At 66.3% G+C, this 56,152-nt stretch carries 50 protein-coding genes, 8 tRNA genes and 2 pseudogenes (1 of these 60 cut by a window edge); 16 read left to right on the top strand and 44 right to left on the bottom strand.

Going from position 1 to position 56,152, the window contains the following annotated elements:
- Positions 1–124 precede the first annotated feature (124 nt).
- A complete protein-coding gene (locus tag BLS50_RS14680; RefSeq protein WP_012328777.1) occupies positions 125–1,030 on the bottom strand; it encodes a LysR family transcriptional regulator in 906 nt (301 codons plus the stop codon).
- A gap of 157 nt (positions 1,031–1,187) precedes the next feature.
- On the opposite strand from BLS50_RS14680, the gene BLS50_RS14675 reads away from it, so the two are divergent.
- Together BLS50_RS14675 and aceB are read left to right on the top strand one after the other, a co-directional pair.
- Positions 1,188–1,955: a haloacid dehalogenase type II gene (locus tag BLS50_RS14675; RefSeq protein WP_074802502.1), complete on the top strand. Its 768-nt coding sequence runs from the start codon at positions 1,188–1,190 to the stop codon at positions 1,953–1,955.
- Between the two features lie 65 nt (positions 1,956–2,020).
- The gene (aceB, locus tag BLS50_RS14670) at positions 2,021–3,613 is read left to right on the top strand and encodes a malate synthase A (protein WP_027812537.1); all 1,593 of its coding nucleotides are present in this window, start codon (positions 2,021–2,023) and stop codon (positions 3,611–3,613) included.
- Positions 3,614–3,761: 148 nt separating this feature from the next.
- On the opposite strand, the gene BLS50_RS14665 is transcribed toward aceB, so the two are convergent.
- Positions 3,762–4,175 (bottom strand): gamma-glutamylcyclotransferase family protein, encoded by a 414-nt coding sequence (locus BLS50_RS14665; RefSeq protein ID WP_074802501.1) that lies wholly within the window; start codon positions 4,173–4,175, stop codon positions 3,762–3,764.
- 267 nt (positions 4,176–4,442) lie between these two features.
- On the opposite strand from BLS50_RS14665, the gene BLS50_RS14660 reads away from it, so the two are divergent.
- Positions 4,443–5,327 (top strand): AraC family transcriptional regulator, encoded by an 885-nt coding sequence (locus BLS50_RS14660; RefSeq protein WP_074802500.1) that lies wholly within the window; start codon positions 4,443–4,445, stop codon positions 5,325–5,327.
- Between the two features lie 23 nt (positions 5,328–5,350).
- Here the strand turns inward: BLS50_RS14660 and BLS50_RS14655 are convergent, their stop codons facing one another.
- The 9 genes from BLS50_RS14655 to gltX all read right to left on the bottom strand — a co-directional run bounded on the left by BLS50_RS14655 (position 5,351) and on the right by gltX (position 8,745).
- Positions 5,351–5,815, bottom strand: coding sequence for a GNAT family N-acetyltransferase (locus BLS50_RS14655; RefSeq protein ID WP_011549510.1), 465 nt, complete (start codon positions 5,813–5,815; stop codon positions 5,351–5,353).
- Between the two features lie 361 nt (positions 5,816–6,176).
- A tRNA-Asp gene (locus BLS50_RS14650) sits at positions 6,177–6,253 on the bottom strand.
- Positions 6,254–6,326: 73 nt separating this feature from the next.
- Positions 6,327–6,402, bottom strand: a tRNA-Glu gene (locus BLS50_RS14645).
- Positions 6,403–6,466: 64 nt separating this feature from the next.
- A tRNA-Asp gene (locus BLS50_RS14640) sits at positions 6,467–6,543 on the bottom strand.
- Between the two features lie 79 nt (positions 6,544–6,622).
- A tRNA-Glu gene (locus tag BLS50_RS14635) sits at positions 6,623–6,698 on the bottom strand.
- Positions 6,699–6,761: 63 nt separating this feature from the next.
- Positions 6,762–6,838 (bottom strand) — tRNA-Asp (locus tag BLS50_RS14630).
- A 78-nt stretch (positions 6,839–6,916) separates the two neighbouring features.
- Positions 6,917–6,992: transfer RNA gene (locus BLS50_RS14625), tRNA-Glu, on the bottom strand.
- Positions 6,993–7,129: 137 nt separating this feature from the next.
- Positions 7,130–7,205 (bottom strand) — tRNA-Ala (locus BLS50_RS14620).
- Between the two features lie 130 nt (positions 7,206–7,335).
- Positions 7,336–8,745, bottom strand: a complete 1,410-nt coding sequence (gltX, locus tag BLS50_RS14615) for a glutamate--tRNA ligase (protein WP_011694315.1) — start codon at positions 8,743–8,745, stop codon at positions 7,336–7,338.
- 278 nt (positions 8,746–9,023) lie between these two features.
- On the opposite strand from gltX, the gene BLS50_RS14610 reads away from it, so the two are divergent.
- Complete coding sequence (locus BLS50_RS14610; RefSeq protein ID WP_011549508.1) at positions 9,024–9,941, top strand: patatin-like phospholipase family protein; 918 nt, start codon at positions 9,024–9,026, stop codon at positions 9,939–9,941.
- A gap of 154 nt (positions 9,942–10,095) precedes the next feature.
- Here the strand turns inward: BLS50_RS14610 and BLS50_RS14605 are convergent, their stop codons facing one another.
- The 9 genes from BLS50_RS14605 to BLS50_RS14565 form a co-directional block, all read right to left on the bottom strand.
- A complete protein-coding gene (locus tag BLS50_RS14605; RefSeq protein WP_011694316.1) occupies positions 10,096–10,767 on the bottom strand; it encodes a C40 family peptidase in 672 nt (223 codons plus the stop codon).
- Between the two features lie 128 nt (positions 10,768–10,895).
- The gene (locus BLS50_RS14600) at positions 10,896–12,518 is read right to left on the bottom strand and encodes an ABC transporter ATP-binding protein (RefSeq protein WP_053525317.1); all 1,623 of its coding nucleotides are present in this window, start codon (positions 12,516–12,518) and stop codon (positions 10,896–10,898) included.
- Complete coding sequence (locus BLS50_RS14595; protein ID WP_053525318.1) at positions 12,515–13,612, bottom strand: ABC transporter permease; 1,098 nt, start codon at positions 13,610–13,612, stop codon at positions 12,515–12,517. The genes BLS50_RS14600 and BLS50_RS14595 overlap by 4 nt, the downstream gene beginning before the upstream one ends.
- 48 nt (positions 13,613–13,660) lie before the next feature.
- Positions 13,661–14,704, bottom strand: a complete 1,044-nt coding sequence (locus BLS50_RS14590; protein ID WP_006481944.1) for a microcin C ABC transporter permease YejB — start codon at positions 14,702–14,704, stop codon at positions 13,661–13,663.
- Positions 14,705–14,756: 52 nt separating this feature from the next.
- On the bottom strand, positions 14,757–16,631 hold the full coding sequence (locus tag BLS50_RS14585) for an extracellular solute-binding protein (RefSeq protein ID WP_074802499.1): 1,875 nt from the start codon (positions 16,629–16,631) through the stop codon (positions 14,757–14,759).
- A 141-nt stretch (positions 16,632–16,772) separates the two neighbouring features.
- Complete coding sequence (locus BLS50_RS14580; protein ID WP_027808916.1) at positions 16,773–17,129, bottom strand: hypothetical protein; 357 nt, start codon at positions 17,127–17,129, stop codon at positions 16,773–16,775.
- A 237-nt stretch (positions 17,130–17,366) separates the two neighbouring features.
- The gene (locus tag BLS50_RS14575) at positions 17,367–18,032 is read right to left on the bottom strand and encodes a response regulator transcription factor (RefSeq protein WP_054927945.1); all 666 of its coding nucleotides are present in this window, start codon (positions 18,030–18,032) and stop codon (positions 17,367–17,369) included.
- Between the two features lie 19 nt (positions 18,033–18,051).
- Positions 18,052–19,443, bottom strand: a complete 1,392-nt coding sequence (locus tag BLS50_RS14570) for a sensor histidine kinase (RefSeq protein ID WP_069232865.1) — start codon at positions 19,441–19,443, stop codon at positions 18,052–18,054.
- An 11-nt stretch (positions 19,444–19,454) separates the two neighbouring features.
- Complete coding sequence (locus BLS50_RS14565) at positions 19,455–20,129, bottom strand: response regulator transcription factor (protein WP_011549499.1); 675 nt, start codon at positions 20,127–20,129, stop codon at positions 19,455–19,457.
- 218 nt (positions 20,130–20,347) lie between these two features.
- Between BLS50_RS14565 and BLS50_RS14560 the strand changes: the two genes are divergently transcribed.
- Positions 20,348–20,647: a DUF4148 domain-containing protein gene (locus BLS50_RS14560; protein WP_011549498.1), complete on the top strand. Its 300-nt coding sequence runs from the start codon at positions 20,348–20,350 to the stop codon at positions 20,645–20,647.
- A gap of 111 nt (positions 20,648–20,758) precedes the next feature.
- Here BLS50_RS14560 and cyoD read toward each other — a convergent pair whose 3' ends face one another.
- The 8 genes from cyoD to BLS50_RS14520 form a co-directional block, all read right to left on the bottom strand.
- Positions 20,759–21,091, bottom strand: a complete 333-nt coding sequence (cyoD, locus tag BLS50_RS14555; protein WP_006478441.1) for a cytochrome o ubiquinol oxidase subunit IV — start codon at positions 21,089–21,091, stop codon at positions 20,759–20,761.
- Positions 21,092–21,700 carry a cytochrome o ubiquinol oxidase subunit III gene (gene cyoC / locus BLS50_RS14550; RefSeq protein WP_011549497.1) on the bottom strand — a complete coding sequence of 203 codons (609 nt, stop codon included), beginning with the start codon at positions 21,698–21,700 and terminating at the stop codon, positions 21,092–21,094.
- On the bottom strand, positions 21,700–23,706 hold the full coding sequence (gene cyoB, locus BLS50_RS14545; protein WP_006478439.1) for a cytochrome o ubiquinol oxidase subunit I: 2,007 nt from the start codon (positions 23,704–23,706) through the stop codon (positions 21,700–21,702). Before cyoB ends, cyoC begins: the two co-directional genes overlap by 1 nt.
- 3 nt (positions 23,707–23,709) lie before the next feature.
- Positions 23,710–24,597, bottom strand: coding sequence for a ubiquinol oxidase subunit II (gene cyoA, locus BLS50_RS14540; RefSeq protein WP_006478438.1), 888 nt, complete (start codon positions 24,595–24,597; stop codon positions 23,710–23,712).
- Positions 24,598–24,872: 275 nt separating this feature from the next.
- Positions 24,873–26,402 (bottom strand): complex I subunit 4 family protein, encoded by a 1,530-nt coding sequence (locus tag BLS50_RS14535; protein ID WP_011549495.1) that lies wholly within the window; start codon positions 26,400–26,402, stop codon positions 24,873–24,875.
- A gap of 480 nt (positions 26,403–26,882) precedes the next feature.
- On the bottom strand, positions 26,883–28,271 hold the full coding sequence (locus BLS50_RS14530) for a glycosyltransferase family protein (RefSeq protein WP_074802498.1): 1,389 nt from the start codon (positions 28,269–28,271) through the stop codon (positions 26,883–26,885).
- A 207-nt stretch (positions 28,272–28,478) separates the two neighbouring features.
- Positions 28,479–28,572: transfer RNA gene (locus BLS50_RS14525), tRNA-Ser, on the bottom strand.
- Positions 28,573–28,682: 110 nt separating this feature from the next.
- The gene (locus BLS50_RS14520) at positions 28,683–29,936 is read right to left on the bottom strand and encodes an aspartate kinase (RefSeq protein WP_011549493.1); all 1,254 of its coding nucleotides are present in this window, start codon (positions 29,934–29,936) and stop codon (positions 28,683–28,685) included.
- Here BLS50_RS14520 and BLS50_RS36540 point away from each other — a divergent pair.
- A pseudogene (locus tag BLS50_RS36540) lies at positions 29,919–30,156 on the top strand (hypothetical protein); the annotation flags it as partial. The gene BLS50_RS14520 and the pseudogene BLS50_RS36540 sit on opposite strands and share 18 nt — an antisense overlap.
- A 122-nt stretch (positions 30,157–30,278) precedes the next feature.
- Here the strand turns inward: BLS50_RS36540 and tilS are convergent.
- From tilS to cysS, 4 genes are all read right to left on the bottom strand, one after another.
- Positions 30,279–31,700, bottom strand: coding sequence for a tRNA lysidine(34) synthetase TilS (gene tilS, locus BLS50_RS14510; protein WP_074802496.1), 1,422 nt, complete (start codon positions 31,698–31,700; stop codon positions 30,279–30,281).
- Positions 31,701–31,746: 46 nt separating this feature from the next.
- Positions 31,747–32,718, bottom strand: a complete 972-nt coding sequence (locus tag BLS50_RS14505; RefSeq protein WP_006478433.1) for an acetyl-CoA carboxylase carboxyltransferase subunit alpha — start codon at positions 32,716–32,718, stop codon at positions 31,747–31,749.
- A gap of 103 nt (positions 32,719–32,821) precedes the next feature.
- Complete coding sequence (locus tag BLS50_RS14500; protein WP_006478432.1) at positions 32,822–33,649, bottom strand: DNA-3-methyladenine glycosylase family protein; 828 nt, start codon at positions 33,647–33,649, stop codon at positions 32,822–32,824.
- Between the two features lie 43 nt (positions 33,650–33,692).
- A complete protein-coding gene (gene cysS, locus BLS50_RS14495) occupies positions 33,693–35,090 on the bottom strand; it encodes a cysteine--tRNA ligase (RefSeq protein WP_074802495.1) in 1,398 nt (465 codons plus the stop codon).
- Between the two features lie 234 nt (positions 35,091–35,324).
- Between cysS and BLS50_RS14485 the strand changes: the two genes are divergently transcribed.
- The 4 genes from BLS50_RS14485 to BLS50_RS14470 all read left to right on the top strand — a co-directional run bounded on the left by BLS50_RS14485 (position 35,325) and on the right by BLS50_RS14470 (position 38,069).
- Entirely contained in the window at positions 35,325–36,047 is a 723-nt protein-coding gene (locus tag BLS50_RS14485) for a tetratricopeptide repeat protein (RefSeq protein WP_074802493.1), read from the top strand.
- Positions 36,048–36,086: 39 nt separating this feature from the next.
- Entirely contained in the window at positions 36,087–36,662 is a 576-nt protein-coding gene (locus BLS50_RS14480; RefSeq protein WP_006478429.1) for a peptidylprolyl isomerase, read from the top strand.
- Between the two features lie 88 nt (positions 36,663–36,750).
- A complete protein-coding gene (locus BLS50_RS14475) occupies positions 36,751–37,242 on the top strand; it encodes a peptidylprolyl isomerase (protein WP_006478428.1) in 492 nt (163 codons plus the stop codon).
- Between the two features lie 26 nt (positions 37,243–37,268).
- The gene (locus BLS50_RS14470; protein WP_074802492.1) at positions 37,269–38,069 is read left to right on the top strand and encodes a UDP-2,3-diacylglucosamine diphosphatase; all 801 of its coding nucleotides are present in this window, start codon (positions 37,269–37,271) and stop codon (positions 38,067–38,069) included.
- 52 nt (positions 38,070–38,121) lie between these two features.
- Here BLS50_RS14470 and cysE read toward each other — a convergent pair whose 3' ends face one another.
- Positions 38,122–38,895, bottom strand: coding sequence for a serine O-acetyltransferase (cysE, locus tag BLS50_RS14465; protein ID WP_074802491.1), 774 nt, complete (start codon positions 38,893–38,895; stop codon positions 38,122–38,124).
- A gap of 303 nt (positions 38,896–39,198) precedes the next feature.
- Positions 39,199–40,023, bottom strand: a complete 825-nt coding sequence (locus tag BLS50_RS14460; RefSeq protein ID WP_074802490.1) for an RNA methyltransferase — start codon at positions 40,021–40,023, stop codon at positions 39,199–39,201.
- A gap of 280 nt (positions 40,024–40,303) precedes the next feature.
- Here BLS50_RS14460 and BLS50_RS14455 point away from each other — a divergent pair, with 280 nt between their 5' ends.
- Together BLS50_RS14455 and BLS50_RS14450 are read left to right on the top strand one after the other, a co-directional pair.
- The gene (locus BLS50_RS14455; RefSeq protein WP_011549489.1) at positions 40,304–41,107 is read left to right on the top strand and encodes an inositol monophosphatase family protein; all 804 of its coding nucleotides are present in this window, start codon (positions 40,304–40,306) and stop codon (positions 41,105–41,107) included.
- Between the two features lie 307 nt (positions 41,108–41,414).
- The gene (locus BLS50_RS14450; RefSeq protein WP_074802489.1) at positions 41,415–43,037 is read left to right on the top strand and encodes an NAD(P)/FAD-dependent oxidoreductase; all 1,623 of its coding nucleotides are present in this window, start codon (positions 41,415–41,417) and stop codon (positions 43,035–43,037) included.
- A 227-nt stretch (positions 43,038–43,264) separates the two neighbouring features.
- Here BLS50_RS14450 and BLS50_RS14445 read toward each other — a convergent pair whose 3' ends face one another.
- Positions 43,265–43,591, bottom strand: coding sequence for an EthD family reductase (locus tag BLS50_RS14445; protein WP_027805802.1), 327 nt, complete (start codon positions 43,589–43,591; stop codon positions 43,265–43,267).
- Positions 43,592–43,934: 343 nt separating this feature from the next.
- On the opposite strand from BLS50_RS14445, the gene mutS reads away from it, so the two are divergent.
- Both mutS and BLS50_RS14430 read left to right on the top strand, forming a co-directional pair.
- Positions 43,935–46,592 (top strand): DNA mismatch repair protein MutS, encoded by a 2,658-nt coding sequence (mutS, locus tag BLS50_RS14435; RefSeq protein ID WP_074802488.1) that lies wholly within the window; start codon positions 43,935–43,937, stop codon positions 46,590–46,592.
- A gap of 4 nt (positions 46,593–46,596) precedes the next feature.
- Positions 46,597–47,844, top strand: coding sequence for a hypothetical protein (locus tag BLS50_RS14430; RefSeq protein WP_074802815.1), 1,248 nt, complete (start codon positions 46,597–46,599; stop codon positions 47,842–47,844).
- Here BLS50_RS14430 and BLS50_RS14425 read toward each other — a convergent pair.
- Positions 47,824–48,366, bottom strand: a complete 543-nt coding sequence (locus BLS50_RS14425; protein WP_011694320.1) for an FKBP-type peptidyl-prolyl cis-trans isomerase — start codon at positions 48,364–48,366, stop codon at positions 47,824–47,826. The genes BLS50_RS14430 and BLS50_RS14425 overlap by 21 nt on opposite strands.
- Positions 48,367–48,398: 32 nt before the next feature.
- Here BLS50_RS14425 and BLS50_RS14420 point away from each other — a divergent pair, with 32 nt between their 5' ends.
- A complete protein-coding gene (locus BLS50_RS14420) occupies positions 48,399–49,619 on the top strand; it encodes a cupin domain-containing protein (protein WP_074802487.1) in 1,221 nt (406 codons plus the stop codon).
- Positions 49,620–49,675: 56 nt separating this feature from the next.
- Positions 49,676–49,922 (top strand): annotated as a pseudogene (locus BLS50_RS36535) (hypothetical protein).
- On the opposite strand, the gene BLS50_RS35930 reads toward BLS50_RS36535, so the two are convergent.
- The 8 genes from BLS50_RS35930 to BLS50_RS14375 form a co-directional block, all read right to left on the bottom strand.
- Positions 49,923–50,126 (bottom strand): hypothetical protein, encoded by a 204-nt coding sequence (locus BLS50_RS35930; RefSeq protein ID WP_006487056.1) that lies wholly within the window; start codon positions 50,124–50,126, stop codon positions 49,923–49,925.
- A gap of 102 nt (positions 50,127–50,228) precedes the next feature.
- On the bottom strand, positions 50,229–51,005 hold the full coding sequence (locus BLS50_RS14405; protein ID WP_011549482.1) for an MBL fold metallo-hydrolase: 777 nt from the start codon (positions 51,003–51,005) through the stop codon (positions 50,229–50,231).
- A 4-nt stretch (positions 51,006–51,009) separates the two neighbouring features.
- Positions 51,010–52,155, bottom strand: a complete 1,146-nt coding sequence (gene bamC / locus BLS50_RS14400) for an outer membrane protein assembly factor BamC (RefSeq protein WP_006478417.1) — start codon at positions 52,153–52,155, stop codon at positions 51,010–51,012.
- Between the two features lie 111 nt (positions 52,156–52,266).
- Complete coding sequence (gene dapA, locus BLS50_RS14395) at positions 52,267–53,169, bottom strand: 4-hydroxy-tetrahydrodipicolinate synthase (protein WP_012328805.1); 903 nt, start codon at positions 53,167–53,169, stop codon at positions 52,267–52,269.
- A 46-nt stretch (positions 53,170–53,215) separates the two neighbouring features.
- Positions 53,216–53,818, bottom strand: coding sequence for a class I SAM-dependent methyltransferase (locus BLS50_RS14390; protein WP_006478415.1), 603 nt, complete (start codon positions 53,816–53,818; stop codon positions 53,216–53,218).
- Between the two features lie 8 nt (positions 53,819–53,826).
- A complete protein-coding gene (locus tag BLS50_RS14385; protein ID WP_006487046.1) occupies positions 53,827–55,029 on the bottom strand; it encodes a tryptophan--tRNA ligase in 1,203 nt (400 codons plus the stop codon).
- A gap of 8 nt (positions 55,030–55,037) precedes the next feature.
- Entirely contained in the window at positions 55,038–55,700 is a 663-nt protein-coding gene (locus tag BLS50_RS14380) for a site-2 protease family protein (RefSeq protein WP_011549479.1), read from the bottom strand.
- Between the two features lie 47 nt (positions 55,701–55,747).
- Positions 55,748–56,152, bottom strand: partial view of an L-threonylcarbamoyladenylate synthase gene (locus tag BLS50_RS14375; RefSeq protein WP_006487045.1) — the 3' portion only. 228 nt of this gene lie beyond the right edge of the window; only the last 405 of its 633 coding nucleotides appear in the window; the start codon falls outside the window, past its right edge; the stop codon is at positions 55,748–55,750.

Genomic DNA, 56,152 nt, shown 5'->3' with positions numbered 1-56,152 from the left:
CAGCTCCAGTCGAGCCGGCCGCGACACGACGCGCATGCCTCTTACGATTGTAGTGTGCGAAATCGCGCCGGCCGAATCGGCAGCGGGTTCGCCCTCATATCGGAAACACGCGGGCGCGCGTCGCCTACTCGCCCCAATAGCCGGGCCGCTCGTACGTGTGCTTCAGGTAATCGAGAAACAGGCGCACCCGCAGCGGCAGATGCCGGCGTTGCGGAAACACCGCGTGGATGCCGATCGGCGGCGCGGCGAACGCGTCGAGCACGCTGACGAGCCGGCCGGCCGCGATGTCATCGCCGACTTCCCACCACGAGCGCCACGCAAGGCCATGGCCTGCGAGGCACCACTCGTGCAGCACCGCGCCGTCCGAGCATTCCATCGTGCCGTTCACGCGGATCGACACGACCTTGTCGTCCTCCTGGAACGACCAGCCGCGCTGCTGGTTCGCATTCGCCGCGAGCGCGAGGCAGTTGTGCCGCGCCAGTTCCGCGAGCGTGGCCGGCGTGCCGCGCCGCGCGAGATACGCGGGGGACGCGACGCACACGCGGCGGTTCTCGCCGAGTTTCAGCGACACGAGCGACGAGTCGGGCAGCTCGCCGAGCCGCACCGCGCAATCGAACCCCTCGTTGACGAGGTCGACCATCCGGTCGGACAGATCGAGCGTGACCGACACGTCCGGATGCGCGCCGCTGAATTCGGGCACGAGCGGCGCGACGTGCCGCCGCCCGAAGCCGGCCGGCGCGGAAATCCGCAGGTGCCCGCTCGCCTTGACGCCGCCGGCGGACACGCTCGCTTCCGCGTTCTGCATGTCGTTGATGATGCGCTGGCAATCCTCGAGAAAGGCCGAACCCTCGAACGTCAGCGTGAGCTTGCGCGTCGTGCGTACCAGCAGCTTCACGCCGAGCCGCTCCTCGAGCGCGTCGAGGCGGCGGCCGATGATCGCCGGCGCGACGCCTTCCGCATGCGCAGCCGCGGACAGGCTGCCTTTCGCCGCGACCGCGGCGAACGTTTCGATCTGTTTGAACCGGTCCATGACTCTCTCGAAAGGACGGCATCGCCGCCTTTCAAATAACGTGAGTCGCTCAGATTAGGTATATGAAAGTAAAAGATCAAGTGATGTTTAGCGTCTTTTTTAGCACCTTCGATCACGAATAGAATCGACCCGACCTCTGAAACTGGAGCGCAAGGCTATGTCGGCCACAACGACACTCTCCTCTCCCGACGCCATCCTCTTCGACGCATTCGGCACGTTGTTCGACGTGCGTGCCGTGCTGGCCGCGGCTGAGCAGATGTTTCCCGGACACGGGGAACGGTTGTCGCAGCTGTGGCGACGCAAGCAGATCGAATACTCGCAGTTGCGCACGCTCGCCGATCCGGCCGGCGCGCACTATCGCCCGTTCCGGGACATCACGCTCGATGCGCTGCGGTTCGCCGCGCGCCGGCTCGGGCTCGCGCTGAACGGCGCGGCCGAGAAGCGCTTGATGGACGAATACGCGTGCCTGTCGACCTATCCCGATACGGTGCCCGCGTTGCGCAAGCTGCGTGCGCTCGACCCGCGCCCGTCGCTCGCGATCCTGTCGAACGGCACCCCGCAGATGCTCGACATCGCGATCAAGAGCGCCGGCATGTCCGGCCTATTCGATCGCGTGCTGTCGGCCGACACCGTGCGCGCGTACAAACCGAGCCCGGCCGCCTACGCGCTCGGCACCGCCGCGTTCGGGGCGAACCCGCGCGACATCGTGTTCGTGTCGTCGAACGCGTGGGACGTCGCCGGCGCCACCTGGTTCGGCTACACGACGTTCTGGCTCAACCGCACGGGCGCGCCCGCCGAGGAACTCGGCGCGCCGCCCGACGGCACCGGCACCGGCATGGCCGACCTGCTCGCCTTCCTCGCCACACCCACCCCGGCTCCGTCCGGCAGACCCGCAAACCGCACGCGCCCCGGCCCGGGTGCATGACGCTCGCAACTGCCGCCTTCCCCCTTCACCGAAACCGCAACTGACCGACCAAGGAGATGAGACTCATGAGCACCCCGATCACGCTGCCGCAAGGCATGACGATCACCGGCGAAATCAAGCCGGGTTACGAAGCCATCCTGACGCCCGACGCGCTGGCACTCGTCGCGGCGCTGCACCGCACGTTCGAATCGCGCCGCCAGGCGCTGCTGCAGGCGCGCGTCGAGCGCACGAAACGCCTCGACGCGGGCGAGCGCCCCGATTTCCTGGCCGAGACGAAGGCAATCCGCGAAGGCGACTGGAAGGTCGCGCCGCTGCCGGCCGACCTGCAATGCCGCCGGGTCGAGATCACGGGGCCCGTCGAACGCAAGATGATCATCAACGCGCTGAACTCGGGCGCCGATTCGTACATGACGGACTTCGAGGATTCGAACGCGCCGAGCTGGACGAACCAGATCGACGGCCAGATCAACCTGAAGGACGCGGTGCGCCGCACGATCTCGCTCGAGCAGAACGGCAAGTCGTACCGGCTGAACGACAAGGTCGCGACGCTGATCGTGCGTCCGCGCGGCTGGCACCTCGACGAGAAGCACGTGACGGTCGACGGCCAGCGCGTGTCCGGCGGCATCTTCGATTTCGCGCTGTTCCTGTTCCACAACGCGAAGGAACTGCTCGCGCGCGGCTCGGGCCCGTACTTCTACCTGCCGAAGATGGAAAGCCATCTCGAGGCGCGCCTGTGGAACGACATCTTCGTCGCCGCGCAGGAAGCGGTCGGCGTGCCGCGCGGCACGATCCGCGCGACGGTGCTGATCGAGACGATCCTCGCCGCGTTCGAGATGGACGAGATCCTGTACGAACTGCGCGAACACAGCTCGGGCCTGAACGCCGGCCGTTGGGACTACATCTTCTCGGCGATCAAGAAGTTCAAGAACGACCGCGACTTCTGCCTGGCCGACCGTTCGAAGATCACGATGACGGTGCCGTTCATGCGTGCGTACGCGCTGCTGCTGCTGAAGACCTGTCACAAGCGCAACGCGCCGGCGATCGGCGGGATGAGCGCGCTGATTCCGATCAAGAACGATCCGGAAGCGAACGACAAGGCGATGGGCGGCGTGCGCTCGGACAAGCAGCGCGACGCGACCGACGGCTACGACGGCGGCTGGGTCGCGCACCCGGGCCTCGTGCCGATCGCGATGGAAGAGTTCGTCAAGGTACTCGGCGACCAGCCGAACCAGATCGCGAAGCAGCGCGACGACGTGCAGGTCGAAGGCAGGAACCTGCTCGACTTCCAGCCGGAAGCGCCGATCACCGAAGCCGGCCTGCGCAACAACATCAACGTCGGGATCCACTATCTCGGCGCGTGGCTCGACGGCAACGGCTGCGTGCCGATCCACAACCTGATGGAAGATGCGGCGACGGCCGAGATTTCCCGCTCGCAGGTGTGGCAATGGATCCGCTCGCCGAAGGGCGTGCTCGACGACGGCCGCAAGGTCACGGCCGAACTCGTGCGCGAATTCGCGAAGATCGAACTGGACAACGTGAAGCGCGCGGTCGGCGGCAACACGCAACCGTACGAGCGCGCCGCGGCGATCTTCGAGCAGATGTCGACGTCGGAAGGCTTCACCGAATTCCTGACGCTGCCGCTGTACGAGGAAATCTGACGAGCTGTCCGCTGCGATCGTCGGCCGGCTCCACGTCGTGCCGCCGGTCGCGTGCGACGACGGATCAATGGCATGAAAAAGCGCCCCGCGGGGCGCTTTTTCTTCTGGATTCGACAGCGGCAAATCCCGCCGCCGCCGGCACGCACGCTCAGGCGGCTTCCTGCTCGCGCCGGTGCTGGACCCAGTCGCCCGACGCGATGCGCGGACGCCCGGCTGCCGCGTGCGCGGCGACCGGATAATACAGGCAGGCGTATTGCCGGCCGCCGAGTTCGACCGTCGCCTCTTCCGGCTTGAACAGCGAGTCAACGCCCGGATAGACGCGCTCGATCTCGTCGAGCACCGGCACGAGCCGCTCGTCGACCTCGTAGACGTCGCCCCAGACCAGCGACTTGCCGGCCGGCCCGGGGACCATGCCCGGATACGTGCCGAAATCGACCAGTTCGCCGGGCAGCGCGGCCGCGCCCAGCAGCGTCGGCGCGGCGATGCCGTGGCGGGCGGCCGCATGGCCGATGTCGTTGGCCTGTCCGGCTCTCAAGGTGCCATAGACGAATACATGGCGCATCGTGGTTCTCCTCTTCGATTCGTGTGTTGCCGTGTTTGCATGCGCTCGGCGCGCGATGGGCGCGACATGGCGCACGCATCGATAGACCCCGATACCGGCCCGATGGTTCGAACCGTCGGCGCGCGGCAGCGGCCAGCCGCCCCCGGATTCGCCAGCGCCCACACAAAGTTCATTTGAACCCGGCATGATGGCCGGAAAAACCGCCGCATGCGCAAGCGCTGCGCCTTCTAAAATAACGGCATCGCCGCCGCGCTGCCCGAACCGTTCATGAATCCGCCCGCTCCAGCCGACGTATCGAAACCGTACGACGTCATCGACATCCCGCCGGAATTCGCGCCGACCGCCGTCCATCCGATGCGCGTGCGCGCGCGGCAGGTCGATGCCGGCCGCCGCATTCCGCTGCACACGCATGCCTGGGCGCAGCTCGCGTACGCGTCGCGCGGCGTGCTGCGCGTCGCGACGACCGGCACGACCTGGATGGTGCCGCCGTCCCGTGCGATCTGGGTGCCGCCGCACGTGACGCACGAAGTCACGATCGTCGAAGAGGCCTATTTGCGCACGCTGTATATCGACGAGTCGATCGTGCCGGGCGGGCTCGATGCATGCCGCGTCGTCGAGGTGACGGGGCTGCTGCGCGAGCTGATCGTCGCACTCGACGCACGCGATCTGAGCACCGCGCGCGAGCGCCTGCTGTGCGGGCTTGTGCTCGACGAATTGAGTCAGGCCGAGCCGCTACCGCTCGCGGTGCCGATGCCCGACGAGAAACGGCTGCGCCTGCTGTGCGAATCGGTACTCGCGCACCCCGCGCATGCGGAGTCGCTCGAACACTGGGCGAGCGAGGTCGGCGCGAGCACGCGCACGATATCGCGGCTTTTCAAGCAGGAACTGGGCGTGAGCTTTTCGCAGTGGCGCCAGCAGGCGCTGCTCGCCCGGGCGATCCCGCTGCTGAACCAGGGGCGCCCGCTGTCGCATATCGCGCGCGAACTCGGCTACCAGAGCCAGAGCGCGTTCTCGGCCATGTTCCGCCGCGCCTTCGGCGAAAGCCCGCGCGCGTTCATGCTCCGTGGCTACGAACATCGAGGCCCGGAAGGCGGTGTCGCGGACAGCGAAACGCCGAACGACGACGACGGCCCGATCGACGCGGTGCGCTGATTGCGCTCCGGGGCGCCGGTCCCTCAGACCGGCCGCACCATGTGGCGAATCGAGCCGAGTTGCGCGAGCCGCGGGCCGGTGACGTGGTAGCCCATGCGCAGGTACAAGCGCGCGGCAGGATTGTCGACGAACACGCGCAACTGCAGTTCGTGCAGCCCGCGCGCACGTGCCCAGCGATGCGACATCTCGAGCATATAGGTGCCGGCGCCCTGCCCGCGATGCCCGGCCGCGATCTGCACGTCGCGGATATGCAGCGAATCGCCTTCCTCGGTCACGCGCAGCACGCCGATGCGCTCGCCGTCGGCCTCGAGGATGAAGTTCTCGGATTCGCGCCAGCTCGCATAGAACAGGTCGCTGCGCCAGACGAGCCCATGGCGTTTGTAGTAGCCGCCCATATTGCCGTGCGTCAACGCTTCGGCATACGGAAAATCGCCGGGCTCCGCAGGCCGGAGCTGATACAGGAGTCGCAGGTCGGTCGGATCGAGCATCGCGCAGGAGTCGGAAACGCATCCCGCCACGATAGCGCAGTCGCGTGCGGATGCAATCGCGAATTTCTCGTAGGGGCGTGGCGCTCGGTGCGGTACGCGGTGTGGGGTGTGAGCGGAAGGCACGACAAACGACGCAAATGAAAAAGCCCGCACGACGCGGGCTTTCTCATTTTCTGGCGGAGCGGACGGGACTCGCCTACCTCCCGCAGGCCGCGGCTGCGCTTGCAAGCGCAGCCCTTCGAGCCCCGCCGGAAGCCGCGCAGGCGGCTTCCTCCGCTCCGCAGTCACGTGCCCGCAAGCGGGCACAACGACCGAACGCACAAACAACAATGCCCGCACAAGGCGGGCATTGTTGTTTGTTTGGCGGAGCGGACGGGACTCGAACCCGCGACCCCCGGCGTGACAGGCCGGTATTCTAACCGACTGAACTACCGCTCCAGTCTTACTGCTTGCCTGGCAGGCGTCGGTTACTTCCTGCCGGCGCGTCGTTTGTTCGAACGACGCCGAAATCTGGCGTCCCCTAGGGGATTCGAACCCCTGTACTCACCGTGAAAGGGTGATGTCCTAGGCCTCTAGACGAAGGGGACAACGTACTGCTTACATCTTTAACGAGAAAGCCCGTTCAAAAACGCTTTTGAACGGGCTTCGTTCTGGCGGAGCGGACGGGGCTCGAACCCGCGACCCCCGGCGTGACAGGCCGGTATTCTAACCAACTGAACTACCGCTCCAGCTTTCTGCACCATCGCCTGCAGGATCTCGTCACGTTCCTGCACACGCTGCGACACTTCTACGAAACGCCGCTGAATCTGGCGTCCCCTAGGGGATTCGAACCCCTGTACTCACCGTGAAAGGGTGATGTCCTAGGCCTCTAGACGAAGGGGACAACGTACTGCTTACATCTTTAATACAAAAGCCCGCTCAAAAACGTCTTGAACGGGCTTCGTTCTGGCGGAGCGGACGGGACTCGAACCCGCGACCCCCGGCGTGACAGGCCGGTATTCTAACCGACTGAACTACCGCTCCAGCTTTCTTACCCAACCCGCAGGACGTCGGTTACGTTCCTGCAAGCCTTGCGACACTTCTATGAAACGCCGCTGAATCTGGCGTCCCCTAGGGGATTCGAACCCCTGTACTCACCGTGAAAGGGTGATGTCCTAGGCCTCTAGACGAAGGGGACATAATCTTTTCAGATTTGTCTGACTTTCGCTATTCACTTCTGGTCAACAGCGAAGGCCGAAATTCTAACTGCTTTGAATCATTTTGTGAAGCATTTATTACTACCGCTGCTTCGCAAATCAATCCATCTTGTTCTGTTGGTGGAGGTAAGCGGGATCGAACCGCTGACCTCTTGCATGCCATGCAAGCGCTCTCCCAGCTGAGCTATACCCCCTTGCAGAACAGAAATGAGATTATATGGACCGATTTCGAACTTGTAAATACCCTTTTTACGATTCGTGCGAAATTTTTTGCGAAGCCGCCGCGTACCCTCATGCACGGACAGCTTCGCGTGCGCACGAACGTCAAGCCAGCGCGGCTTCGATGCGCGTCACCACGACGTCGCGACCGAACAGCACGAGCACCGCGTCGATCGACGGCGTATGCGTCGTGCCCGCCACCAGCAGACGCACCGGCATCGCGAGCTGCGGCATCTTCAGCTTGTGCGTGGCGAGCGTCGCCTTCAGCGCCGCGGACACCGCTTCCTTCGTCCAGTCGGCCGCCTTCAGCGCGGCGGCGAGATCGGCCAGCGCCGGACGCACTGCATCGGTCACGTGCTGCGCGAGCGCGTCGGCGTCGGGCGCCGGCACACGATAGAACATCGCCGCACCTTCCGCGATCTCCTTGACCGTCGTCGCACGATCCTTCATCAAGCCGACCACCGCGTCGAGCGCGGGGCCCGTCGCGATCGCCGCGTCATCGATGCCAAGTGCGTCGAGGAACGGCTTCGCGAGTTCGGCAAGGCGCGCGTTGTCGGCTTCCTTGATGTAATGCGCGTTCAGCCAGCTCAGCTTGCTGTGGTCGTACTGCGCGGGCGACTTGCCGAGATGCTCGAGATCGAACCATTCGACGAACTGCTCGCGCGAGAAGATCTCGGCGTCGCCGTGCGACCAGCCGAGACGCGCAAGATAGTTGACGACGGCTTCCGGCAGGAAGCCCGCGTCGCGGTACGCCATCACGCTCATCGCGCCATGTCGCTTGCTCATCTTCTCGCCCTGCTCGTTCAGCACGGTCGGCAAGTGCGCATAGACGGGCGGCTCGCCGCCGAGTGCGTTCAGGATGTTGATCTGGCGCGGCGTGTTGTTCACGTGGTCGTCACCGCGGATCACGTGCGTGATGCCCATGTCCATGTCGTCCACCACCACGCAGAAGTTGTAGATCGGCGTGCCGTCCGGGCGCGCGATCACGAGGTCGTCGAGCTCCTCGTTCGAGATCTCGACACGCCCCTTCACCGCATCGTCCCACACGACCGTGCCCGTCAGCGGATTGCGGAAGCGCAGCACCGGCTTCACGCCGGCCGGCGGCTCCGGCAGCACCTTGCCCGGCTCCGGGCGCCACGTACCGTCGTAGCGCGGCTTCAGGCCGGCTTCGCGCTGGCGTTCGCGCAGCGCGTCGAGTTCCTCGGCCGACATGTAGCACGGATATGCGAGACCCTTCTCGAGCATCTGCGCGAGCACTTCGCGATAGCGGTCCATCCGCTGCATCTGGTAGATCGGGCCTTCGTCGAAATCCAGCCCGAGCCACTGCATCCCCTCGAGGATCGCATCGACCGCTTCCTGCGACGAGCGCTCGACGTCGGTATCCTCGATGCGCAGCACGAACGTGCCTTTCATCTTGCGGGCGAACGCCCACGGATAGAGTGCGGAGCGGATGTTGCCGAGGTGGATGAAGCCGGTGGGACTCGGCGCGAAGCGGGTACGGACAGGACGGGTCATAAACGGTAACTCGAACGCCTGGGGCGCATGAATGATTCGACGCGGGACGACGCGGCAGCCCGGACAGCAACGGAGCCGGCGGCGCCCGGAACGGGAAAGAAGCCGGAATTATACTCGCGCCGGACATCGCGCCAAGCGCACCGCTTGCTTTATGATGTGCGCGCCGCGGCCGCCAGCCGGCGCGGCGCCGGCCGCACGCAACCCGCTGCGCGGCCGCTCGGAACCTATCGCCGCCGCGGGCCGTGTAACCCGCCGCCAAGCCGCCGGAGAACCATTCGATGTCGTCCCCTCGCCTGTCGCGCCGCCACTTCACGATCGCGTGCGCGTCCGCCAGCCTCGCCGCCTGTACGTCCTTCGGCGACAAATCCCGCCCCGGCACGGCCCTGCCGCAGGAGAAGCCCGTCAAGATCGGCATCGCGCTCGGCGGCGGCGCCGCGCGCGGGTTCTCGCACATCGGCGTGCTGAAGGCGCTCGAGGCGCGCGGCATTCCGATCGAGATCGTCGCCGGGACGAGCGCGGGCTCGGTGGTCGGCGCGCTCTACGCGTCGGGCATGAACGCGCTGCAGATCAACAAGATCGCCCTCGACATGGACCAGGCATCGATCAGCGACTGGGCGCTGCCGTTTCGCTCGCGCGGCCTGCTGCAAGGCGTCGCGCTGCAAAACTTCCTGAACAAGACGCTCAACAACCGGCCGATCGAGAAGATGGCGAAGCCGCTCGGCATCGTCGCGACGGACCTGCAAAGCGGCCAGCCGATCCTGTTCCAGCAAGGCAACACGGGGCTCGCGGTGCGCGCGTCGTGCAGCGTGCCGTCGGTGTTCGAGCCGGTGAAGATCGGCAATCGCGAATATGTGGACGGCGGGCTGGTGAGCCCGGTGCCGGCGTCGTTCGCGCGCAAGATGGGCGCGAGCTTCGTGATCGCGGTCGACATCTCGGCCCGGCCCGACGGCGCGGCGACCAACAACCCGATCGAGATGCTGCTGCAGACCTTCACGATCATGGGCCAGACGATCAAGACCTACGAGCTCGACAAGTATGCGGACGTCGTGATTCGCCCGAACCTGGCGGCGATGGGCGGCAGCGACTTCAACCAGCGCAACGCGGCGATCCTCGCGGGCGAGGAAGCGGTCGCGCGCATCATGCCGGAACTGCAGCGCAAGCTCGCGGCGGCGCGGGGCGTGACTGCCGCCGCGTAAGCCGCGATGGGCGGGAGGCCGCGGCACACGCCGCCTCCCGGAGGCCTACGGAACGACTTACGCGTCGCCGTCGGCGCCAGCCTCAAAACAAAAAACCCTGCCGCCTTTCGGTGACAGGGTTTTTTTATCGCCCGGCCTGACCGACCGGCAAACGTCAGTTGTTGCCGTTCGCCGAATCGTCGCCGATCGTCGCGCGCACGCGGCGCAGGTCTTCGGGCTTCATCGGGAATTCCGATTCGATCCGGCGCGCGCCGGTGAAACGCTTTTCCCAGTAGCCGCTGTCGAGATCGTCGACGCGGACGGTGCTGCCCGTCGACGGCGAGTGCACGAACTTGTTGTCGCCGATATAGATGCCGACGTGCGAGAACGTGCGGCGCATCGTGTTGAAGAACACGAGGTCGCCCGGCTTCAGGTTGCTCATGCTCACCTTCTCGCCGACGCGGCTCATTTCTTCCGCGCGACGCGGCAGCGACATGCCGAGCGTGTCCTGGAACACGTAGCGCACGAAGCCGCTGCAGTCGAGGCCCGAATCCGGCGAGTTGCCGCCCCAGCGATACCGCACGCCGATCATGTTCAGCGCGCCGACGACCACGTCGCCCGCCTTGCCCGCCATGCCGGCAAGGAACGACTTCGCGCCGCCGCTCGACGGCTGCGCGCTGGTCTGCTGGAGGGAGGAACCCGACCCGATCTGAGTCGAATTGGTGACATTCTGGTTAAAACTGCTGACTTCGTCGGCGAACGCGCCGGGTGCTGCTGCGAACAGGGCGCCGATGAACAGCCCGGCGATGGTGCGCGCGCATGCCTGGGTCAGGGATCGATGCTGCATTGGTCGATGGAATGTGCTTAAAAATCAGCTGATTGGCGGAAAATTTCGGTCGATACTAGCCAGCGCGTAATCGTTTGTCAAAACAAATTAATAAATACAATCGAGATGGTCAGACCATTGGACGCCTATCACGCTTTCCAGACCGCTTTCAACAGCTTTTGTGTGTAAGGATGTGACGGTCGGGTGAAGATGTCGGACACCTCCCCCGACTCGACGACGGCGCCGTCCTGCATCACCGCGACGCGGTGCGCCATCGCACCGATCACCTCCAGGTCGTGGCTGATGAACACATAGCCGAGGTTGTATTTCTGTTGCAAATTCGCGAGCAGCTTCAGCACCTGCTGCTGGATCGACACGTCGAGCGCCGACGTCGGCTCGTCGAGGATCAGGATGCGCGGCTCCAGCACCAGCGCGCGCGCGATCGCGATCCGCTGGCGCTGGCCGCCCGAGAATTCGTGCGGATAACGCTGCAGCACCGTACGGTCGAGCCCGACTTCGCGCAGCACCGCGAGCGACTTCGCGCGGCGCGCGTCGGGCGTCATGTCCGGGCGATGCAGTTCGAGCCCTTCGCCGACGATCCGCTCGATCGTGTGACGCGGCGAAAGTGAACTGAATGGATCCTGAAAGACCACCTGCATGTTCGAGCGCAGCGCGGTCTGTTCGCGGCCGCGATAGGTCGACAGCGCACGGCCCTGAAATTCGATCTCGCCGCCGGCCGTCTTCTGCAGGCCGAGCAGCGCCATCGCGAGCGTCGACTTGCCCGAGCCCGATTCGCCGACGATGCCGAGCGTTTCGCCCTGCCGCACCGACACCGACACGTCGGCGACGGCCGTCACCGGCACCGTGCCGAACCAGCCCGCGAAGCCCGGCCGCTTGCGCGCGAACTGCACGCTCACGTGGCGCGCGTCGAGCACGACGGGCGCGATCGGCATCACCGGCGTGACCGTGCGTTGCGGCCGGCTGTTCAGCAGCCGCTGCGTATACGGATGCTCGGGTGCCGCGAAAATCTGCTCGACCGGCCCGCTCTCGACGAGCCGGCCGTGCTCCATCACCGCCACCCGCTGCGCGAAGTGCCGCACGAGATTCAGATCGTGCGTGATCAGGAGGATCGCCATCCCGCGCTTTTCCGCCTCCTCCCGCTGCAGTTCCAGCAGCAGGTCGACGATCTGCGCACGGATCGTCACGTCGAGCGCGGTGGTCGGCTCGTCGGCCAGCAGCAGGCGCGGCCGGCACGCGAGCGCCATCGCGATCATCGCGCGCTGCCGCTGGCCGCCCGACAACTGGTGCGGGTAGCTGTCGACCCGCTTCTCGGGCTCCGCGATGCCGGTGCGCGCGAGCAACGCGATCGCCCGCTTGCGCGCCTCGACGGCCGATACGCCGTCGTGCAGCACGATCGTCTCGCCGATCTGCACACCGATCGTATACAGCGGGTTGAGCGCCGTCATCGGCTCCTGGAAGATCATCGCGATGTCCGAGCCGCGCAGCCCGCGCATCTCGCGCTCGCTCCTGGCCGCCAGATCCTGCCCGGCAAAGCGGATCGCGCCCGTGACCTCTGCGTCGCGCAGCAACCGCAGGATCGACAGCGCGGTCACGCTCTTGCCGGACCCCGATTCGCCGACGAGCGCGACCCGCTCGCCCCGCCCGATCGCGAGCGTCACGTCGTCCACCGCGACCGTGTCGCCGAAGCGCACATGCAGACGCTCGAGCGACAGCAGCGGTTCGTGCTGCGTCGATACGGTCGGCTCGCTCATCGCTGGCCTCCCGCCGCGCGCACCGAATCGGCGATCCGCGTGTCGAGCGCGTTGCGCAGCGCGTCGCCCATGAAGGTCAGCAGCAGCAGCGTCGCGACCAGCACGCCGAACGTCGACAGCGAGATCCACCATGCGTCGAGGTTGCCCTTGCCCTGCGCCAGCAGCTCGCCGAGGCTCGGCGTGGGCGGCGGCACGCCCAGCCCGAGGAAATCGAGGCTGGTGAGCGCGAGGATCGAGCCGCTCATCCGGAACGGCAGGAACGTGATCACCGGTGTGAGGCTGTTCGGCAGCACGTGGCGCCAGATGATCTGCCAGTTCGTCAGCCCCATCGCGCGGGCCGCGCGCACGTAGTCCTGGGTCCGGTTGCGCAGGAATTCCGCGCGCACGTAGTCGGCGAGGCCGATCCAGCCGAACAGCGACAACAGCACGATCAGCAGCAGGAAGCTCGGCTCGAAGATCGACGCGAAGATGATCAGCAGGTACAGCTCCGGCAGCGAGCTCCAGATCTCGATCAGCCGCTGCCCGACGATGTCGATGCGCCCGCCGAAGAAGCCCTGCACCGCGCCCGCGGCGATCCCGAGCAGCGTGCCGATCACCGTCAGGATCAGCCCGAACTCGACCGACACGCGGAAACCGTACACGAGCCGCGCGAGCAGGTCACGGCCCTGCGCGTCGGTGCCGAGCCAGTTCTCGCGCGACGGCGGCGCCGGGTTCGGCACGTTCGAGAAGTAGTTCAGCGTGTCGTAGTAGTAGCGGTTCGGCGGATAGACGACGAAGTTGCCGGGCGCCTCGAGCCGCTTGCGCACGTACGGATCGAGATAGTCGGCCGGCGTCGGGAAATCGCCGCCGAAGGTCGTCTCCGGGTACGCATGGAACATCGGAAAATAGGTCTGGCCGTCGTAGCGCACCACGAGCGGCTTGTCGTTCGACCACAGCGGCGCCGCGAGACTCGCGGCGAAGGCCACGACGAAGATCACGAAGCTCCAGTAGCCGAGGCGCTGCTGCGTGAAACGCTGCCACACGCGGCGGGTGGGCGACGGCGACACGCGCGCACGTGCGGCGTCGATACGGGAAGAGGCGACGGCCCGGTTCATCGCGCGCCCCGCCCGCTGGCGCCGGGCATGCGAATGGCTCGTTTCATGTCAGCGCTCCAGGTTGTCGAATTGAATGCGCGGATCGACCCACACATAGCAAAGATCGGAGATCAGCTTGGTCGCGAGCCCGATCAGCGTGAACAGGTACAGCGTGCCGAGCACGACCGGGTAATCGCGCCGCACGACCGACTCGTACGACAGCAGCCCGAGGCCGTCGAGCGAGAACAGCGTCTCGATCAGCAGGCTGCCGGTGAAGAACGCACCGATGAACGCGGCCGGGAAGCCGACGATCAACGGCAGCATCGCATTGCGGAACACGTGCTTCCACAGCACGCTGCGCTCGGAGAGCCCCTTCGCGCGCGCGGTCAGCACGTATTGCCGGCGGATCTGGTCGAGGAACGCGTTCTTCGTGAGCATCGTGACGACCGCGAAGCTGCCGACGACCGACGCGGTGATCGGCAGCGCGATGTGCCACAGGTAGTCGAGCACCTTGCCGACTAGCGACAGCTGCGCGAAGTTGTCCGACGTGAGGCCGCGCAGCGGAAAGAGCTGCCAGAACGAGCCGCCGCCGAACAGCACGAGCAGCAGCACGCCGAGCACGAAGCCTGGAATCGCATAGCCGACCAGCACGACGAGGCTCGTCGCGACGTCGAACGGCGAACCGTTGCGCACGGCCTTCGCGATGCCGAGCGGCACCGAGATCAGGTACGTGAGGAAGAACGTCCACAGCCCGATGCTGATCGACACCGGCAGCTTCTGCACGACCAGCGACCACACGCTCTGGTGGCGGAAATAGCTGTCGCCGAGATCGAAGCGCGCGAAGCGCTTCAGCATCAGCCAGTAGCGTTCGAGCGGCGGCTTGTCGAAACCGTACAGCGCCTTCAGTTGCGCGAGCTGCTGCGCGTCGACGCCGGTGTGTGCGCGCATCCCGAACGGCGTCGCGCCCTGCTCCGTCGCGCCCTTGCGCAACTCCTGCACGGCCTGCTCGACGGGGCCGCCCGGCACGAACTGGATCACCGCGAACGTGAGCGTCAGCACGCCGACGAGCGTCGGGATCATCAGCAGCAGGCGTTTGAGGATGTAGCTCCACATAGGGCGTCGACTCGTGATCGGATGGCGGGGTTGGACGAAGGGCCGGCGCGGGTCAGTGATCGGGCTTCGCCCACCAGGTCGACACGACCCAGCCCTCGGCCGAATAGTACAGCGGCAGCGTCCGCGGATAGGCGAGCGTGCGCTTGTACGCGATGCGGTGCGTCGTGCTGTACCACTGCGGGACCGCGTAGTAGCCGTGCATCAGCACGCGGTCGAGCGCGTGCGTCGCGTCGAGCAGTTCCTCGCGCGTTTGCGCGGCGCCGAGCGCATGCAGCAACGCGTCGACGGCCGGCGATTTCAATCCGATGAAGTTGTCGGAGCCCGGCTCGTCGGCGAACTTGCTCGCGTAGCGCGAGTATTGCTCGGCGCCCGGCACCTGCACGCCCGGCAGGCGGATCGTCGTCATGTCGTAGTCGAATGCATCGAGGCGCTTTTGCAGCAGCGCGTAATCGGCCGTGCGAAACCGCACGACGATGCCGAGCTTCGCCAGGTTGCGCTGGTAGGCGGTCACGACGCCTTCCATCGCGCCGCCCGCATCGTCGAGGATCTCGAACGTGAACGGCTCGCCCTTCGCGTTGCGCAGCGCGCCGTCGCGATAGGTCCAGCCGGCCTGCGCGAGCAGTGCGCGCGCCTTCAGCAGGTTCGCGCGCAGCGACCCCGGCGGATTCGTGTCCGGCTGCGTGACCGTCGGGCCGAACACGGCCGGATCGAGCTGTGCGCGCAGCGGCTCCAGCAGCTTCAGCTCGCCTTCGCTCGGCGTACCAGTCGCCTGCAGGTCGGTGTCGGCGAAATAACTGTTGAGACGCGTGTATGCGCTGTAGAACAACTGGCGGTTCAGCCATTCGAAATCGAACGCGAGGTCGAGCGCCTGGCGCACGCGCACGTCGCGGAACAACGGCCGGCGCAGGTTCATGAAAAAGCCTTGCATGCCGGCGCCGTTATGCTGGCGGAATTCGCGCTTGACGAGCTCGCCGCTGTCGAAACGCTTGCCGACGTCGCGCCGCGTCCAGTTGCGTGCGATGTACTCGACGAGCACGTCGTACTCGCCGGCCTTGAACGCCTCGAGCCGCGCGACGCCGTCGCCGTACAGCTTGTACACGATCCGCTCGAAGTTGTTGGTGCCGACCCGCACCGGCAGATCGGCGCCCCAGTACGCGGGGTTGCGCCGGTAGGTGATCGTGCGGCCGTTGTCGTAGCGCTCGATCACGTACGGGCCGCTGCCGATCGGCTGCTCGAACGCAAGCTGGTCGAACGGGATGCGCGAGCCGTCCGCGCGCAATCCCCACTTGCGCGAAAACACGGGCACGCCGCCGGCGATCAGCGGCAGCTCGCGATTCGCGCTGCGGAACTCGAAACGCACGGTCGCCGGATCGACGACGACGGCCTTCGCGATTTCCGCGAAATACGCGCCGAACTGCGGTGCGGCCTGCTTGCTTTTGAGCGTGTCGAACGAAAACTTGACGTCGTCGGCCGTGACGCGATCGCCGTTCGAGAAGCGTGCGCGCGGGTTCAGGTGGAACGTGACCGAACGGCGGTCCGGGGCGACGTCGATGTCGTCGGCCAGCAGCCCGTAGGCGGAAGCCGGTTCGTCGGAACTGCCGGTCGCGAGGCTCTCGAACAGCATGTCGATGCCCGGTGCGGTGTTGCCGCGCATCGTGAACGGATTGAACTTGTCGAACGACGTCAGCCGGCTCGGGTTCGCGAGCACGAGCGTGCCGCCCTTCGGCGCGTCGGGGTTCACGTAGTCGAAATGCTTGAAGCCAGGCGGATACTTCGGCTCGCCGTACTGCGCGATGGCGTAGGCCGCGTGCGCGGCCGGCGCGGCCAGCACCGCATGCAGTGCCAGCACCGTGGCCACGCGGCCGGCGGCCCGCAGCGCGCCAAGGCAGGCACGCACGGCGGCGGCCCGGGGCGAACCCTTCGTCATAGAGGCCCTGTCGATCGAATGAGGGTAGTAACGTGGAGCGATTCTACCCATTCAATCCGTCGAGCCAAAAGAAAACCGCCACGCGGGCGGTTTCCTCACGAGCGGTTGTCGCGCACGCGGCACGCATGCGCGACCGTTCGATCAGCGCCAGCCGTTGTGGCGGCCGTGATCCCAGTGACCGCGATCGCCGCCCCAGCCGCGGCCATGGTGGCGATACCACTCGTCGCGGCCCCAGTAGCGACGGCCGTCCCAGTAGCGGTCGCCGTGCCAGCCGATCACGATCGCCGGCGCCGGCGCGTACACGGGCGCCGGTGCATAGACAGGCGCCGGCTGGTAGACGACCGGCGGAGGCGGCGGCGCATACACGGGCGCGGGCGCGACGTAGACCGGTGCCGGCACGCCGACGTTGATCCCGACATTGACTCCCGCCATTGCTGCGCCCGACACGAGCAAGGCCGTCATACCGGTCAGGAGCGAGGCAACACGCAAAGTCTTCATGGATTCCTCTTCTGGTTGTGTCATGTGTGATTCGACTATAGCGGCAAGCACCCGCTCCGCATATTTCAAGTTTGTAAGAACTGATGCGCGGCATCGCAACGGGACACGCGCGCTAACGTCTTGTAACAATCGACGCCCGGCTGCCGACCGGGCCGGGCCGGGCCGGGCTGCGCGGTGCGGCGCGGCGCACGCCGCTCGTCAAGAGCTTCTTTCAGCCCGGCGTCGATATCCGCCCCGTCACCCGCCCGTGTCGAACCGGAAGCCGAATCGCGCAACCGTTTCGATCCGCGCGGAAAACGCATGCGCGACCAGCTTGCGCCGCAACCGGACGACCAGCGCATTGACCGTTTCAGGTTCGATGTCGGCATCGTCCCACGCATAACGCAGCACGGCGTCCCGCCCGACCGGCCGCCCCGCTTCGCGCAGCAGGCATTCGACCACGCGAAACTCCCGTGCACTGAGCGCGAGCCGCCGGCCCTGCTCCTCGAGCGCACGCGTCGCCGTGTCGAGCCGAATCGATTCACGCATCGCGATGACGCCCGCGCGGCGCCACAGCGCGCGCAACCGTTCGTGCAATTCGACGAACGAACACGGATGAGCCAGACATACGTCGCAGCCGGCGTTCAGCATCCGCGCGCGCTGGGCGGACGTGGTGCCGGCAACGATCGCGGCGATCGTCGCACCGCCGGCCGACGCGGCGAGCCGCGGCAATTCATCGAGAATCGCCGCCGCGGCCCCGCCATCGGTCGCGACAATCACGATCGCGTCGAACCGGTCCTGCGTCGCCGCGAAACAGCCGTCGCGCCATGCGTCGACGCGCTCGACGCCGTGCGTGCTCTCTCGAAACGCCTTGTCGAGCCGCGATGCGTGCGGATTCGGCGGCGCAATCAGCAGGATGCGCATCGCTCGGTCTCCCGCGTCGTCATGCGAGCGAACGCGGCCAGCATTCGACCGTGATCGCCGTACCGGCCGGCTGCGCGTCGCCGATCCGCAGCGCGAAACCATGCACGCGCATCACCGCCGACACGATGCTCAATCCGAGCCCCGAGCCGTTCACGTGGCGCGTGCGCTCGCCGCGATAGAAGCGTTCGAGCACCGCATTGCGCTCGCCGGGCGGGATGCCGGGCCCGGTGTCCTCGAACCGGACGAGCGGGCCGTGCGGCGTCGTCTGGAGTACGACGCGCACGCGGCCGCCCGGCGGCGTGAACTTGATCGCGTTGTCCGCGAGATTGCTGAACGCCTCGAACAGCAACGCACGATCGCCATGGATGCCGCCGACCGTGGCCGCTTCGAGCGCGAACGACACGTCGACATCCTCGGCCAGCGGCTCGTAAAGCTCGCACACGTCGCGCAGCAGGGCCGCGACGTCGACCGCGGCAAAACCGCCGCGCCGGCTCAGCGTGCCGATCTCGGAGATGCGCAGCATCGCGCGAAACCGTTCGAGCAGCCGGTCGGTTTCGTCGCGCGCCGAAGCCAGCAGCGCCGCCGACGCGGGATCATGCGCGCAGAACGGCTGGTCGGCGAGCCGCGCCAGCATCGTATGCACGCGTGCGAGCGGCGTGCGCAGGTCGTGCGCGATCCCGTCGCAGGTATGGCGCACCTCGCCCATCAGCCGCTCGACTTCGTCGAGCATGTGGTTCACGAGATGCGCGAGCAGATCGAGTTCGTCGTAGCCGCCGACCGGCAGCCGCTTGCCGAGATCGCCTTCGGCGATCTGTCGCGTGACGCGCCGGATCGCGGCGACGCGGCGCATCTGCCGCATGCCGAGCATGCTGCCGCCCGCGATGCCCGCGATCAGGATCACCACGCCGCCGATCACGAGCCCGCGGATCGCGACGTCGCGGATCTGGATGAAATGCGACAGGTCGCGCGCGACCACCAGCGTCATGCCGTTGTCGCGGCGCTCGGCCATCGTGCGCGCGATCGGCGACGGCTGGCCGTCCAGCAGCACGAGCGTGCGGTTCAGCGTCCGGCCGCGGCGATCGGTCTGCAGCGCGGGCGGCTTAGTGATGTCGCCGGCCACGCGGCGCCCGCTCGCATCGAACAGCCCGTAGAAATTCGTATGCATGTGCTCGTGCTCGAGCCGCCGGTGGATCGCGAGCGGCAGCTCGGCATCGGGAATCGAATCGAAATAGATCAGTTGCCACGCGAGCACTTCGTCGGTGTCGCGCGTCATCGTATGCGTCGCGGCCACGCTGATCACGCCCGCGAGCAGCAGCAGCGACACCGAGAAGATCGCCGCGTATGCGCATAGCCAGCGAAACGTCGTCGTATGCCAGCGGCGCGTGAAGTGCGCCGCGCGGGCTGCGTCCATTCGCGCCTCCGTCAAGCGAGCATGTAGCCCGATCCGCGCACCGTCTGGATCATCGGGTTCGCGCCGGGCGGATCGATCTTCTTGCGCAGCCGGCCCATGTGAACGTCGATCAGGTTGGTGCCTGGATCGAAGTGATAGCCCCACACGGCCTCGAACAGCATCGTGCGCGTGATCGTCTGCCCTGCGTTGCGCATCATGAATTCGAGCACGCGGAACTCGGTGGGCAGCAGCGGAATCTCGTCGGCGCCGCGGCGCGCGCAGCGCGAAATGAGGTCGAGCTCGAGCGCGCCGACCTTCAGCAGCGTCTGCTGCGGCACACCCGATGCCTGCCGGCGGCGCAGCAGCACTTCGATGCGCGCGCTCAGTTCGCCGGAATCGAACGGCTTCGTCAGGTAGTCGTCGCCGCCCGCGCGCAGCCCGCGGATGCGCTCGTCGACGTCGCCCAGCGCGCTCAGCATCAGCACCGGCGTGTCGATGCCGACCGTGCGCATCGCAGTCACGATCGCGAGGCCGTCCGCGCCCGGCAGCATCCGGTCGAGCGTGATCGCGTCGTACGATGCGCTCATCGCGCGCATCATCCCTTCGCGGCCGTTATCGGTCCAGTCGACCTCGAATCCGCGGGCGGTCAGTTCGCCGACGATTTCGTTCGCGGTCACCGCATCGTCCTCGACCGTCAGTACTCGCATGGTTGCCCTCGCAATGAACTTCAACACGGGCGCGCACGATGCGCCCGCCACTATCGTAAGCGCCGCGATCGCCGTGCGGCGCCAGATGAAAATAACTTCATTCGGTATCGCGACGTGCGTAGGTGAAACATGTTTCATCCGGGCGTCGCCCGCCCTGCGACGGCTGCCGCCTACGCTGACGTCATGCGGCATCGGGCCGCGAAACCAGGAGCTACCGGATGAAACTGTCGACCACCGTCGCCTGCATGCTGCTCGCATGCGCCAGCACCGCCGCGTTCGCGGGGCCGCACCTCACCCCGCAGGAATGCCACGCGTACCCGTTCGTGCACACGGGCAGCGGCGTCTCGCGTGCGGACCTCGTACGCGAGCTGTCCGAGCTCGAACAGGTCGGCTACGATCCGGCCCACGCGAGCCCGTACTATCCCGACGATCTCGACGGCGCGAAGCATCGGCTCGCCGCCGAGTACCGCGCCGACTGCACGCATGCGCTGACGGCCGACGCGGGCACGCGGCACTGACCACACTGCCCGGCGCAACACGGCAGCCGGAAAAAACAAAAGGCGGCACGCATGTGCCGCCTTTTCTTCATGAACGCGCAAGGATGCGAACCCGATGCGCGACGACGTCGCTCAACGCGACATCATGTTCATGCTGACGTTGTGCATCACCCACAGCGTGCCGACGATCACGATCGCGGCGGTCAGCACCGTATAGCTGAACGCCATCACGTTCCAGCGCTGGCCCGACGAGCCGTTCATGTGCAGGAAATACACGAGGTGCACGACGATCTGCACGAAGGCGAGTACGGCCAGCCCGATCAGCGACGCATGCGGCGACAGCACGCCGCCCATCACGAGGCCGAACGACGCGGCCGTGAGCAGCACCGACAGGATGAAACCGGCGACGTAGCCGCCGACACTGCCGTGCCCTTCTTCGAGTTGAGACGAATGCGAATGGGCCATTTAGATCACGCTCGCGAGATAGACAAAGGAAAACACGCAGATCCACACGATGTCGAGGAAGTGCCAGAACAGGCTCAGACACGTCAGACGTCGCAGGTCGCGATCGGTCAGGTCGCCGCCACGCAACACGATCTGCGCGGCCAGCACGATCATCCACAACAGGCCGGCGGTCACGTGCAACCCGTGCGTGCCGACCAGCGTGAAGAACGCCGACAGGAACGCACTGCGCTGCGGGCCCGCGCCTTCCGCGATCAGGTGCGAGAACTCGCGCAGTTCCATCGTGAGAAACGCCGCGCCGAGCACGAACGTCACCGCGAGCCATGCGAGCAGCGCGCCGCGCCGCTGCTGGTACGCCGCGAGCATCGCGAAGCCGTACGTGATGCTCGACAGCAGCAGCGCGGCGGTTTCGACCGCGACGCCCGGAATGTCGAACAGCTCTTTCGCCGTCTGCCCGCCCGCGTACTGGTGGCCGAGCACCGCGAACGTCGCGAACAGCGCCGCGAAGATCACGCAGTCGGTCATCAGGTACAGCCAGAACCCGAACACCGAATGCGACGGCGGATGGTCGTCGTGTTCGAGCAGGGTTGCGCTCAAGGTTTTCTGCAACATCAGTTGGCCTCCAGTTCCACGTCGTCGACGCGCGCGGCCGTGCGCCGCGTCGGCTGCTTGTCTTCGGTCTTGCGCACCGTCGACGCAGGGATGTAATAGCCGTCGTTATCGCGCGAGCTGTAGATCACGAGCGTCGCGATGATCCCGACGAGCCCGCCGATCGCCATCCACCAGATGTGCCACACCAGCGCGAAGCCGAGCACCAGGCTGAAGACCGCGATCACGAGGCCCGCGCAAGTATTCGACGGCATGTGGATGTCGCGGAACGTCGCCGGGTTCGGCCGGCCTTCGCCGCGTGCCTTCATGTCTGCATACGCATCCAGCGTGCGCACCTGCGGGATCACCGCGAAGTTGTAGTCGGCCGGCGGCGACGAGGTCGCCCACTCCAGCGTGCGGCCACCCCACGGGTCGCCCGTCGTGTCGCGGTACTCGGGCAGATGGCGGTTGCGGATGCTGACCACCAGTTGCAGCAGCTGGCACGCGATGCCGATCGCGATCAGCACGGCGCCGAACGCGGCGACCAGCAGCCACGGATGCCATGCCGGGTTGTCGTAGTGGTTCAGGCGGCGCGTCATGCCCATGAAGCCGAGCACGTAGAGCGGCACGAACGCGACGTAGAAGCCGACCTGCCAGAACCAGAACGCGGCCTTGCCGAGCTTCTCGTTCAGCTTGAAGCCGAATGCCTTCGGGAACCAGTAGTTGAAGCCCGCCAGATAACCGAACAGCACGCCGCCGATGATCACGTTGTGGAAGTGCGCGATCAGGAACAGGCTGTTGTGCAGCACGAAGTCCGCGCCCGGAATCGCCATCATCACGCCGGTCATGCCGCCGAGCGTGAACGTGACCATGAAGCCGATCGTCCACAGCACGGGCGTCGTGAATTCGATCCGGCCGCGGTACATCGTGAACAGCCAGTTGAACACCTTCACGCCGGTCGGAATCGCGATGATCATCGTCATGATCCCGAAGAACGCATTCACGTTCGCGCCCGAGCCCATCGTGAAGAAGTGATGCAGCCACACGAGGAACGACAGCACCATGATCGCGCAGGTCGCGTACACCATCGTCTTGTAGCCGAACAACGGCTTCTTCGCGAACGTCGCGATGACTTCCGAGAAGATCCCGAACGCCGGCAGGATCAGGATGTACACCTCCGGATGGCCCCACGCCCAGATCAGGTTCAGGTACAGCATCGCATTGCCGCCGGCGTCGTTCGTGAAGAAGTGCATGCCGAGGTAACGGTCGAGGCCGAGCAGCGCGAGCGTCGCGGTCAGGATCGGGAACGACGCCATGATCAGCACGTTCGTGCACAGGGCCGTCCACGTGAACACGGGCATCTTCATCAGCGTCATGCCCGGCGCGCGCATCTTGATGATCGTCACGAAAAAGTTCACGCCGGTCAGCAGCGTGCCGACGCCCGAGATCTGCAGCGCCCACAGGTAGTAGTCGACCCCTACCCCCGGACTGAACTGCAGCTCCGACAGCGGCGGGTACGCGAGCCAGCCCGTCTGCGCGAATTCGCCGATCACGAGCGACAGGTTGATCAGGATCGCGCTGACCGCCGTCATCCAGAACGACAGCGAGTTGATGAACGGGAACGCGACGTCGCGCGCGCCGATCTGCAGCGGCACGACCAGGTTCATCAGGCCGACCATGAACACCATCGCCATGAAGAAGATCATGATCACGCCGTGTGCCGTGAAGATCTGGTCATAGTGGTGCGGCGGCAGGTAGCCGGGCGCGTTGTACGCGAGCGCGAGCTGCATGCGCATCATGATCGCGTCGGCGAAGCCGCGCAGCAGCATGATCAGTGCGACGATGATGTACATCACGCCGAGTCTCTTGTGGTCGACCGTGGTCAGCCATTCCGTCCACAGCCATTTCCAGCGGCCGGTGATCGTCAGCGCGGCGAGAATGCCCAGCACGACCAGACCCATGAAGGCGCCGGCCCCCATGATGATGGGCTGATCGAACGGGATCGCCGAGAGTGTGAGTTTGCCGAACATGCGTTACCCCTTCGTGCCGCAGGCGGCGTCCTTCAGGTCGAGGACGTGGCCATCGTTGTATTTCGCGATGATGTTGTGGAAGAGCCGCGGATCGACCGACGAGAAATAGCGCACCGGCGCCTTCTCGCTCGGCTGCGCGACGCCGCCGTACATAGTCGCGTCGAGCCGATCCGGCGACGCCTTCACCTTCTGCACCCACGCATCGAACTGCTCGCGCGGCTCGGCGAGCGTGCGGAACTTCATGTCGGAGAAACCGCGGCCGCTGAAGTTGGCGGACGTGCCCGCGTAGTTGCCGGGCTCGTCGGCGATCAGGTGCAGGCGTGTCTGCATGCCGGCCATCGCGTAGACCTGGCCGCCGAGCTGCGGGATGAAGAACGAGTTCATCACCGAATCCGACGTGATGCGGAAGTTCACCGGCGTGCCGACCGGAATCGCGAGCTGGTTCACCGACGCGATGCCGAGTTCCGGATAGATGAACAGCCACTTCCAGTCGAGCGCGACCACTTCCACGTCGATCGGCTTCACCGCCGATTCGAGCGGCTTGTACGGATCGAGCTCGTGCGTGGTCTTCCACGTGAGCACGCCGAGGAACAGGATGATCAGCGTCGGCACCGTCCAGATCACGACCTCGATCGCGGTCGAGTGCGACCAGTTCGGTGCGTAGGCGGCGTTGCGGTTCGACGCGCGGTAACGCCACGCGAACCACAGCGTGAGCAGGATCACCGGCACGACGACGATCAGCATCGCCCAGGTGGACGTCGCGATCAGCGCCTTTTCGGCTGCACCCACGCTTCCTTTCGGATTTAGTACATCTAAATTACAACCTGACAGGCTCAGCGCCGCGCCCATGGCCATCAGCGCCGACCAGCCTCTTGAAGCTCTTCTTTTCATCACACAGCCCCGCGGGTCATTGAATCCGTTTGCGTATGCCCGATGCGCATTCGATTCACGAAATTGGCCGAATCATACGTCGCGCGAGTGCGAGGAAAAACCGGTGCAGGCGGCAAATCATCATTGCAAAATCTGCCGTGAGTCACATTGTCGCGGGGCAATTTCACGCAGCCGGAAGCGGGCCCGGCACGCCCCGTGCCGAGTCTCGATCGATGCGTGCGCAACGATACCTGCCGCGCGAATGCGGCTCGCTTGCGCGGCGCGGTGTGCCGGGATCAGTCGTGCGTCGACGCCATGTACGACGGCAGCGCCGGCGCGGGGCCATCCCCTGCCGGCACCTTCGAGTGGCTCGCTTCCTGGATCAGCTTGCCGACGGTCGGATCGATCGCATCGGTGAACGGCTTCGGATCGATGCCGACCGCCAGCACGATCAGCGCGAGCGACGCGAACATCACGATCTCGCGACGATTCAGGTCGGCGAGCTTCGCGATCCGCTGGCTCGCGACCTTGCCGAACACGACGCGCTTGAGCATCCACAGCGTGTACGACGCGCTGAGGATCAGCGTGAGCGCCGCGATCGCACCGATCCAGAAGTTGAAGCGGATCGCGCCCATGATCACCATGAACTCGCCGACGAACCCCGACGTGCCCGGCAGACCGACGTTAGCCATCGCGAACAGCAGCGTGAAGGTCGCGAAACGCGGCATCACGCCCGCCACGCCGCCGTACGCTGCAATCTCGCGCTGCCTGGTGCGATCCACGAGCACGTTCACGCACAACAGCATCGCGCCCGCCACGAAGCCGTACGACACGAGTTGCACGATCGCGCCTTCGACGCCGATCCGGTTGAACAGGAACAGCCCCAGCGTGACGATCCCCATGTGCGCGACCGTCGAATACGCGAGCAGCTTGCCGAGATCGGTCTGCGCGAGCGCGATCAGGCTCGCGTAGACGATCGCGAACAGCGACAGCGCGATCACGGCCGGCGCGAAGAAGTGGCTCGCGTCCGGCGTGATCGGCAGCGCGAAGCGCAGGAACCCGTAACCACCGAGCTTGAGCATCGCGAGCATCAGCGCGGCGCCCGTCGGGCCGTCCGTGTACACGTCGCTCAGCCACGTGTGGACCGGCCACATCGGCACCTTGACCGCGAACGCCGCGAAAAAGCCGAGGAACACCAGCAACTGCGGCGCGAAGCCGAGCTGCAGCGTGCGCCACACGGCCATGTCGAACGTATGCGACTGCGCGTACAGGTACAGCATCGCCATCAGCAACAACAGCGAGCCGGCGAACGAGATGAAGAAGAACTTCACGGCCGCATACACGCGTCGCTCGCGCCCCCACGTACCGATCAGCAGGTACAGCGGGATCAGCGTCGCCTCGAAGAAGATGAAGAACAGCAGCCCGTCCTGCGCGACGAATACGCCGACCATCAGCCCCGACAGGATCAGGAACGACGCGTAGTACTGCGCGACGCGCACCGTGACCGACTCCCACGACGCCACCACCACCACGAGCGTCGTGAATGCGGTCAGCACGACGAGCCACAGCGACGCGCCGTCGATGCCGACCCGCCAGCCGGCATTGAATGCCGCCAGCCAGTCGCGTCTTTCGACGAACTGCATCGCCGCCGAATGCGCGTCGAAACCGGCGATCAGCGGCACGACGGCCGCCAGCCCGGCGATCGCGCCGACCAGCGCGATCAGTCGTATCCGGCGTGAATGCTGGTCGGAACCGGCGCGCAGCAGCCCCGCGCCGAACAGTATCGGAACCCAGATGGCCAGGCTCAGGAAGGGGAAATCATGCATGTCAACAACGCCTTGAGGAGGTCGCGCCCTGCATCGGGGACAGGCGCAACGAAAGGAACGAAATCAAATCGACAGGTAGATTTCGTGAATCGCCAATGTTGGCAAAATGTAAAGCGGCATCACCGGAAAAGTTGATGCCGCTCAAATGCGATCGGGTTAACCAGCATAAAACGATTGAATATTTTCTGCAGCGCAGCAGAACATCAATTTTGCGTGCCCGCGTAGCCTGCTGATTTTTATGAGTAATTTTTCGTATTGCTCGATGCCGCGTGCGACAGAAATCGACGCAGCGCCGCATTTTTGATGTCAACTGGTCATTTCGGAGGGCCGGAACGGCATGGTCGGCGTTCCGCAGTGCCACGGTCGCGTGGCCTCTCCTGTCTTACATAAATACTTTCATTTTTATTTCATTCGATCTCATGCTGCGCATACCGCAGATCGAATTACCCTCGCGCGCACCACCTCTCACGCGAGCGTCCATTAGCGCAGGTGACTCAAGCGATCCCATACGCGCATCGTCACCGCACGATAGTGGTCGTGCTGGGCGGGGAAATGGACGAAGCGGCTGTCGCGCGTCGCATAGACCGGGGACGACGCGAGCGTCGTCGCATCGACGATATGGCGCGCGTCGATCATGCCGGACTCGAGCAACTCCACATAGATCGCCTGCTGGTCGCCACCACTCGCATAGACCGACGAGCGATCGTCGAACCGCTCGATGCGTGCGCAGATGCGTTCGACCAGTTCGCGCATCGACGCCACGTTGCGCACGCCAATCATGCACGAGTTGATCGCCCACGCCGTGTGATCGGTCCCGATCACGAAGTCGCGCCCCTCGATCGTGCCATCGATGCGCTGGCGCTGGTCGATCGCGAGGATGTCCGCATCGACCCAGAACACGAACGCGTGATGCGACAGATGTTCGCGAATCAGATGCAGCTTCGCCCAGTTCGCGTCGATGCCGTCCGGCAGGAAAGCGGGCGCGGCGCGATACGTGTGGTACGCATAGCCATGTCGCGTGCAGTAGCGGACGAAATTCTCCTCGTGCAGGTCGCCATAGCCCGCGATATGCGACGTATGCAGGCTCACGAACGCGATCGGCGCATGCGGATTCACATGCCGCTCTGCTTCGCGCGGTCGCTGCTGCGCGACGCACCAGTCGTCCATCGCGCGCGGACAGTCGCCGCGCTGGTACCGTTCGGCATCGTCGACGAGCGCCGTCACGTAACGGAAGTCGTAATCGGGCACCGGCGCCCAGAAGCCGTTCACGTCTCGCCACTCGGGGGCCTGGTGCGCCACGAGCGGTCGCGCGCGGGCGATCGAATCGATCGACACGCCATCGCTCCAGACCGTCTGGGCCGACGCGAAATGGCCGTTCGCAAGCGGTACGTCGAACGGCAGCGGTGGAAAGTGCGCTGCCAGCAGCGTCGCCTCGCACGCGTGCTGCCGCTCCGGAAGATGCATCGCCCACTTGCCCAGTTCGAGCGCCAGCCGGCGCAACTGCTCGCGTACGTCGGGCACGTTGCGGAAGATCATGCCGCTCGCGGCGGGCAACGCCGATTTCGACGTCTGCGTCGTGACGATCGCGTCGTAACCGTGCGCGACATCCGTCAGCGCGTGCGGATCGAACACGACGGAGAATGGGTCGAGCACGAGCAGCAACGCACCGTGCTCCATCGCAACGAGTTGCGCGATGATCGCGTGGTACTTGTACAGCACTTGCTGGCGCTCGCCATACACGTGCATGCCGTCGACCGTCGCATGCCGGTAGCCGTGCAGATCCGCGTAACGTGCGTGGTTGTCGATCAATCCGTCGACAGGTCGATGAGACAGGACGGTCAGAACGGAATGCGGGGTTGCCACGAGCATCACCTCGAGTCGCGCGGAACGATACGCGATATGTAGCGCATGACCGCCACTCCCGTCGAGCAGTCATTGCCCGAATGCCGTATCGACGATGCGCGCCCGAGGACGAGCCTCGACGGCATCGATGCTTGGCGCACGACACCACACGGTGGGCCGGAAAAAGAAAAAGCCCCGCAAGTCCGAGAACTTGCGGGGCTTTGTCACCGCTTTTGGCGGAGACGGAGGGATTCGAACCCTCGATCCAGGTTTTGGCCCAGATGCTCCCTTAGCAGGGGAGTGCCTTCGACCTCTCGGCCACGTCTCCCAAACTTTCGCTCGCACCAGGGAGGCAGTGCGACGAGAACGAGATAATATAGGGTTTCGAACCGTACGTCAATTTCCGTGATGCATTTTCTTCAATGCATCACGAAAAATTCATGACGCCTGATCGAGTTCGAATACCTTGTGCAGCGCGCGGACGGCCAGCTCCATGTATTTCTCGTCGATCAGCACCGAAATCTTGATTTCGGACGTCGAGATCATCTGGATGTTGATGCCCTCTTCCGACAGCGTACGGAACATCTTGCTCGCGACGCCCACGTGCGAACGCATGCCGACGCCGACGACCGACACCTTCGACACCTTCGGGTCGCCCTGCACGCGCTCGGCGCTCACATGGCCCTGCACCTGGTTGGTGAGGATGTCCATCGCCTTCTGGTAGTCGCCGCGGCCGACCGTGAACGTGAAGTCGGTCTTGCCTTCGACGCTCTGGTTCTGGATGATCATGTCGACGTCGACGTTCGCATCGGCCACCGGGCCGAGGATCTGATATGCGATGCCCGGCTTGTCGGGCACGCCCATCACAGCAATGCGTGCTTCGTCGCGCTGGAACGCGATGCCGGAAATGACTGCCTTTTCCATGGTCTCGTCTTCTTCAAAAGTAATCAGGGTGCCCGAGCGCATTTCTTCGTCGAGCGCAATCAGCGGATCGGTCAGGCTCGACAGCACACGCGTCTTCACCTGGTATTTGCCGGCGAATTCGACCGAGCGGATCTGCAGGACCTTCGAGCCGAGGCTGGCCATTTCCAGCATCTCCTCGAACGTCACGCGGTCGAGGCGGCGCGCCTCTTCGACGACCCGCGGATCGGTCGTGTAGACGCCGTCGACGTCGGTATAGATCAGGCACTCTTCGGCACCCAGCGCAGCCGCCACCGCCACCGCCGACGTGTCCGAGCCGCCGCGGCCCAGCGTCGTGATGTGGCCGTCCGGATCGACGCCCTGGAAGCCCGTGATGATCACGACCTTGCCTGCGTTCAGATCGTCCTTCACGCGCTCGTCGTCGATCGAGTGAATACGTGCTTTCGTAAACGCGCTGTCCGTCTTGATCGGCACTTGCCAGCCGGCATAGCTCACGGCCTCGACGCCGATTTCCTGCAGCGCGATCGACAGCAGGCCGACGCTGACCTGCTCGCCGGTCGACGCGATCATGTCGAGCTCACGCGGGCTCGGCTGGCTCGAAATCTCTTTCGCGAGACCGAGCAGACGATTGGTTTCGCCGGACATCGCCGAAGGCACGACCACCATCTGGTGCCCGGCCTGATGCCATTTTGCGACGCGTTTCGCGACGTTCTTGATGCGCTCGACCGAGCCCATCGAAGTGCCGCCGTATTTGTGTACGATGAGTGCCATTGTCGTTCTGAACTGGAGGAGAAACCGCACGGGCGCGCTGGGCAGGCCGCGTAGCCGTTCGGTCACGCGGCTTGTGGCTGTGGACGGACGACGAGGGGGACGGCTGGGACGCAACACGCAAGCGTGGCGGATTTTGCCCGGAAGGCCGATCAGGCCGCGCAAACCGGGTACGTCACGCGGAAAACCTGCACAAAACGCTCAAAAATCGAGCCGAGCAAACGACCGAGCGTACCCGATAGAAGCCCGCTTGACAAGCCGCGCGGCGTGTCGGCGGCCGTTCCGGCGCTGTTTACCAAATGGTGAAAATGGGCGCGCCATCGCGCGTTCGACCGCCTGCCGCTGCTAGGCGATCAGCAGGTCGGGGCGCCATTCGATCCGGCGCCATGCCGCGTCACCGGACGCCGCGTCGGCCGGCTCGCCGATGTCGCGATTGATGCCCAGCCGCGGCACGTAGATCAGCCGGTCACCCGCGAACAGCAGCGGCACGTCGCGTTGCCAGGCCGGCACGCCGCGCTCCTGGAACAGGTTCTTCAGCGTCCGGCCGGGCCCGCCCGGCGACGTGCGCATCCGTTCGCCGCCTGCACGGGCGCGCGCCGCCAGCCGGGTACCGCGCAGCAGCGCCTCGGGCACCGCATCGGCGCTGCCCGCGTCGGCGGGCGCGAACACGAACGTGCCGCGCCATCCCGGCAGTTGCCACACTTCCTGCCCGTTCCACGCGAGTACCGCCTCCGGCTGCGGCGTCCCCGTGCCGTCGTCGGCCGGCTCGCTGCTGTCGCCCGCCTCCCAGTACACGACATCGCGATAGAGCCGCAGGCACTGCCCCGCGTGATCGACACGCAGCGCATGCGCGTCGTGCGCCGCGCGCAGTTGCCGCATCATGTTGGCCAGGCGGGCAGCCGACGCGCCCGGCAAACCGAGCCGGCGCATCCAGAAGCGCAGCAGGTTCGCACCGCGCGTGTCGTCGAATCCGACCAGTGCGTCGCGCGACAGCGCGTGACCGTCATCGCGCGCGGCGACGGCGAAATCGAGCTCGGCCAGATCGTCGAGCAGCCGCTGAGCGGCCGCCGCATGCCGGGCCGCGCGGCCGAGCGCGTCGCGAAAGCCAGGGAAATGCACGGCCAACGCCGGCAGCACGTCGACGCGCAGCGCATTGCGCGCATAGCGCGTGTCGCCGTTCGATTCGTCGTCGATCCACGCGAGCGCGTGCTGCTCCGCATAGCGCTCGAGTTGTGCGCGCAACAGTCGCAGCAATGGGCGCACCCGCTCGATACTCACGCCGTCGGGGCGATAACGCGGCGCCATCGCGGCGAGCCCCGCGATTCCCGCGCCGCGCAACAGTTGCAGCAGCACCGTTTCCGCCTGGTCGTCCGCATGTTGCGCGAGCCACAGCGCCGCCACGCCATGGCGTTCGCCCATCTCGTCGAGCGCCGCGTAGCGACGCTCGCGCGCGGTCGCCTCGATCCCGAGCCCGCTGTCGCGCGGCACGTCGACGTGCATCGATTCGAATGCGACACCGAGCCGGGCCGCTTGCCCTTCGGCATGCGCGACCCACGCATCGGCGTTCGCGCTCAGGCCGTGATGCACGTGCAGCGCGACGCAGCGCGATGCGCCCGCGACGCGCACGGCCGCATCGAGCAGCACGGTCGAATCGAGGCCGCCGCTGTAGGCGATCGCGATGCGCGCGTCCGGCGGCAGACCAGAAAGCGCAACGCCGACCGCGTCGAGGACGACGCGATCGGCGGAGAATTCGGTGGGCGGGATCACGAGCGAGACACGCGTGCAGCGGCACGCGCCTTGAATACACGGCCGGTCATGCGCCGGGCGTGGTTTCCTTGAACTTGCCGTAGGCCATCAGGCGCTCGAAGCGGCGCTCGCGCAGCGCATCGATGCTCATGCCCTGGAACTGGCGCAGCGAATCGGCCAGCGCGCGACGCAGCAACGCGGCCATGCCCTTCGGATCGCGATGCGCGCCGCCGAGCGGCTCGTTGATGATCTTGTCGATCAGGCCGAGCGCCTTCAGACGGTGCGCGGTCAGGCCCAGCGCTTCCGCGGCTTCCGGCGCCTTCGCTGCGCTCTTCCACAGGATCGACGCGCAGCCTTCCGGCGAGATCACCGAGTAGGTCGAGAATTGCAGCATCATCACGGTGTCGGCCACGGCGATCGCGAGCGCACCGCCCGAACCGCCCTCGCCGATCACCGTCGTGATGATCGGCGTCTTCAGCTCGGCCATCACGTACAGGTTGCGACCGATCGCCTCCGACTGGCCGCGCTCTTCCGCGCCGATGCCCGGGTACGCGCCCGGCGTGTCGACGAACGTGAAGATCGGCAGCCCGAACTTCTCGGCGAGACGCATCAGGCGTTCGGCCTTGCGATAGCCTTCCGGGCGCGGCATCCCGAAGTTGCGCGCGGCGCGCTCCTTCGTGTCGCGGCCCTTCTGGTGACCGATCACCATGCACGGATGGCCGCCGAAGCGCGCGAGACCACCGACGATCGACAGGTCGTCCGCGAACGCGCGGTCGCCATGCAGCTCGTGAAAATCGGTAAACAGTTCCGCGACGTAGTCGAGCGTGTACGGCCGCTGCGGGTGCCGCGCGATCTGCGAAACCTGCCACGGCGACAGGTTCGCGTAGAGGTCTTTCGTCAGTTGCTGGCTTTTCTTCGACAGCCGCTCGATTTCTTCCGAAATATCGACAGCCGAGTCGTCCTGCACGAATCGCAGCTCTTCGATCTTGGCCTCGAGTTCGGCGATCGGCTGTTCGAAATCCAGAAACGTGGTCTTCATGTGTTCGAATCCTTGGGTCTTGCGGCAGCGCGTATTCTACCCGCGCGGGCGACGCTCAAAACCGGCTCTCAACTATTGATGTTTAAAACCCGATAGCCGACGCTCAGGCGTCGGCGTCGGGCGCATCGAGGCTGCGCCACATGTACCAGGTCGCGACGGTGCGCCACGGCTCCCAGTTGGCCGCGACCTCGCGCGCCTCGCTGCGCGTGACGGGTTCGCCGCTGAAGTAATTGACGCTGATCGCACGGATCAGGCCCGGGTCGTCGAGCGGCAGCACGTCCGGCCGCGACAGATTGAAGATCAGGAACATCTCGGCCGTCCAGCGGCTGATGCCGCGGATCTGCGTGAGTTCCGCGATCACGTCCTCGTCGTCCATCGACGTCCATTTGTCGACGTGCAGCGCCCCCGACACGAAATGCTGCGCGAGATCGAGGATGTATTCCGTCTTGCGTTTCGACAACCCGCACGCGATCAGCTTGTCCGCGCCGAGCCGGATCACCGGTTGCGGCGCGAGTTTCGGGCAGGCATCCTCGATGCGCGCCCACAGCGACTGGGCGGACGGCACCGAAATCTGCTGGCCGACGACCGAGCGCGCGAGCGTGACGAACGGGTCGCCGCGCTTCACGAGATGCGCGGGACCGAACTTCGGAATCAGTTTCTTCAGAATCCGGTCGCGCTTGACGAGGTCCGCGCACGCCTTGTCCCAATAGGCGGGACGCACGACGCCCTCCTCGCCGTCCGCTTCGGACGCACGTATCTTGCGGGCCGCGTCGGCGGCCGGCTGCGCGGCCGCCGGCTGCGCATGACCGTTCAGCGCGCCGTTCGGCACGGCGCGCGTCGCGTCCGCCTTCGCCGCCGGTACGCGCTTGGCTGCCGGACGCGCGGCGACCGGGGTCGCACGCCTGACCGGCGCTTTTCTGGCCGTTGCCATCTTGCCTCCTACCTGACGGATCGGTCAGTGGAACGCGCTGCGCTCATACGCGACGCCATTCGGTCGATCCGCCCGGTTTGTCTTCAAGTGCGATGCCGGCTTCGAGCAATTCCGCCCGGATCCGGTCCGCTTCGGCATAGTCCTTCGCTTGCTTCGCCGCGACGCGCGCGGCGATCTGCGCTTCGATCTCGTCGGCCGCGAGCCCGCCCGCCTGCGCGGCGCCGGACGCCTGCTGCAGGAACGCGCGCGGTTCGCGGCCCAGCAGGCCGAGCAGGCCCGCCAGCTGTTTCAGTTGCCGTGCGAGCGAGGCATCGCGCGTGCGGTTGACTTCACCCGCCAGCTCGAAAAGCGTCGCCACCGCGACCGGCGTGTTGAAATCGTCGTTCATCGCCGCCGCGAAACGTTGCGCGTGCGGCTCGTGCCAGTCGAGCGCGAGCGTGTCGGGCTCGACGTCCTTCAGCGCGGTGTACAGACGCGTGAGCGACGCGCGCGCATCGTCGAGATGCACGTCGCTGTAATTGAGCGGCGAACGGTAGTGCGTGCGCACGATGAAGAAGCGCACGACTTCCGCGTCGTAACGCTCGAGCACCTCGCGGATCGTGAAGAAGTTGCCGAGCGATTTCGACATCTTCTCGTTGTCGACCTGCACGAAGCCGTTGTGCATCCAGTAGTTGACGAACGTCTCGCCGGTCGCGCCTTCGCTCTGCGCGATCTCGTTCTCGTGGTGCGGGAATTGCAGGTCCTGCCCGCCGCCGTGGATGTCGAAATGATTGCCGAGCAGCGAGCAGCCCATCGCCGAGCACTCGATGTGCCAGCCCGGGCGCCCCATTCCGTACTTCGACGCCCACGACGCGCCTTCCGGCTCGTCCGCCTTCGCGCGCTTCCACAGCACGAAGTCGAGCGGATCCTGCTTCGCATCGTTCGCGGCGACGCGCTCGCCCGCGCGGAGATCGTCGAGCGACTTGCCCGACAGCTTCCCGTAGTCTGCGAACTTGCGCACCGAGTAATTGACGTCGCCGTCGGCCGCCTGATACGCGTAGCCGTTCGTCTCGAGCGTCTCGATCATGCCGAGCATCTGCGGGATGAACTGCGTCGCGCGCGGCTCGACGTCGGGCCGCTGGATGCCGAGCGCGGTTTCATCCTCGTGCATCGCGCCGATGAAGCGGTCGGTCAGCGACTTGATCGTCTCGCCGTTCTCGACCGCGCGGCGGATGATCTTGTCGTCGATGTCGGTGATGTTGCGCACGTACGTGACCCGATAGCCGATCGCACGCAGCCAGCGCTGGACGAGGTCGAACACGACCAGCATGCGCGCGTGGCCCACGTGACAATAGTCGTAGACGGTGATCCCGCATACGTACATCCGCACTTCGCCGGGCTGGCGCGGCACGAAAACTTGCTTGTCACGCGCGAGCGTGTTGTAGATGCGCAGTGATTCCATAGAGATGAACCGTGAGCCGAAGGAAACCGCCCTGGCGAAGCTCGCCCAGCATGTGAAACGGACGGACCATCTGCTGCGGCGCCAGGCCGCGCGTCCTCGATATCACATGGGGCGGTCAGGCTGCAAGCACAGCGGTGACGGCCACGAGAGGCTAAGAAAGACTGTCTGCCGCTCGCCGGAACGCGCAGACGTTTTGTTAGAATGGCTCGGAGTATAACATTCCGATTTACGCCTATGAAACCTCATCGCGGCCGCGCGCCGAGCGCTGCGACCCTCGTTGCGACCACCGTCATGAGCGTCGCGCTGACGCTTTTCGCGGCGCCCGCGGCGCATGCGCAAAAGGCCCCGGCGGTCGCCGACGGCACGCCCGAAATCGACGCATCGATCGCCGGCAAGCAGTGGCAGCAGGCGCTCGCGCAGCTCGACGCGCGCATCGCGTCGAACCCGCACGACGTGCAGGCGCAGTTCAAGCGCGGCACCGTGCTGGCCCGCCTGAACCGCGACGACGACGCGATCCAGCAGTTCGTCGCGATCACGCAGGCGTACCCCGAACTGCCCGAGCCGTACAACAACCTCGCGGCGCTCTACGCGAAGCACGGCCGCTATGACGAGGCGCGCACCGCGCTCGTCACCGCGACGCAATCGAACCCGGGCTACTCGCTCGCGTACGAGAACCTCGGCGATCTCTACCTGCGTCTCGCGGCCGAATCGTACAAGCGCGCGCAATCGCTCGGCCGCACGAGCGGCGCGACCGCGCAGCGCCTCGCCGATCTGCAGAAGATCGTGTCGCCGTCGAAAGCCGCGCCGAACGCCCGCGCGACGTCGCCGGCCACGCGCGACTACACCGACCGCGCCGCCGCGAACGTGAGCACCACCACGCTGCCGATGTCGCCGACGTTCCAGTTCAGCGGTCCGTCGGGCGCACTGGCGGCACCGTACGTCGCGCCGTCGCAATAAGCGGCGCGGCCTTCCTTCCCTCCCAACCTGAGGATCGCAATGAAACGTCTGTTGCTGGCGCTTGGCGGCGCCGCCCTTCTCGCGACCGCGCCCGCGTTCGCGCAAACGGCCACCGCGCACCCCGTCGTGCAGCTGAAGACCTCGCAGGGCGACATCCGCGTCGAGCTCTATCCGGAGAAGGCGCCGAAATCCGTCGCCAACTTCCTCGATTACGTGAAGGCCGGCCAGTACAACGGCACGATCTTCCATCGCGTGATCAAGGGCTTCATGATCCAGGGCGGCGGCTACAAGACCAACTTCGAGGAAAAGCCGACCCGCGCGCCGATCCCGCTGGAAAGCCGCAATGGTCTGAAGAACCTGACGGGCACGATCGCGATGGCGCGCACGAGCGATCCGAATTCGGCCACCGCGCAGTTCTTCATCAATACGGTCGACAACGGCGGCCTCGACTATCCGAACCCGGACGGCAACGGCTATGCGGTGTTCGGCAAGGTCGTGTCGGGCCTCGACGTCGTGAAGAAGATCGAAGGCGTGGCGACGACCTCGCGCGGCCCGATGCAGGACGTACCGGCGCAACCGGTCGTGATCGAGTCGGCGAGCATCGTCTCGAAGTAAGCACCTGCCGGCACGTCCGGCGCCACACGCGGCCGCGTCGCACGACCGGCCGCGTGCCATTTAAACCGCCTCACCGAAGGAATTCATCATGGTTGAACTGCATACGAACCACGGCGTGATCAAGCTCGAACTCGACGCCGCGAAGGCACCGAAGACGGTCGAGAACTTCCTGAACTACGTGAAGAAGGGCCATTACGACGGCACCGTGTTCCATCGCGTGATCAACGGCTTCATGATCCAGGGCGGCGGCTTCGAGCCGGGCCTGAAGCAGAAGCCGACCGACGCGCCGATCGACAACGAAGCGAACAACGGCCTGAAGAACGACAACTACACGGTCGCGATGGCACGCACGAACGATCCGCACTCGGCGACCGCCCAGTTCTTCATCAACGTGAACGACAACGACTTCCTGAACCACTCGTCGCCGACGCCGCAGGGCTGGGGCTACGCGGTGTTCGGCAAGGTCGTCGAAGGCCAGGACGTGGTCGACAAGATCAAGGGCGTCAAGACGGGCAACGCCGGCTTCCATCAGGACGTGCCGACCGACGACGTCGTGATCGAAAAGGCCGTGGTGGTCTGACGCATAGTCGTTACGGAGGCACTTCGATGTTGCAGGAGAGTCCGCCGCGAAGCGTCTCCGCGGGCGTGCCGGGCGAGCGCGAGTACGCGCAAGCCGCACGCCCGTTCCTGTTTCTCTCCGATCTGCACCTGAGCGAGGCGATTCCGAAGACGGTCGCCGCGTTCGAGCATTTCGTGAAATACACCGCCGACAGCGCCGACTCGGTGTTCATCCTCGGCGACCTGTTCGAATACTGGATCGGCGACGACATCCTCGACGACGATCCGTTCGCCGCGCGCATGGCCGCGCTGATGCACACGTTCTCGGAGCGCGGCATCGCGCTCTACGTGATGCACGGCAACCGTGATTTCCTGCTCGGCCGGCGCTTCATGAAGGCGGCCGGCGCGATGCTGCTGCCCGACCCTTCGCTGATCATGGCGTTCGGCCAGCGCATCGTGCTCGCGCACGGCGACGCGCAATGCACGGCCGACCGCGGCTACCAGGTGTTCCGGCGCTTCGCGCGCAATCGCGTCGCGCAATGGCTGTTTCTCGCGTGGCCGTTCCGCTGGCGCCGCGCGCTCGCGCGGCGCATGCGCTCGAACAGTGAAGCGGGCCGGATGCGCCCGGCTTCGGCCATCTACGACGTCACGCGGGATGGCGTGGCCGCGCTGTTCCGGAAAAGCCGCGCGAGCGTGATCATTCACGGCCACACGCACCGCCCCGCGCGCCACGCGGAGCCGGGCGGAATCCGCTGGGTGCTGCCCGACTGGGATCTCGATCACGGCACGCCGCGCGGCGGCTACCTGCGCGTCGACGCGGAAGGCATCCACGCGATGCCGCTCGACTGACGCCGGCGCTGCCGTCGCACTGACCGGCAGCGATCAGCGCCCATCGCGTGGGTTACGTCTGGCGTTCGACCGTCTTGCCTTCCAGCACCGCCGACAGCCTGCGCAGGTCGAGGCGCGCCGCGTCGGCGCCCTGCAGCGTTTCCAGATGCGTGCCGAGCCGCTCGAGCGCCGCGACGATCTCGTCGACGCGGCGGCTTTCCTTCGCCGCGTGATCGATCAGCCCGTGGATCGCGAGCGACATCGGATCGTCGGCGTTCGGCGTGATCCCGTATGCGCTGAATGCCGCGCGCTCGGTCTGCGGCTTCGGCTGCGCGGGCATCACGATGCGCGCCGGGTTGCCGACCGCCGTGCCGCCCGCCGGCACCGGCTTGACGACCACCGCGTTCGAACCGATCTTCGCGCCCGCGCCGACCGTGAAACCGCCGAGCACCTTCGCGCCGGCGCCGACGATCACGCCGGCCTCGAGCGTCGGGTGGCGCTTCGCGCCGCGCGTGAGCGACGTGCCGCCCAGCGTCACGCCCTGATAGATCGTGCAATCGTCGCCGATGATCGCCGTCTCGCCGATCACGACGCCCATGCCGTGATCGATGAACACGCGCCGGCCGATCGTCGCGCCGGGGTGAATCTCGATGCCGGTCAGGAACCGGCCGGCCTGCGACACGAACCGCGCGAGCCAGTAGCGCTTCGCGCGCCAGCATGCGTGCGCGAAACGGTGCAGCACGAGCGCATGCAGCCCCGGATAACAGGTCAGCACTTCCCACGCACTGCGAGCGGCGGGATCCCGCTCGCGAATCGTTGCGACGTCTTCGCGCAGTCTCGTGAACATGATGTGATCTGGGAAAAGGCCGGCGCGCATCGCCGGCAATGCCGGCCGTTATCGCGCCGGGTAATTTACTTATGACGTCCGGCGATTGTAGGGCCAGTCGTGCCCGGCCGCACGCGGCCGCGCGTTCACCCCGCCGTCGGCACGGGTATTAGGCCGGAACGCTTGCTACGCCGGGGTTTCCGGGGCCGATCGGTCGGGAGAAACAGCAGGTTCGACGCGTGCGGTCGGTCGACACATGGCCCGGCCGAACGCACGCCGCATCGAGCGAACTCCCCCGCCCCCGGCAATCGGAGCGCCAGCCGCTTACGCGTCGCCGCCCGGTTTGCCCGACTTCAGCAGGATGTGCTTCGCGATGCCGCGCAGGATGTTGACCTCCTCGCGCTCGAGGCCCGTGCGTGCGAACAGGCGCCGCAGCCGCGGCATCAGCTTCTTCGGATTGCGCGGATCGAGGAAGTCGAGCGCGATCAACGCGTTCTCGAGGTGCACGTACATCCGCTCGATCTCGTCGCTCTGCGCGAGCGTGCCGGCTTCGGCCTGCGGCTGCGCCGACGGCTCGCTCGCCTGCTCGAGAAACGCGACGCGCAACTCGTATGCGAGCACTTGCACGGCCTGCGCGAGATTCAGCGAACTGTAGGCCGGATTGGCCGGAATGTGCGCGAGCGCGCTGCACTGCTCGACATGCTCGTTCGCGAGACCGGTGCGCTCGTTGCCGAACACGAGCGCGATGTCGCCCGTGCCGACCTGCGCGCTCGCCTGTGTGGCAGCCGCGCGCGGCGCGAGGCGCGGCGGCCCGTATTCGCGCGTGCGCGCGGTCAGCGCGATCGACCAGTGCACGCCGGACAGCGCTTCGCCGAGCGTCGGCACGACATGCGCGGACGCGAGGACGTCGTCCGCGCCGCTGGCCATCGCGATCGCCTCGGGGTCGCTCTGCACGTGCGGCACGCGCGGCGCGACCAGCACGAGGCGGGAGAAGCCCATCGTCTTCAGCGCGCGGGCGGCCGCCCCGACGTTGCCGGGATGGCTCGGCTCGACGAGCACGAAGCGGGTGGACGTGAAGCCGCCGGACGGCGGCGGGGACGAGGCCACGCCCGATTCGGACGGCGCGGCGGTGTTCTGCGGAGTTTCCACTACGATACGACTCGGTTCATCAGAATGGCCGTATGGTATCGCCATCGCCCCGGCAAACCCACTCGTCCGGATGGCCAGTGGGGGTTTCCCCGCATGCCGGTCGCCTGAAACCGCCGAAAATCGGGTAAAATCATGCCTTTACGCGTTGCGCCCGGCGCAGCGCGGGTCGTACCCCGCTCTTTGTCAATTCGCGTCTCACCTCGCCCCGGCACGCTTGCGCCGTTCCGGGCGGTTGTCCCACTTCGTGGCGGCCCTGCCGCCGGCTACAGGATCCAGGCTCATGCATCCCATGCTCAACATTGCTGTCAAGGCTGCGCGCCGCGCCGGACAGATCATCAATCGCGCGTCCCTCGATCTCGACCTGATCGAGATCCGCAAGAAGCAGCAGAACGACTTCGTCACCGAAGTGGACAAGGCCGCCGAAGACGCGATCATCGAGACGCTGAAGACCGCCTACCCCGACCACGCGATCCTCGCGGAGGAATCGGGCGAATCCGAGAACGAATCCGAATTCAAGTGGATCATCGATCCGCTCGACGGCACGACCAACTTCATCCACGGCTTCCCGTACTACTGCGTGTCGATCGCGCTCGAGCACAAGGGCGTCGTCACGCAGGCCGTCGTCTACGATCCGAACAAGAACGACCTGTTCACGGCCACCCGCGGCCGCGGCGCGTACCTGAACGACCGCCGCATCCGCGTCGGCCGCCGCGACCGCCTGGCAGATGCACTCGTCGGCACGGGCTTCCCGTTCCGCGAGAAGGACGGCCTCGACGCCTACGCACGCCTCTTCACCGAAATGACGCAGGCCTGCACGGGCCTGCGCCGCCCGGGCGCGGCGGCACTCGATCTCGCGAACGTCGCGGCCGGCCGCCTCGACGCGTTCTTCGAGCAAGGCATCAACGTGTGGGACATGGCGGCGGGCAGCCTGCTGATCACCGAGGCCGGCGGCCTCGTCGGCAACTACACGGGCGACGCCGATTTCCTGCATCGCCACGAGATCGTCGCCGCGAACCCGAAGATCTACGCGCAGATGATCCCGATCCTGAACCGCTACAGCCGCGTGCATCCGGCAGCGGAGTAAGCCCGGGCCGCGCCCGCGTGGCGCGGCTTTCACGCAAACCGCTCGCGCGGCATCGTCATGATGGCGCGCCGATCGCCCGACATACGAGACAATTTTCCGTGCACACGGGCTGCTTCGTGCGCCTATCCTGAAGTTGCCCGAGTTGCCCGGACGAGTCGGCGTACTGCCGCCCGCACCGCTTGTCCCGCAACGACAGCGAAGGGTTTGCGTCCGGCATGCCCGCGCGGCGAACGACGCCGCCGCCGGGGTGCCGGCCCCGCCTGTATCAACACCGCCACGGCGCCGTGGCAATCGCATCCGAGTCCCCATGTTACGGCTAAGCGAAATTAAACTCCCCCTCGACCACCCCGAGAGCGCGCTCGAGGCCGCGATTCGCGCGCGCCTCGCGGAGCTCGGCGTGGCGCCAGACCAACTGCTCCGTTACACCGTGTTCCGCCGCGCGCACGACGCCCGCAAGCGTGCCGACATCAAGCTCACGTATATCGTCGATATCGAGGTCAAGGACGAAGCGGCCGCGCTCGAGCGCATCGCCGGCAAGCCGCATTGCGGCGTGACGCCCGACATGGCGTACCACTTCGTCACGAAGGCGCCCGAACACGCCGACTTCCTGCGCCCGGTCGTCATCGGCATGGGGCCGTGCGGGCTGTTCGCGGGGCTGATCCTCGCGCAGATGGGGTTCCGTCCCATCATCCTCGAACGCGGCAAGGCCGTGCGCGAGCGCACCAAGGACACCTTCGGCCTGTGGCGCAAGAGCGTGCTCAATCCCGAATCCAACGTGCAGTTCGGCGAAGGCGGCGCGGGGACGTTTTCCGACGGCAAGCTGTACAGCCAGATCAAGGATCCGAACCACTATGGCCGCAAGGTGCTGGACGAATTCGTCAAGGCCGGTGCGCCCGAGGACATCCTGTACCTGAGCCGCCCGCACATCGGCACGTTCCGCCTCGTCAGCATGGTGGAAAAAATGCGCGCGTCGATCCACGAACTCGGTGGCGAAGTGCGTTTCGAAACCCGCGTCGACGACATCGAAATCGACCAGGGCAAGGTGCGCGCGCTCAAGCTGTCGAACGGCGAAACGCTGCGGTGCGACCGCGTGGTGCTGGCCGTGGGCCACAGCGCGCGCGACACGTTCCAGATGCTGCACGACCGCGGCGTCTATATCGAAGCGAAACCGTTCTCGCTGGGTTTCCGCATCGAGCATCCACAGGGGCTGATCGATCGCAGCCGCTTCGGCAAGTTCGCGGGCCACAAGCAGCTCGGCGCGGCCGACTACAAGGTGGTCCACCACTGCAGCAACGGGCGCGCGGTCTACAGCTTCTGCATGTGCCCCGGCGGCACGGTGGTCGCCGCGACCTCGGAGCCGGGCCGCGTGGTCACCAACGGGATGAGCCAGTATTCCCGCGCGGAGCGCAACGCGAATGCGGGCATCGTCGTCGGCATCACGCCGGACGATTATCCGGGCGGCCCGCTCGCCGGCATCGCGTTCCAGCGCAAATGGGAAGAACGCGCGTTCGAGCTCGGCGGCGGCGACTACCGCGCGCCGGGCCAGCTGGTCGGCGATTTCATCGCGGGCCGGCCGTCGACGTCGCTGGGCTCGGTGGAGCCGTCGTACAAGCCCGGCGTGAATCCGACCGACCTCAGTACCGCACTGCCGGACTACGTGATCGAGGCGATCCGCGAAGCGCTGCCCGAGATCGACAAGAAGATCGCCGGCTTCGCGATGCACGACGCCGTGCTCACCGGCGTGGAGACGCGCACGTCGTCGCCGATCCGGATTCGACGCAAGGACGACTACCAGAGCATGAACGTCGAAGGCCTGTATCCGGCCGGCGAAGGCGCGGGATATGCGGGCGGCATCTATTCGGCGGCGATCGACGGCATCGAAGTCGCGCAGGCGGTGGCGCTCAGTCTGACGTCGGGGCACGCGTCCTGACCTGCGGTGGCGGGTCGGGACGCGCAGGTTCGTGACCTGAGCGCCGCCGGCCTGCCCCGCCGTGGCTTCATGGACGCTTCATTCGTGGCTCGACGCACGGAATTTCGTACTGCCCTTTCCGCGGCGGCAAGCGTATCCGATCAGGCCAAGCGAGCGCGATCCGCGCCACGATAGCGCGGGCGCTGCGTCATACACGGATGCGATGCCTGGCGATATCCGAACCCTGGTTAGCCTTCCGAACGCTCCACGACCACCTCACTGATTTGCAGCACGGGGCGTATATCCGTGTAATTGGCGATGTCGGCCATGATCTCCTGCGCGTGCGGATCGCGGGCTGCCTGAAAAGCTTCGATGGACGTGCAGACGAAATCGCACTTGGCGACGTAAACAGGGTCCGCGCCGGGAGCGCCGCCTGCGATACCCTTGTCCACCGTGTAGTACAAGCATGCCGCGCCGAGCCGCTGTTTCACCATTGGCATGTGCGTATCGCGGTAGTAAGCATGGTCGAAGCGCGCGCCTGCGGCGTACGGGTACATGACACTGACTTTGATCATCGAGGTTCTCCTGTTGCCGCACGGTAATCGAGGCGCCGTCGCGCGCGAGACGACATCGAGGCCGCCGATATAGGCGTGGTCAAGGTTGCTCCCGGACACGGCGAGCGCATTCTGCTGATTGTAAGTGAACCCGTCTTGCCAGTTTGGTGGCGCCGGATGCCCGACGCCGCGGGAGCGGCCCGGCGATCCCGGACGCTTCGTGGGTGGGCAGTCGGGCGAGTACATTCGTCACATCGCGACGACTCGGCATCACCGGCCATCGGCCAAACGGCGAACTTCGCGCGTGGACGTCGAAGCCACTGGTAAACTCGGGCAACCCAAGCAACAACTTCATGCCTGATCTATGACCACGCTGTCGCCCGAGGCCTTTGCCGGCCACACCCCGATGATGCAGCAGTACTTGCGCATCAAGGCCGATCATCCGGACACGCTCGTCTTCTACCGGATGGGCGACTTCTACGAGCTGTTCTTCGAGGACGCGGAAAAAGCGGCACGCCTGCTCGACCTGACCCTCACGCAGCGCGGCGCGTCGGCCGGCACGCCGATCAAGATGGCCGGCGTCCCGCATCACGCGGTCGAGCAGTATCTGGCGAAGCTCGTGAAGATGGGCGAATCGGTCGCGATCTGCGAGCAGATCGGCGACCCCGCCACGTCGAAGGGCCCGGTCGAGCGCAAGGTCGTGCGCGTCGTCACGCCCGGCACGCTGACCGATGCCGCGCTGCTGTCCGACAAGAACGACGTCTATCTGCTCGCGATGTGCACCGGCCACAACAAGCGCGGCGTCGCGGTCAATATCGGCCTCGCATGGCTGAACCTCGCGAGCGGCGCATTGCGGCTCGCCGAAATCGAGCCCGACCAGCTTGCCGCCGCGCTCGAACGCATCCGGCCGGCCGAAATCCTGACGCCGGACGGCGCAACCGACACCATTCCCACCGGCGCGGGCGCAAGCAAGCGCATGCCGGCCTGGCACTTCGACATCGCGTCGGGCACGCAGCGGCTGTGCGATCAACTCGACGTCGCGAGCCTCGACGGCTTCGGCGCGCATTCGCTGACGAGCGCGTGCGGCGCGGCCGGCGCGCTGCTGCTCTATGCCGCGGCCACGCAAGGCCAGCAACTGCGGCACGTGCGCAGCCTGAAGGTGGAGAACGAAACCGAATACATCGGGCTCGACCCGGCCACGCGCCGCAACCTCGAATTGACCGAAACGCTGCGCGGCACCGAGTCGCCCACGCTGTATTCGCTGCTCGACACCTGCTGCACGACGATGGGCAGCCGCCTGCTGCGTCACTGGCTGCATCACCCGCCGCGCGCGTCGGTCGCCGCGCAGTCACGCCAGCAGGCGATCGGCGCGCTGCTCGATGCACCGGCCAACGCGAGCCTCGATGCGCTGCGCAGTGCGCTGCGCCAGATCGCCGACGTCGAACGGATCACCGGGCGGCTCGCGCTGCTGTCCGCTCGCCCGCGCGACCTGTCGAGCCTGCGCGACACGTTCGCCGCGCTGCCGGCGCTGCGCGAGCGCATCAGCGCGATCGTCGCGAACGCGGATGCGCTCGCGCGCGTCGACGCGGCGCTCGCGCCCCCTGCCGAATGCCTCGACCTGCTGACGAGCGCGATCGCCCCCGAGCCGGCCGCGATGGTGCGTGATGGCGGCGTGATCGCACGTGGCTACGATGCCGAGCTCGACGAACTGCGCGACATTTCCGAGAACTGCGGGCAGTTCCTGATCGATCTCGAAGCGCGCGAGCGCGCGCGCACCGGCATCGCGAACCTGCGCGTCGAATACAACAAGGTGCACGGCTTCTACATCGAGGTCACGCGCGGCCAGACCGACAAGGTGCCCGACGATTACCGCCGCCGCCAGACGCTGAAGAACGCCGAGCGCTACATCACGCCGGAACTGAAGACCTTCGAGGACAAGGCACTGTCCGCGCAGGAACGCGCGTTGGCGCGCGAGCGCGCGCTGTACGACTCGGTGTTGCAGGCGCTGCTGCCGTTCATCCCCGAATGCCAGCGCGTCGCCTCGGCCCTCGCCGAGCTCGACCTGCTCGCCGCCTTCGCCGAACGCGCACGCGCACTCGACTGGGTCGCGCCGACCTTCACCGACGAGATCGGCATCGAAATCGAACAGGGCCGCCACCCGGTCGTCGAAGCGCAGGTCGAGCAGTTCATCGCCAACGACTGCCGATTCGGCACCGAGCGCAAGCTGCTGCTGATCACCGGACCGAACATGGGCGGTAAGTCGACGTTCATGCGGCAGACCGCGCTGATCGCGCTGATGGCGTACGTCGGCAGCTACGTGCCGGCGAAGTCGGCGTGCTTCGGTCCGATCGACCGGATCTTCACGCGCATCGGCGCGGCCGACGATCTCGCGGGCGGCCGCTCGACCTTCATGGTCGAGATGACCGAAGCGGCGGCGATCCTCAACGACGCGACACCGCAAAGCCTCGTGCTGATGGACGAGATCGGCCGCGGCACGTCGACCTTCGACGGCCTTGCGCTCGCCTGGGCCATCGCGCGCCACCTGCTGGCGCACAACGCGTGCTACACGCTGTTCGCGACGCACTACTTCGAGCTGACACAACTGCCGGCCGAATTCCCGCAGGCGGCCAACGTCCACCTGTCGGCCGTCGAGCACGGCCACGGCATCGTGTTCCTGCACGCGGTCAACGAAGGCCCGGCGAACCAGAGCTACGGCCTCCAGGTTGCGCAACTCGCGGGCGTCCCGGCACCGGTGATCCGCGCCGCACGCAAGCACCTCGCGTATCTCGAACAGCAGTCGGCATCCCAGCACACGCCGCAACTCGATCTCTTCAGCGCGCCGCCCGCGGCCGTCGACGATCTCGAATGCGCGGACGCGCCGGCATTGCCCGACACGCCGCATCCGGCGCTCGAAAAGCTGCGCGACATCGATCCCGACGATCTCAAGCCGCGAGAGGCGCTCGACCTGTTGTATGAATTGCGCACGCTGGTCCGGTCGCACGATGCCGACGGGCACGCGTAAGCGCATGCCGCGGGGCCTGCCGGCCCGCGCCGCCGCCGCGCTCGTCGCGGCGGCGCTTGCGCTGGCGCAGGCCGATGCACTGGCCGCGCCGCCCAAGCGCAGCGCAGCGACCTACTCGTTCGCGGTCGTGTCGGGCGTCATCGATGCTCCGGCGGACGAACCGGCTGCGCAGCGGCTGCTCGATGCGATCGCACGCGAGCGCAATCTCGCGTTCGTCGTCTACGCAGGCGATCTCAAAGGCTCGAAGGAAGCATGCCGCGACGCGCTGTATTCGCAGCGCGGGGCGATCCTGGATACGGCGCGCGTGCCGCTCGTGTTCATTCCCGGCCACGACGACTGGATCGCCTGCAACACCGCGGCCGGCGGCGGCTACGATCCGGTCGAGCGGCTCGACTTCCTGCGGCAGACGCTGCTCGCCGATTCGGCACTGCCCGACCCCGGTGTACTGCAGATCACGCGGGAGAGCGAAGTCGCACGGTTCCGGCCGTATCGCGAGAACGCACGCTGGATGCGCGACGACATCGTGTACGTCGCACTCAATGCGCCCGCGCCGAACAACCATTATTTAACCGCGGGCGGCCGCAACGGCGAATTCGAGGACCGCATCATCGCGAACGGCTTCTGGATCGATCACGCGGCCGAATATGCGAAGCGGCGCGAAGCGCGCGCGATGGTCGTGATGTTCGAAGGCGATCCGCAATTCGAACGCTATGAACGCGCGGAACGCTTTGCCTGGCTGCGTTTCAACCGGCCGCGCGTGCGCGACGGCTTCCGCGAACTGAAACGAACGTTGGTGAAGGCGGCGGCGACGTTCCGCGGCCCCATTCTGGTGATGCACGCGAGCGGCGAACCGCTGCCGAACGGCTTTCTGATCGACCGTCCGCTGCATGCCGACGACGGTGAACTGGTAGGAAACGTGACGCGCGTCGCGATCGGACCGCGCCATCCGGCGAATCAGTGGGTGAAAGTGAGCGTATCGCCGGCACGGCAGACGATCTTCAACGTGAGCCTGCAGGAGGTGCCGAAGAACCTGCCCATACCGCCCACGCTGCCGCTCGTGCCGCGCGACGACGTGCCGCTGCCACAGATGCCGGAAATCCCCGCGCTGCCGGCGCTGCCCGACGCGTCGTCGGTCGCGCCGCCGTTACAGGGTGACAGCGCCGCACCGGGCGGCGCGTCGTGGCCGGCACCGCCCGCCGCATCGGGGCCGGCGCCGGGCCTGCCGGCAAGCTCAGTGCAGCGTACGCCCTGACGGCGCTTCGCCGTCTTCGTCGTCGTCCTCGTCGACGATCTCGAGCCCTTCCGCGCCATGCGCGTGCTCGTGCTCGATTTCGTCTTCGGTGGCTTCGCGAACGTCCTTCACGGTCAGCGCGAAACGCAGCGCCATGCCCGCCAGCGGGTGATTGCCGTCGAGCACGACTTTGTCCTCGGCGATATCGGTGACCGTATAGATCAGCGAGTCGGCTTCCTCGTCACCGTCTTCCGGCGTGCCTTCGAACTGCATGCCCACTTCGAGCGGCTCGGGAAAACGGTCGCGCGGCTCGATCTTCACGAGCTCGGGATCGTAGTCGCCGAACGCGTCTTCCGGCTCGAGCTGGATCTGCGCCTGGTAGCCTGCCTCGTGGCCGTCGAGCTGTTCCTCGATCTTGGGGAACGTGCCATCATAGCCGCCGTGCAGATAGACCATCGGCTCGTCGCTTTCCTCGATCAGATTGCCCTGTGCGTCCGACAGCTTGTAAGTGACCGACACGACGGTGTTTTTTGCGATTTTCATCCAATTCTCCCAAATACAAGTCTCATTATACGATGCGCAACCGGTCTCAAGCCGAACCGCGGGATACCGCTGCCGCCCCGCTCGGCGCGCCGCCCTCCGATCTTCCCACGCCGCTGCTCGGCGGCCTCACGCCGGCGCAATTCATGCGCGGCTACTGGCAAAAGAAGCCGCTGCTGATCCGCCAGGCGATCCCCGGCGTCGCGTCGCCGGTCACGCGCGATGCGCTGTTCGAGCTCGCCGCCGACTATGACGCGGAATCGCGATTGATCACCCATTTTCGTAACAAGTGGCAACTGGCGCACGGTCCGTTCGAGCCCGACGCGCTGCCTCCCGTGACGCGCAAATCCTGGACCCTGCTCGTGCAGGGGCTCGACCTGCACGTCGACGCGGCGCGCGCGTTGCTCGACCGGTTCCGTTTCATCCCCGACGCGCGGCTGGACGACCTGATGATCTCGTATGCGACGGACGGCGGCGGCGTCGGCCCGCACTTCGACTCGTATGACGTGTTCCTGCTGCAGGTCGAAGGCCGGCGCCGCTGGCGGGTCGGCGCGCAGAAGGATCTGTCGCTGCAGCCGGACGTGCCGCTGAAGATCCTCGAGAACTTCGAGCCGAGCGACGAATGGGTGCTGGAGCCCGGCGACATGCTGTACCTGCCGCCGCACATCGCGCACGACGGCGTGGCCGAAGGCGAGTGCATGACCTGCTCGATCGGCTTCCGGGCGCCGTCCGCCGGCGAGCTGAGCGCCCAGTTCCTGTACTACCTCGCGGAACGCGGCGGCCTGCGCGACGCGGGGAGCGACGATCTCTACCGCGATCCGAAGCAGCCGGCCGTCGATGCGCCCGCGCAACTGCCGCCGGCGATGGTCGAACGCGTGGCCGAGATCGTCGACGCGATCCGCTGGCGCAAGCGCGACGTCGCCGAATTCCTCGGCTGCTACCTGAGCGAGCCCAAATCGAACGTCGTTTTCGACCCGCCCGAGCGCCCGCTGTCCGAGGCCGCATTCGTCACGCAAGCGTCACGCCGTGGCGTGCGTCTCGACAGAAGGGCCGCATTGATGTATAACGCGCGCTCGTACTTCATTAATGGCGAGGAAGAACCGCTCGAGGAAGCCGAGGAATGGCTCCCCGAACTGGCCAATCAACGTCAGATGGAGGCGAAACGGTTTGTAACACTATCCCGGGTCCCTTCGATGACAGCCTTGTTGCACGAGTGGTATCGTGCGGGCTGGATACGGGTCGGAAACCGGAATTAGTGTGAGTCGCCCCGTATGCCCGTACAGATCAAATTCTGTATGGGAAAGACAACGTATTGACCCCGCATTTGTCGACGGTCGATAGGAAAGTGCATATAATTTCCGCCCAAGCCGTAGGGAAGATTCACGCTCTAAGAAGTGCATCTCCACCAGCGGCCCAGGTCGGTGTTGGAGCACATTACCGGTATTGTTTCGCGCTGTTGCTTACCTTTAACCATAAAAGGACGTGATCATGAAGAAATCCCTCCTCGTAGCTTCCCTGTTGGCTGCTGTTGCACTGGCTGCTTGCAACAAGAGCGCTGATCAAGCTGCTTCGTCGGCTGCAAGCGACGCGGCTGCTGCTGCTTCGTCGGCTGCTTCGGCAGTTGCTGGTGCTGCGAGCGACGCTTCGGCTGCTGCTTCGTCGGCAACGGCTGCTGCGAGCGACGCTGCTGCTGCAGTGGCGTCGGCTGCTTCGGCAGCGACGGCTGCTCCGGCTTCGGGCGCAAGCCAGTAAGCCTTCAGCATCAGCTGAAAAAAACCGGCCCGAGGGCCGGTTTTTTTACGTCTGCCGCTTTCGAATCGAGCGGCCGGCAGACGCTTCGGGCCGCAGCAGCAGCCCTGCTCCGCTCATCCGAGCATCAGCCAGTCGAAGCCCGCGTCCTGCGAGGCCACGACCACATCTTCGCCGTCCGTCCCGAGTACGCCGCCAAACGCCTGGCGGGCCAGTTCCGGCAGATTGTTCTGCTGGCTCAGATGGGCCGCGACCAGGTGCTGGAGACGGCTGCGTTCCAGCGACGCGAGGATGTCGGCCGCGGCGGCGTTGCTCAGATGGCCGTGGTTGCCGCCGATCCGCGCCTTCAGCGACTGCGGATAGCGGCTGGCGGCCAGCATCGCGGTATCGTGGTTGGATTCGAGCACCAGCGCGTCACAGCCGCTCAGGACGGCCGTGATGTGCGGCGTGGCCATCCCGACGTCCGTCAACACGCCGAGCCGGCGGTTTCCGTCCATGAAGACGAACTGGAGCGGTTCCCGCGCGTCGTGGGGAACCGTATAGGGCATCACGGCGAGATCGCCTATCGCGGCCGTCTCGTCGCCCCACAGCACGTGGAGATCGACATCGGCCTCGTCCGCGCCGACCGCGCGCGCGGTGCCCCAGCTCATGTAGAGCGGCAACGACGCGCGGCGCGCAAGCGTCAGCGCGCTGCCGACGTGGTCGCTGTGTTCGTGGGTGATGAGGATCGCATCGAGATCGGCGATGCAGAGATTCAGTCGGCCGAGCCGGCGCTCGACCTCCTTGGCAGAAAAGCCGCAGTCGAGCAGCACGCGGGTGGTCGTCGTGCCGCTGGAGGCCTCGACGACCAGCGCGTTGCCTTCGCTGCCGCTTCCGAGGCTGGCGAATCGCACGCGCTCAGTTCAGCTGCGCGTGCAGCAGCGAAATGAGCCGCTGCGCGTCCGACGAGTTGTCGACCTGGCCGTTCGCGCCGACCACCGCGACCTGCGTGCCGCCGTTGCCCTGCGCGCGCACGTTGATCAGGTATTCCTTGCCCGGCTTGGCCGCCGACGGGCCGCCGTAGAACAGCTTGCCGAACAGGCCGTCACGCTTGAGCTCTTCCATCGAATTCGCATAGCGCACGGTGTACATGCCCTTCTCGCGGTCGCGATTGTCGACCGTGAAGTTGGTCCGGTCGAGCGCCAGGCCCACGCGCAGCCATGCGCGGTCGAACGACTCGGCCAGTTGCAGCGTCGCGGCGCCGCCGCTCGTGTCGCTGACCTGCGCCGGCGCCGTCGCGGGGCGCGCATCGGTCAGCAACTGCTTCGCCTGCGCGTCGGTCAGGCCGAACTTCTGCATCAGCTTCGACAGGAACACGGCTTCGAGCACCGGGTTGCGCGGACGCTCCTCCCAGCGCGACGACGTGCCGCCCTGCGGGCCGACCATCATTTCTTCCATCGCGCTGTGCGTGATCGAGATGTCGGTGTTGCCGTCGGACGTACGGTTCACGAGCGTGCGGAAGCGGTCGCGCGTGCCCGACGAATAGGCGAAATCGATGACCCGGCCGATCGTGCGGCGGAACCAGTCGTCCGGAATGTTCGCGCGGTTTTCGGCCCAGTCGGTGGCCATGATGCCCGTCGACGGCGCATCGGTCTTCAGCGAGAAGCCGTTCTCCTGCCAGAATTCCTTCAGGATCGGCCACAGCTGCTCGGGCGTCCGGCCGTCGACGACGAGCCAGCGGCGATCGCCGTCGCGCTCGATGTGCATGCCGAGCGGATCCTGCGCGCTCGGGATGCCGTCGGTCGCATTGCCGGCCTGCGTCGTGGCCCGCGGCGGCAGCGTGCCGAGCCCGGCGTTGGTCGGCGGCGCGACGAACTGCTGCGTCGTCTGCACCGGCTTCAGGTCGCTCGGCACCGCGAGCGGCGGCGCCGAGCCGGTGTTCTTGTAATTGACCCGGTCAGGGGCAAGGTAGTCGTTCAGCGTATCGCAGCCAGCGAGCGCGCCCAGCGCCAGCGCCACCACCGACAACTGGATGGCGCGAGAGGAAAAGGCGAAACGTTTCATGAAATCCTTCGTCTTGCTAGAACGCTCGTCAGGAGCGGCGCCGGACGGAGCCGGCCGGTGCGGGTTGATCAGGGGTCGAGCCGGCGGCCGCAGGACGCGGCCGCCTCGGCATCAGAGGACGCCGGCCTCGACGAGGGCCGAACGCACGGCATCGTGGCAGCGCTCGTCGAGCGCCGTGAGCGGCAGCCGGATGCCGCCCTGCATCTTGCCCATCGTCTGCAGCGCCCACTTCACCGGGATCGGATTCGCTTCGATGAACAGGTTCTTGTGCAGCGACAGCAGTTTCATGTGCAGCGCGCGGGCCGTCTGCACGTCGCCGGCCAGCGCCGCGCGGCACAGCTCGCTCATCGCGCGCGGCGCGACGTTCGCGGTCACCGAGATGTTGCCGTGGCCGCCGAGCAGCATCAGCGCGATCGCGGTCGGATCGTCGCCGCTGTAGATCGCGAAATGCTTCGGCGCGGCCTTGATCAGGTGCGCGGCGCGATCGATGTTGCCGGTCGCTTCCTTCACGCCGATGATGCCCGGGACTTCCGCGAGGCGCAGCGTCGTCTCGTGCGTCATGTCCGCGACCGTCCGGCCCGGCACGTTGTACAGGATCACCGGCAGGTCGACCGCTTCGGCGATCGTCCGGAAGTGGCGGTACATGCCTTCCTGCGTCGGCTTGTTGTAGTACGGCACGACCTGCAGCGTCGCGTCCGCGCCGACGGCTTTCGCGTGCTTCGTCAGCTCGATCGCCTCGGCGGTCGAATTGCCGCCCGCGCCCGCGATGATCGGGATGCGTTTCGCCGCATGCTCGACCGCCGTGCGGATCATCAGGATGTGCTCTTCGACGCTGAGCGTTGCCGACTCGCCGCTCGTACCGACGACGACGAGCGCATCGGTGCCTTCCGCGATGTGCCAGTCGACCAGTTTGCGAAACGCCGGCAGGTCGAGACTGCCGTCTTCGAGCATCGGGGTGACGATCGCGGGGATGCTGCCGCGGATTTGAATGCCGTCTTGGGTGCCGTTAGCCATGAAACGCGATTGATTGTGTACCGGTAAACGTTGAGATTGTAGCGGATTAGCCGGGCAGTTCGTAACGTGGAATTCCCGCCCCCGCCTTCGGGGTCGCGCCCTCGCGCACTGCGCAGAGGCGCTGGACGAATGCCTCGCGCGGCGCGGCCACGAAACCGTCCTCGTACGCGACCACCCGCAGGCGGCCGTGCACCGCGTCCAGCAACTCGCCCGGGGCGAGCAGGAACGCGGGGTTGGACGGTTTTCCGACCGTTTCGTTTCCTTGCGCGAAAGTTTCGTAAATCAGCACGCCGCCCGGCGCCACGGCATCGAGCAGATGGGGCCAGAGCGGGCGATGCAGGTAATTCGTGACGATCACGGCCGCAAACCGCTCGCCGGCCGGCAGCGGCCATGGCGCGCCTTCGAGATCGGCCGCGCGGGCGTCGACGCCGGGAATCGCGCGCAACGCGGCCAGCGCGGCCGGATCACGGTCGAGCGCGACGACCGGATGCCCGCGCGACGCGAACCAGCCCGCGTGGCGGCCGCCGCCCGCGGCGACGTCCAGCACCGCCCCGCCGGCCGGCACGAGCCGCGCCCATTGCGCGACCCAGCGCGACGGCTCGGCCTGGCCGACGTGGCCACCTGCGGCGGCGATGACGGATTCGCTCATGCGCCGGATCAGTTGTACGACAGGCCCATCGCGTCGCGCACGTCGCGCATCGTTTCCGTCGCGTACTTGCGCGCCTTGTCGCAGCCGTCCGCGACGATCGCGCGCAGCAGCGACGGATCGTCCATGTACTTCTGCGCGCGCTCGAGCATCGGCTGCTGTTCGCGCAGGATGCCTTCGACGACCGGCTGCTTGCAGTCGAGGCACCCGATGCCCGCCGAGCGGCAGCCCTTCTGCACCCATTCGTGCGTCGCTTCGTCCGTGTAGACCTGGTGAAGCTGCCACACCGGGCACTTGTCGGGATCGCCCGGATCGGTGCGGCGCACGCGTGCGGGATCGGTCGGCATCGTGCGGACCTTCTTCGTGATCGTCTCGGCGTCTTCACGCAGGCCGATCGTGTTGCCGTACGACTTGGACATCTTCTGCCCGTCGAGGCCCGGCATCCGCGACGCTTCGGTCAGCAGCGCCTGCGGCTCGACCAGGATGATCTTGCGCGCACCTTCGAGATAGCCGAACAGGCGCTCGCGGTCGCTCATCGACAGGCTTTGCGATTCCTGCAGCATCGCGCGCGCCTGTTCGAGCGCCTCGTCGTCGCCTTCCTGCTGATACGCGTTGCGCAGCTCGTGATAGAGCTTCGCGCGCTTGCCGCCGAGCTTCTTCGCGGCTTCGAGCGCCTTCTCCTCGAAACCGGGCTCGCGGCCGTACAGGTAGTTGAAGCGGCGCGCGATCTCGCGCGTCATCTCGACGTGCGGCACCTGATCCTCGCCGACCGGCACCAGCGAGCCGCGATACAGCAGGATGTCGGCGGCCATCAGCACCGGGTAGCCGAGGAAGCCGTAGGTGGACAGGTCCTTGTCCTTCAGCTTCTCCATCTGCTCCTTGTAGGTCGGCACGCGTTCGAGCCAGCCGAGCGGCGTGCTCATGCCGAGCAGCAGCGCGAGTTCCGCGTGCTCGGGCACCTTGCTCTGGATGAACAGCGTCGCCTGCGCCGGATCGATGCCGGACGCGAGCCAGTCGATCAGCACGTCCCACACGTTCTTCTCGATGACCTCGGGCGTCTCGTAGTGCGTCGTCAGCGCATGCCAGTCGACGACGCAGAAGAAGCACGGGTACTCGGATTGCAGCTTCACCCAGTTTTTCAGCACGCCGTGGTAATGACCGAGGTGCAGCGACCCGGTGGGTCGCATGCCGGAGAAAATACGTTCTGGGAACATGATTGTCGTTAGAAAAGCGAGGCGAAGGGAGACAAGATGGCGCTCAGGACGGCGTAGCCGACATTGACGAGCGGACGCAGCCAGAAGTTCGTCAGCACGCCCGTCGTGACGAGCACGAGGACGATGATGAAACCGTACGGCTCGATGCGCGACAGCGCGATCGATTGTCGGGTCGGCAGTAGCGCCGCCAGGATGCGGCCGCCGTCGAGCGGCGGCAGCGGGAACAGGTTCAGCACGCCGAGCACGAGGTTCGCGCTGACGCCGGCGAACGCCATCCGCGTGAAGAACGGCTCGTCGACGCCGACGGCCGGCAGCACGAGGGTCAGCAGGCCCCAGACGAGCGCCTGCACGAAGTTGCAGGCCGGGCCCGCGAGCGCGACCCACAGGCTGCCCCAGCGCGGATTGCGCAGGTTGCCGAACGACACCGGCACTGGCTTCGCATAGCCGAACAGGAATGCGCCGCCGGTCAGGAAGTACATCGCGAGCGGAATCGCGATCGTGCCGAGCGGATCGATGTGGCGCATCGGATTGAACGACACGCGCCCCATCGCGTAGGCGGTGTTGTCGCCGAGCAGGCGCGCGGCGTAGCCATGCGCGGCCTCGTGCAGCGTGATCGCGAAGATCACGGGCAGCGCGTAAACGGCGATGGTCTGTATCAGGGAAGCATCCATATCGCGTTATTGTAACAAGCGCACTCGCGCAAAAATGACACCGCGGGTCATGCGGCCGAGAGTCCGAACGGTTCGAGCGCGCCGCGCCCCGCACGGATGAGTTCGGGCGCATCGCCGGTCAGGTCGATCACCGTCGACGGTTCGCGCGGGCACGCGCCGCCGTCGATCACGAGGTCGACCTGTTTCTCGAGCCGCGTGCGGATTTCCTCGGGATCGTTCAGTGGTTCGTCGTCCGGCGGTAGGATCAGCGTCGTGCCGAGCAGCGGCTGGCCGAGCGACTCCAGCAGCGCGAGCGTGATCGCGTGATCCGGCACGCGCAGCCCGATCGTCTTGCGCGACGGGTGCGACAGCCGGCGCGGCACTTCCTTCGTCGCCTGCAGGATGAACACGTACGGGCCCGGCGTCACCGACTTGATCTGCCGGTACTGGCGGTTGTCGACCATCGCGAAGTT

This window comes from Burkholderia orbicola, assembly GCF_900100915.1.
GTDB classification, from domain to species: domain Bacteria; phylum Pseudomonadota; class Gammaproteobacteria; order Burkholderiales; family Burkholderiaceae; genus Burkholderia; species Burkholderia orbicola.
Note: the sequence above shows the minus strand (reverse complement) of the source record. Positions and strands in the feature narration are given on the sequence as shown.

Bases quoted from the DNA above. Each gene is read 5' to 3' on its own strand.
- BLS50_RS14505 (WP_006478433.1), bottom strand. From the start codon at position 32,718: ATGAAGACCACGTTTCTGGATTTCGAACAGCCGATCGCCGAACTCGAG.
- BLS50_RS14655 (WP_011549510.1), bottom strand. From the start codon at position 5,815: ATGCTCGATCCGACCGACCTGCGACTCCTGTATCAGCTCCGGCCTGCG.
- aceB (WP_027812537.1), top strand. From the start codon at position 2,021: ATGAGCACCCCGATCACGCTGCCGCAAGGCATGACGATCACCGGCGAA.
- cysE (WP_074802491.1), bottom strand. From the start codon at position 38,895: ATGTTCACGAGACTGCGCGAAGACGTCGCAACGATTCGCGAGCGGGAT.
- BLS50_RS14420 (WP_074802487.1), top strand. From the start codon at position 48,399: ATGCGCAACCGGTCTCAAGCCGAACCGCGGGATACCGCTGCCGCCCCG.
- BLS50_RS14380 (WP_011549479.1), bottom strand. From the start codon at position 55,700: ATGGATGCTTCCCTGATACAGACCATCGCCGTTTACGCGCTGCCCGTG.
- BLS50_RS14450 (WP_074802489.1), top strand. From the start codon at position 41,415: ATGTTACGGCTAAGCGAAATTAAACTCCCCCTCGACCACCCCGAGAGC.
- BLS50_RS14480 (WP_006478429.1), top strand. From the start codon at position 36,087: ATGAAACGTCTGTTGCTGGCGCTTGGCGGCGCCGCCCTTCTCGCGACC.
- BLS50_RS14570 (WP_069232865.1), bottom strand. From the start codon at position 19,443: ATGGACGCAGCCCGCGCGGCGCACTTCACGCGCCGCTGGCATACGACG.
- BLS50_RS14520 (WP_011549493.1), bottom strand. From the start codon at position 29,936: ATGGCACTCATCGTACACAAATACGGCGGCACTTCGATGGGCTCGGTC.
- BLS50_RS14425 (WP_011694320.1), bottom strand. From the start codon at position 48,366: ATGAAAATCGCAAAAAACACCGTCGTGTCGGTCACTTACAAGCTGTCG.
- BLS50_RS14475 (WP_006478428.1), top strand. From the start codon at position 36,751: ATGGTTGAACTGCATACGAACCACGGCGTGATCAAGCTCGAACTCGAC.
- BLS50_RS14500 (WP_006478432.1), bottom strand. From the start codon at position 33,649: ATGGCAACGGCCAGAAAAGCGCCGGTCAGGCGTGCGACCCCGGTCGCC.
- BLS50_RS14580 (WP_027808916.1), bottom strand. From the start codon at position 17,129: ATGAAGACTTTGCGTGTTGCCTCGCTCCTGACCGGTATGACGGCCTTG.
- cyoA (WP_006478438.1), bottom strand. From the start codon at position 24,597: ATGAAAAGAAGAGCTTCAAGAGGCTGGTCGGCGCTGATGGCCATGGGC.
- BLS50_RS14600 (WP_053525317.1), bottom strand. From the start codon at position 12,518: ATGAGCGAGCCGACCGTATCGACGCAGCACGAACCGCTGCTGTCGCTC.
- BLS50_RS14385 (WP_006487046.1), bottom strand. From the start codon at position 55,029: ATGTTCCCAGAACGTATTTTCTCCGGCATGCGACCCACCGGGTCGCTG.
- BLS50_RS14470 (WP_074802492.1), top strand. From the start codon at position 37,269: ATGTTGCAGGAGAGTCCGCCGCGAAGCGTCTCCGCGGGCGTGCCGGGC.
- cyoB (WP_006478439.1), bottom strand. From the start codon at position 23,706: ATGTTCGGCAAACTCACACTCTCGGCGATCCCGTTCGATCAGCCCATC.
- cyoC (WP_011549497.1), bottom strand. From the start codon at position 21,700: ATGTTGCAGAAAACCTTGAGCGCAACCCTGCTCGAACACGACGACCAT.
- BLS50_RS14485 (WP_074802493.1), top strand. From the start codon at position 35,325: ATGAAACCTCATCGCGGCCGCGCGCCGAGCGCTGCGACCCTCGTTGCG.
- BLS50_RS14585 (WP_074802499.1), bottom strand. From the start codon at position 16,631: ATGACGAAGGGTTCGCCCCGGGCCGCCGCCGTGCGTGCCTGCCTTGGC.
- BLS50_RS14560 (WP_011549498.1), top strand. From the start codon at position 20,348: ATGAAACTGTCGACCACCGTCGCCTGCATGCTGCTCGCATGCGCCAGC.
- mutS (WP_074802488.1), top strand. From the start codon at position 43,935: ATGACCACGCTGTCGCCCGAGGCCTTTGCCGGCCACACCCCGATGATG.
- BLS50_RS14430 (WP_074802815.1), top strand. From the start codon at position 46,597: ATGCCGCGGGGCCTGCCGGCCCGCGCCGCCGCCGCGCTCGTCGCGGCG.
- bamC (WP_006478417.1), bottom strand. From the start codon at position 52,155: ATGAAACGTTTCGCCTTTTCCTCTCGCGCCATCCAGTTGTCGGTGGTG.
- BLS50_RS14530 (WP_074802498.1), bottom strand. From the start codon at position 28,271: ATGCTCGTGGCAACCCCGCATTCCGTTCTGACCGTCCTGTCTCATCGA.
- BLS50_RS14535 (WP_011549495.1), bottom strand. From the start codon at position 26,402: ATGCATGATTTCCCCTTCCTGAGCCTGGCCATCTGGGTTCCGATACTG.
- gltX (WP_011694315.1), bottom strand. From the start codon at position 8,745: ATGACCCGTCCTGTCCGTACCCGCTTCGCGCCGAGTCCCACCGGCTTC.
- BLS50_RS14675 (WP_074802502.1), top strand. From the start codon at position 1,188: ATGTCGGCCACAACGACACTCTCCTCTCCCGACGCCATCCTCTTCGAC.
- BLS50_RS35930 (WP_006487056.1), bottom strand. From the start codon at position 50,126: ATGCTGAAGGCTTACTGGCTTGCGCCCGAAGCCGGAGCAGCCGTCGCT.
- BLS50_RS14455 (WP_011549489.1), top strand. From the start codon at position 40,304: ATGCATCCCATGCTCAACATTGCTGTCAAGGCTGCGCGCCGCGCCGGA.
- BLS50_RS14665 (WP_074802501.1), bottom strand. From the start codon at position 4,175: ATGCGCCATGTATTCGTCTATGGCACCTTGAGAGCCGGACAGGCCAAC.
- BLS50_RS14445 (WP_027805802.1), bottom strand. From the start codon at position 43,591: ATGATCAAAGTCAGTGTCATGTACCCGTACGCCGCAGGCGCGCGCTTC.
- dapA (WP_012328805.1), bottom strand. From the start codon at position 53,169: ATGGCTAACGGCACCCAAGACGGCATTCAAATCCGCGGCAGCATCCCC.
- BLS50_RS14590 (WP_006481944.1), bottom strand. From the start codon at position 14,704: ATGTGGAGCTACATCCTCAAACGCCTGCTGCTGATGATCCCGACGCTC.
- BLS50_RS14680 (WP_012328777.1), bottom strand. From the start codon at position 1,030: ATGGACCGGTTCAAACAGATCGAAACGTTCGCCGCGGTCGCGGCGAAA.
- BLS50_RS14660 (WP_074802500.1), top strand. From the start codon at position 4,443: ATGAATCCGCCCGCTCCAGCCGACGTATCGAAACCGTACGACGTCATC.
- cyoD (WP_006478441.1), bottom strand. From the start codon at position 21,091: ATGGCCCATTCGCATTCGTCTCAACTCGAAGAAGGGCACGGCAGTGTC.
- BLS50_RS14390 (WP_006478415.1), bottom strand. From the start codon at position 53,818: ATGAGCGAATCCGTCATCGCCGCCGCAGGTGGCCACGTCGGCCAGGCC.
- BLS50_RS14565 (WP_011549499.1), bottom strand. From the start codon at position 20,129: ATGCGAGTACTGACGGTCGAGGACGATGCGGTGACCGCGAACGAAATC.
- BLS50_RS14605 (WP_011694316.1), bottom strand. From the start codon at position 10,767: ATGCAGCATCGATCCCTGACCCAGGCATGCGCGCGCACCATCGCCGGG.
- BLS50_RS14610 (WP_011549508.1), top strand. From the start codon at position 9,024: ATGTCGTCCCCTCGCCTGTCGCGCCGCCACTTCACGATCGCGTGCGCG.
- BLS50_RS14575 (WP_054927945.1), bottom strand. From the start codon at position 18,032: ATGCGCATCCTGCTGATTGCGCCGCCGAATCCGCACGCATCGCGGCTC.
- cysS (WP_074802495.1), bottom strand. From the start codon at position 35,090: ATGGAATCACTGCGCATCTACAACACGCTCGCGCGTGACAAGCAAGTT.
- BLS50_RS14595 (WP_053525318.1), bottom strand. From the start codon at position 13,612: ATGAACCGGGCCGTCGCCTCTTCCCGTATCGACGCCGCACGTGCGCGC.